This window comes from Streptomyces sp. NPDC050636 (genome assembly GCF_040654775.1).
GTDB lineage: Bacteria > Actinomycetota > Actinomycetes > Streptomycetales > Streptomycetaceae > Streptomyces.
On the sequence record NZ_JBFAIP010000051.1, the window covers coordinates 1 to 48633 of the forward strand.

The 48633-nt window shown below is 67.3% G+C and carries 37 protein-coding genes, 1 tRNA gene and 3 pseudogenes; 14 read left to right on the plus strand and 27 right to left on the minus strand.

The genetic code is table 11. The annotated features are described in order from the left end of the window. The coding region (locus tag AB0I10_RS27905; protein ID WP_363155397.1) for an Hsp70 family protein at positions 1–833 on the minus strand (833 nt) is incomplete at its 3' end. Between the two features lie 309 nt (positions 834–1142). On the opposite strand from AB0I10_RS27905, the gene AB0I10_RS27910 reads away from it, so the two are divergent. From AB0I10_RS27910 to AB0I10_RS27920, 3 genes are all read left to right on the plus strand, one after another. Beyond that, positions 1143–3410 carry a (Fe-S)-binding protein gene (locus tag AB0I10_RS27910; protein WP_363155398.1) on the plus strand — a complete coding sequence of 756 codons (2268 nt, stop codon included), beginning with the start codon at positions 1143–1145 and terminating at the stop codon, positions 3408–3410. Between the two features lie 302 nt (positions 3411–3712). Next, positions 3713–4060: a peptidase inhibitor family I36 protein gene (locus AB0I10_RS27915; protein ID WP_363155399.1), complete on the plus strand. Its 348-nt coding sequence runs from the start codon at positions 3713–3715 to the stop codon at positions 4058–4060. Between the two features lie 297 nt (positions 4061–4357). Then, positions 4358–5335, plus strand: coding sequence for a Yip1 family protein (locus AB0I10_RS27920; RefSeq protein WP_363155433.1), 978 nt, complete (start codon positions 4358–4360; stop codon positions 5333–5335). 116 nt (positions 5336–5451) lie between these two features. Here the strand turns inward: AB0I10_RS27920 and AB0I10_RS27925 are convergent, their stop codons facing one another. The 3 genes from AB0I10_RS27925 to dcd all read right to left on the minus strand — a co-directional run bounded on the left by AB0I10_RS27925 (position 5452) and on the right by dcd (position 8389). Continuing rightward, positions 5452–7053 carry a ricin-type beta-trefoil lectin domain protein gene (locus AB0I10_RS27925; RefSeq protein ID WP_363155400.1) on the minus strand — a complete coding sequence of 534 codons (1602 nt, stop codon included), beginning with the start codon at positions 7051–7053 and terminating at the stop codon, positions 5452–5454. Between the two features lie 192 nt (positions 7054–7245). Next, on the minus strand, positions 7246–7743 hold the full coding sequence (locus AB0I10_RS27930) for a phosphoribosyltransferase (RefSeq protein ID WP_363155401.1): 498 nt from the start codon (positions 7741–7743) through the stop codon (positions 7246–7248). 70 nt (positions 7744–7813) lie between these two features. Next, the gene (gene dcd, locus AB0I10_RS27935) at positions 7814–8389 is read right to left on the minus strand and encodes a dCTP deaminase (protein ID WP_363155402.1); all 576 of its coding nucleotides are present in this window, start codon (positions 8387–8389) and stop codon (positions 7814–7816) included. A 590-nt stretch (positions 8390–8979) separates the two neighbouring features. Between dcd and AB0I10_RS27940 the strand changes: the two genes are divergently transcribed. Next, positions 8980–9053, plus strand: a tRNA-Gly gene (locus tag AB0I10_RS27940). Positions 9054–9317: 264 nt separating this feature from the next. Here the strand turns inward: AB0I10_RS27940 and AB0I10_RS27945 are convergent. After that, a complete protein-coding gene (locus AB0I10_RS27945) occupies positions 9318–10652 on the minus strand; it encodes an alpha/beta hydrolase (RefSeq protein WP_363155403.1) in 1335 nt (444 codons plus the stop codon). Positions 10653–10732: 80 nt separating this feature from the next. Here AB0I10_RS27945 and AB0I10_RS27950 point away from each other — a divergent pair, with 80 nt between their 5' ends. After that, on the plus strand, positions 10733–11350 hold the full coding sequence (locus AB0I10_RS27950) for a TetR/AcrR family transcriptional regulator (protein WP_363155404.1): 618 nt from the start codon (positions 10733–10735) through the stop codon (positions 11348–11350). Positions 11351–11677: 327 nt separating this feature from the next. On the opposite strand, the gene AB0I10_RS27955 is transcribed toward AB0I10_RS27950, so the two are convergent. From AB0I10_RS27955 to AB0I10_RS27975, 5 genes are all read right to left on the minus strand, one after another. After that, positions 11678–12343, minus strand: a complete 666-nt coding sequence (locus AB0I10_RS27955) for a nitroreductase (RefSeq protein ID WP_363155434.1) — start codon at positions 12341–12343, stop codon at positions 11678–11680. Between the two features lie 249 nt (positions 12344–12592). Further along, on the minus strand, positions 12593–12949 hold the full coding sequence (locus tag AB0I10_RS27960; protein ID WP_363155405.1) for a DoxX family protein: 357 nt from the start codon (positions 12947–12949) through the stop codon (positions 12593–12595). 172 nt (positions 12950–13121) lie between these two features. Next, a complete protein-coding gene (locus AB0I10_RS27965; protein WP_363155406.1) occupies positions 13122–13664 on the minus strand; it encodes a GNAT family N-acetyltransferase in 543 nt (180 codons plus the stop codon). 630 nt (positions 13665–14294) lie between these two features. Beyond that, the gene (locus AB0I10_RS27970; protein WP_363155407.1) at positions 14295–15668 is read right to left on the minus strand and encodes a serine hydrolase domain-containing protein; all 1374 of its coding nucleotides are present in this window, start codon (positions 15666–15668) and stop codon (positions 14295–14297) included. 602 nt (positions 15669–16270) lie between these two features. Continuing rightward, positions 16271–17101 (minus strand): hypothetical protein, encoded by an 831-nt coding sequence (locus AB0I10_RS27975; RefSeq protein WP_363155408.1) that lies wholly within the window; start codon positions 17099–17101, stop codon positions 16271–16273. A gap of 908 nt (positions 17102–18009) precedes the next feature. On the opposite strand from AB0I10_RS27975, the gene AB0I10_RS27980 reads away from it, so the two are divergent. Further along, the gene (locus AB0I10_RS27980; protein WP_363155409.1) at positions 18010–19635 is read left to right on the plus strand and encodes a DHA2 family efflux MFS transporter permease subunit; all 1626 of its coding nucleotides are present in this window, start codon (positions 18010–18012) and stop codon (positions 19633–19635) included. A gap of 310 nt (positions 19636–19945) precedes the next feature. Next, the gene (locus AB0I10_RS27985) at positions 19946–20263 is read left to right on the plus strand and encodes a hypothetical protein (RefSeq protein WP_363155410.1); all 318 of its coding nucleotides are present in this window, start codon (positions 19946–19948) and stop codon (positions 20261–20263) included. Positions 20264–20485: 222 nt separating this feature from the next. On the opposite strand, the gene AB0I10_RS27990 is transcribed toward AB0I10_RS27985, so the two are convergent. The 7 genes and pseudogenes from AB0I10_RS27990 to AB0I10_RS28020 all read right to left on the minus strand — a co-directional run bounded on the left by AB0I10_RS27990 (position 20486) and on the right by AB0I10_RS28020 (position 27350). Beyond that, positions 20486–20989, minus strand: a complete 504-nt coding sequence (locus AB0I10_RS27990; RefSeq protein WP_363155411.1) for a nucleoside deaminase — start codon at positions 20987–20989, stop codon at positions 20486–20488. A 143-nt stretch (positions 20990–21132) separates the two neighbouring features. Continuing rightward, positions 21133–21435, minus strand: a pseudogene (locus AB0I10_RS27995) (xanthine dehydrogenase subunit D); the annotation flags it as partial. Beyond that, positions 21426–21848, minus strand: a pseudogene (locus AB0I10_RS28000) (FAD binding domain-containing protein); the annotation flags it as partial. The pseudogenes AB0I10_RS27995 and AB0I10_RS28000, both read right to left, overlap by 10 nt. Before the next feature lie 468 nt (positions 21849–22316). Further along, positions 22317–22487: pseudogene (locus tag AB0I10_RS28005) on the minus strand (carbamoyltransferase C-terminal domain-containing protein); the annotation flags it as partial. A 141-nt stretch (positions 22488–22628) separates the two neighbouring features. Next, the gene (gene xdhC, locus AB0I10_RS28010) at positions 22629–23438 is read right to left on the minus strand and encodes a xanthine dehydrogenase accessory protein XdhC (protein ID WP_363155412.1); all 810 of its coding nucleotides are present in this window, start codon (positions 23436–23438) and stop codon (positions 22629–22631) included. A 1-nt stretch (position 23439) separates the two neighbouring features. Further along, on the minus strand, positions 23440–25884 hold the full coding sequence (gene xdhB, locus AB0I10_RS28015; RefSeq protein WP_363155413.1) for a xanthine dehydrogenase molybdopterin binding subunit: 2445 nt from the start codon (positions 25882–25884) through the stop codon (positions 23440–23442). After that, a complete protein-coding gene (locus AB0I10_RS28020) occupies positions 25881–27350 on the minus strand; it encodes an FAD binding domain-containing protein (RefSeq protein WP_363155414.1) in 1470 nt (489 codons plus the stop codon). The genes xdhB and AB0I10_RS28020 overlap by 4 nt, the downstream gene beginning before the upstream one ends. A 660-nt stretch (positions 27351–28010) precedes the next feature. On the opposite strand from AB0I10_RS28020, the gene AB0I10_RS28025 reads away from it, so the two are divergent. Next, positions 28011–28502: a hypothetical protein gene (locus AB0I10_RS28025; RefSeq protein ID WP_363155415.1), complete on the plus strand. Its 492-nt coding sequence runs from the start codon at positions 28011–28013 to the stop codon at positions 28500–28502. Positions 28503–28707: 205 nt separating this feature from the next. On the opposite strand, the gene AB0I10_RS28030 is transcribed toward AB0I10_RS28025, so the two are convergent. Together AB0I10_RS28030 and AB0I10_RS28035 are read right to left on the minus strand one after the other, a co-directional pair. Further along, positions 28708–30021: an FtsX-like permease family protein gene (locus tag AB0I10_RS28030; RefSeq protein WP_363155416.1), complete on the minus strand. Its 1314-nt coding sequence runs from the start codon at positions 30019–30021 to the stop codon at positions 28708–28710. 42 nt (positions 30022–30063) lie between these two features. Next, the gene (locus AB0I10_RS28035; protein WP_363155417.1) at positions 30064–30846 is read right to left on the minus strand and encodes an ABC transporter ATP-binding protein; all 783 of its coding nucleotides are present in this window, start codon (positions 30844–30846) and stop codon (positions 30064–30066) included. Between the two features lie 118 nt (positions 30847–30964). On the opposite strand from AB0I10_RS28035, the gene AB0I10_RS28040 reads away from it, so the two are divergent. Together AB0I10_RS28040 and AB0I10_RS28045 are read left to right on the plus strand one after the other, a co-directional pair. Next, the gene (locus AB0I10_RS28040; protein WP_363155418.1) at positions 30965–32269 is read left to right on the plus strand and encodes a sensor histidine kinase; all 1305 of its coding nucleotides are present in this window, start codon (positions 30965–30967) and stop codon (positions 32267–32269) included. After that, positions 32257–32901, plus strand: a complete 645-nt coding sequence (locus AB0I10_RS28045; protein WP_363155419.1) for a response regulator transcription factor — start codon at positions 32257–32259, stop codon at positions 32899–32901. The genes AB0I10_RS28040 and AB0I10_RS28045 overlap by 13 nt, the downstream gene beginning before the upstream one ends. On the opposite strand, the gene AB0I10_RS28050 is transcribed toward AB0I10_RS28045, so the two are convergent. From AB0I10_RS28050 to lanKC, 3 genes are all read right to left on the minus strand, one after another. Further along, positions 32891–34747 (minus strand): ABC transporter ATP-binding protein, encoded by a 1857-nt coding sequence (locus tag AB0I10_RS28050; protein ID WP_363155420.1) that lies wholly within the window; start codon positions 34745–34747, stop codon positions 32891–32893. The two genes, AB0I10_RS28045 and AB0I10_RS28050, sit on opposite strands and share 11 nt — an antisense overlap. A gap of 107 nt (positions 34748–34854) precedes the next feature. Then, a complete protein-coding gene (locus tag AB0I10_RS28055; RefSeq protein ID WP_363155421.1) occupies positions 34855–34971 on the minus strand; it encodes a class III lanthipeptide in 117 nt (38 codons plus the stop codon). Positions 34972–35031: 60 nt separating this feature from the next. Next, entirely contained in the window at positions 35032–37650 is a 2619-nt protein-coding gene (gene lanKC, locus AB0I10_RS28060; protein ID WP_363155422.1) for a class III lanthionine synthetase LanKC, read from the minus strand. A 494-nt stretch (positions 37651–38144) separates the two neighbouring features. On the opposite strand from lanKC, the gene AB0I10_RS28065 reads away from it, so the two are divergent. Further along, positions 38145–39422: a histidine kinase gene (locus AB0I10_RS28065; RefSeq protein WP_363155423.1), complete on the plus strand. Its 1278-nt coding sequence runs from the start codon at positions 38145–38147 to the stop codon at positions 39420–39422. Here AB0I10_RS28065 and AB0I10_RS28070 read toward each other — a convergent pair. Next, entirely contained in the window at positions 39363–39965 is a 603-nt protein-coding gene (locus AB0I10_RS28070; RefSeq protein WP_363155424.1) for a response regulator transcription factor, read from the minus strand. The genes AB0I10_RS28065 and AB0I10_RS28070 overlap by 60 nt on opposite strands. Positions 39966–40461: 496 nt before the next feature. Here AB0I10_RS28070 and AB0I10_RS28075 point away from each other — a divergent pair, with 496 nt between their 5' ends. Next, positions 40462–41496, plus strand: coding sequence for a CinY protein (locus AB0I10_RS28075; protein WP_363155426.1), 1035 nt, complete (start codon positions 40462–40464; stop codon positions 41494–41496). A 201-nt stretch (positions 41497–41697) separates the two neighbouring features. On the opposite strand, the gene AB0I10_RS28080 is transcribed toward AB0I10_RS28075, so the two are convergent. From AB0I10_RS28080 to AB0I10_RS28090, 3 genes are all read right to left on the minus strand, one after another. Further along, positions 41698–42537 carry a MerR family transcriptional regulator gene (locus AB0I10_RS28080; RefSeq protein ID WP_363155427.1) on the minus strand — a complete coding sequence of 280 codons (840 nt, stop codon included), beginning with the start codon at positions 42535–42537 and terminating at the stop codon, positions 41698–41700. Positions 42538–42784: 247 nt separating this feature from the next. Further along, entirely contained in the window at positions 42785–44194 is a 1410-nt protein-coding gene (locus tag AB0I10_RS28085; protein WP_363155428.1) for an FG-GAP and VCBS repeat-containing protein, read from the minus strand. 235 nt (positions 44195–44429) lie between these two features. Next, positions 44430–45467 (minus strand): SMP-30/gluconolactonase/LRE family protein, encoded by a 1038-nt coding sequence (locus AB0I10_RS28090; RefSeq protein WP_363155429.1) that lies wholly within the window; start codon positions 45465–45467, stop codon positions 44430–44432. 164 nt (positions 45468–45631) lie between these two features. Between AB0I10_RS28090 and AB0I10_RS28095 the strand changes: the two genes are divergently transcribed. Next, positions 45632–46075, plus strand: coding sequence for a MarR family transcriptional regulator (locus AB0I10_RS28095; protein WP_363155430.1), 444 nt, complete (start codon positions 45632–45634; stop codon positions 46073–46075). A 188-nt stretch (positions 46076–46263) separates the two neighbouring features. Then, positions 46264–47535, plus strand: coding sequence for a threonine--tRNA ligase (thrS, locus tag AB0I10_RS28100; RefSeq protein ID WP_363155431.1), 1272 nt, complete (start codon positions 46264–46266; stop codon positions 47533–47535). A gap of 30 nt (positions 47536–47565) precedes the next feature. Here the strand turns inward: thrS and AB0I10_RS28105 are convergent, their stop codons facing one another. Continuing rightward, entirely contained in the window at positions 47566–48402 is an 837-nt protein-coding gene (locus AB0I10_RS28105) for a DUF4097 family beta strand repeat-containing protein (RefSeq protein ID WP_363155432.1), read from the minus strand. Positions 48403–48633: the final 231 nt, after the last annotated feature.

Genomic DNA, 48633 nt, shown 5'->3' on the forward strand with positions numbered 1-48633 from the left:
AGCTGCTGGAACTGCGCCCGGGTGAGCTTCTCGTCCAGGTGCAGCGGGCCCTCGGCGGAGGCCGTGATGTAGGGCAGGTTGATCGTCGTCTCGGTGGACGACGACAGCTCGATCTTCGCCTTCTCGGCGGCCTCACGCAGACGCTGGAGCGCCATCTTGTCCTTGGCGAGGTCGACACCGTGGCCGTTCTGGAACTGCTTGACCAGGTAGTCGACGACGCGCTGGTCCCAGTCGTCACCACCGAGGTGGTTGTCACCGTTGGTGGCCTTCACCTCGACGACGCCGTCGCCGATCTCCAGCAGCGAGACGTCGAAGGTGCCGCCACCGAGGTCGAAGACCAGAATGGTCTGGTCGTCCTTCTCCAGGCCGTAGGCCAGGGCGGCGGCGGTCGGCTCGTTGACGATACGCAGGACGTTCAGACCCGCGATCTCACCGGCCTCCTTGGTGGCCTGGCGCTCGGAGTCGTTGAAGTAGGCCGGGACGGTGATGACCGCGTCCACAACCTTCTCGCCCAGGTACGCCTCGGCGTCACGCTTGAGCTTCTGCAGGATGAAGGCGCTCATCTGCTGCGGGTTGAAGCCCTTGGCGTCGATGTCGATCTTCCAGTCGGTGCCCATGTGGCGCTTGACCGACCGGATGGTCCTGTCGACGTTGGTGACCGCCTGGCGCTTCGCGACCTCGCCGACCAGCACCTCGCCATTCTTGGCGAAGGCGACGACGGACGGCGTGGTCCTGGCGCCCTCGGCGTTGGTGATGACGGTGGGCTCACCGCCTTCGAGAACACTGACGACGGAGTTCGTCGTGCCCAGGTCGATGCCGACCGCACGTGCCATTTCGATTCCTCCAGCTGACTTGAGTGGAACAGGCTCAAGAGTGCAACATCGAATGAAACCTGTCAACAGACCTGAGTCGGGCCCACTCAACTTTTATATCGGCCTTATCGTCACCGGGTCGTCACCGTAGACGTCGAGGCCCCAGAGAGGGTTGCCTGCGCGACGCAGATCACCGGCCGGGCCGCTTCATGGGGCCGGGGATACTGGGTAACCTCAGCGCAGATAAAAAAAGTTACCGCTTAGTAGTTCCGCTCGATCGATGAGCGGTCCCGCCTAGATTTCCGCTCTCGCAGGTTCGAGGAGCCACCCATGCAACTCGCCGCGATCATCGTGTCGCTGGTCCTAATCGCGGTCGGCGTCGCGCTGTTCGGCCGTGCCATCCTGCAGATCTACCGCCACATGCGGCTCGGTCAGTCGGTACCCGCCGGCACCCGGACCGACGACCCGGCGCAGCGCACCGTCACCGTGGCCAAAGAGTTCCTCGGCCACACCCGGATGAATCGCTGGGGCGTCGTCGGAGTGGCGCACTGGTTCGTGGCGGTGGGCTTCTTCTCGCTGCTCCTGACGATCGTCAACGCCATCGGCCAGCTCTTCAAAGCCGACTGGGTGATCCCGTTCATCGGCACCTGGCTGCCGTGGGAGCTGTGGGTCGAGGCCATGGGGACGATGACGGCGCTGGGCATCCTCGCGCTGATCGTCATCCGGCAGCTGAGCAGGCCGGGCAAGGCGGGCCGCAAGTCCCGCTTCTCGGGCTCCAACATCGGCCAGGCGTACTTCGTCGAGACCGTCATCCTCATCGTCGGCATCTGCATCGTGACGCTGCACGCCCTGGAGGGCGCCCTGCACGGCGTCGACCACTACGAGCCCGCCTTCTTCGCCTCGTATCCGCTGGTCGCCGCCTTCAAGGGCCTGAGCGTCGGCACGCTGCAGAACCTCATCTACCTCTTCGCGATGATCAAGATCGCGACGTCGTTCATCTGGATGATCACGGTCTCCCTCAAGACCGACATGGGTGTGGCCTGGCACCGTTTCCTGGCCTTCCCCAACATCTGGTTCAAGCGCGAGTCGGACGGCGATGTGGCACTGGGCGCGCTGCTGCCGATGACCAGCGAGGGCAAGCCGATCGACTTCGAGGACCCGGGCGAGGACGACCAGTTCGGCGTCTCCCAGGTCGAGCACTTCTCGTGGAAGGGCCTGCTGGACTTCTCCACCTGCACCGAGTGCGGCCGCTGCCAGTCACAGTGCCCCGCCTGGAACACCGGCAAGCCCCTCTCCCCGAAGCTCCTGATCATGTCCCTGCGCGACCACGCGCACGCCAAGGCGCCGTACCTGCTCGCAGGCGGCGGCAAGGACGCGGAGGGGAACGAGAAGGCGTCCGAGGAGGCCCTGAAGGACGTCCCGGCCGCGGCCCTCGCCGAGGCCGAGCGCCCCCTGATCGGCACCCTCGAAGAGAACGGTGTCATCGACCCGGACGTCCTGTGGTCCTGCACCACCTGCGGCGCCTGCGTCGAGCAGTGCCCGGTCGACATCGAGCACATCGACCACATCGTCGACATGCGCCGCTACCAGGTCATGATCGAGTCGTCGTTCCCCTCCGAGGCCGGGACGATGCTCAAGAACCTGGAGAAGAAGGGCAACCCCTGGGGCCTGGCCAAGAAGCAGCGGCTGGCGTGGACCAAGGAGGTCGACTTCGAGATCCCGGTCGTCGGCAAGGACATCGAGGACCTCACCGAGGTCGACTACCTCTACTGGGTCGGCTGCGCCGGCGCCCTGGAGGACCGCGCCAAGAAGACCACCAAGGCCTTCGCGGAGCTGCTGCACATCGCGGGCGTGAAGTTCGCGATCATGGGCGGCGACGAGAAGTGCACCGGTGACTCGCCGCGCCGTCTGGGCAACGAGTTCCTCTTCCAGCAGCTCGGCGCGGAGAACGTCGCCAGTCTGAACGCGGCCTTCGGTGAGGACGACGAGGACGAGTCGACCAAGAAGCCGAAGTCGTCGAAGAAGATCGTCGCGACCTGCCCGCACTGCTTCAACACCATCGCGAACGAGTACCCGCAGCTCGGCGGCGAGTACGAGGTCATCCACCACACGCAGCTGCTGCAGCACCTGGTGGACGAGGGCAAGCTCATCCCCGTCACCCCGGTCGAGGGTCTGATCACTTACCACGACCCCTGCTACCTGGGCCGCCACAACAAGGTCTACACACCGCCGCGCGAGATCATCGCCAAGGTGCCGGGCCTGCGCAACGAGGAGATGCACCGCCACAAGGAGCGCGGCTTCTGCTGTGGCGCCGGTGGCGCGCGGATGTGGATGGAAGAGCGCATCGGCAAGCGCATCAACAACGAGCGCGTCGACGAGGCGCTGTCGCTCAACCCCGACATCGTCTCGACGGCCTGCCCGTTCTGCCTCGTCATGCTGACGGACTCCGTCAACGGCAAGAAGAACGACGGCAAGGCGAAGGAGTCGGTGCAGGTCGTCGACGTGGCCCAGCTGCTGCTGGACTCCGTGAAGACCCCGGCCGACCCGGCGGACGAGCCGGAGTCGGAGGACGCACCGGAGCCCGCGCCGGTGAAGTAGCGACGGAAGCTCCGAGAAGGCGCTGAGATACGGCCGGTCCCGCAGCACGCGGGGCCGGCCGTTGTCGTGCGCCGGGGTGCCATGGGCGGCAGGCATATCGCGGGGAGCGCAGGCAACAGCGCCCGGTGGCATGAAAACCGCTGGTCACGATCCTCATCGGGGTTTGAAGAGCTGCCCGTGACCCGTTCGTGTGGGTCACCCGGGACCCCCTGGATGGCAACTGTATGCATTAATTAACGTACTCACGGTTATGTGCCGGTCGGCGCACACGACAGTGAGGGGATACGTAAGTGAAGCGATTCATGCGGAAGTTGACGGCCTTTTCCGCGGTTACCGCCGCAGCCCTCGGGGTGGCCGTCCTCCCGGCATCCGAGGCGCAGGCAGACGACCCGCTGCCCTGCCCCATGGTCCGCGCGGTCTGCACCTGGAGCGAGCCCGACGGTGGCGGAAGCCTGAAGTTGCTGTTCGACGACGCGCCCTTCATCCCGGAGGGCGTCCAGAGCGCGCAGAACCAGACTTCGGAGCCCTGGTGCTTCTTCGAGGGGCCGTTCTTCAGCGGTTCACAGAGTCGCCAGCTCGACCCCGGCCAGACCGTGCGCAACCTCGAATTCACGGCCCACTCCGCCAGGCAGGGCGTCTGTCCCCAATAGCGCGGCCGGGGCAACCGCATGTGCACGCTGCCGCGCCGTCATGCGGTTGCCCTGACCCAGCGGCCTGACGCTGCACGTCGTCCAACTCGACGGCTCCGCCCGCGCGTTCTACGAGCCCGGAGCCGGACCGTCCCCGAGCCAGGCCGTCCCCGAGCCGAAACCGCCGCTGCACCTGACACTCCCTCCGGGAATCCCCTAGGGGATGTCACAGCTCAGCAGCAAACCCCGGCCCGGTGCCCCACTCCGCCACCGAGACCGTGCAGACCAGGTACTTTCGAAGACGTGGCTGGATTCAGGATGGGTCGCGGACGGGATCCCCGCTCCGCACAGGACGGGCAGCAGCAGGGGCAGCAGGCGCCGTACGGACAGCAAGGACCGTACGGGCAACAGCCCCCGCCGCCGCATGGGCAGTGGCAGCAGTCTCAGCAACCACCGCAGTACGGCGGTCGGCCGCAGGGACAGCCACAGGGTCAGCCCCACGGGCGCCCGCAGCCGCAGGGGCAGTACGGCGAGCCGGAGTACTTCGGCGACGGCGGCTACCAGGCCCAGCAGCAGTCCTACGCGCCGTACGCCAACGACAACAACCCGGGCCACACCCAGCAGTTCAGCGTCGGCGACGCCCCGGACGCGTACGGCCCGTACCCGGATCAGTACGACAACGGCCAGGGCCCCGACGACCAGTACGCCGACGGCGGCACCTACCGCGCCGGTCAGGCCACCGCCCCGCCGGCCGGCCCCCGGCTGCCCTGGAAGCAGTTGCTGTCCGGCATCGTGCTGCGCCCCGCACCCACCTTCTGGCAGATGCGTGACCACCAGGTGTGGGGCCCGGCGCTGACCGTCACCTTCATCTACGGGCTGCTGGCCGTCTTCGGCTTCGACAAGGCCCGCGAAGATGTGCTGAACGCCACGCTCGCCAACAGCATCCCGTGGGTGCTGATCACCGGCGCGATGTTCATCGTCGGCGGCCTGATCCTGGGCGCGGTCACCCACACCATGGCCCGCCAGCTCGGCGGCGACGGTGCCTGGGCACCGACCATCGGCCTGTCCATGCTGATCATGTCGATCTCGGACGCGCCCCGGCTGGTCTTCGCGATGTTCCTCGGCGGTGACAGCACCCTGGTGCAGGTCATCGGCTGGCTGACCTGGCTCGCGGCGGGCTATCTGTTCACCTCCATGGTCAGCAAGTCGCACGACCTGCCGTGGCCCAAGGCACTGGGCGCCGCCGCGATCCAGCTGGTCGCGCTGCTCGCCCTGGTGAAGCTCGGCACGCTGTAGCCGTACGCGGCGCCGCCGCACCCCCGCCGTACGCCGAAGGGCCCGCTCCGACACCACTCGGAGCGGGCCCTTCACCGCAGTGACAGGCAACGACCAGCCGCCATGAGAAGCAACTATCAGGCGAACCGCTGCCCCGCCGACCCATCGCACGTCTGCAACCGCAGCGGGTCCTTCGCCGCGCCCAGCGTCAGGCACAGCGACTGCGCCGCGGCCGGCCGGACCGTACCGCCGTCCGCCCGTACGAACTGCTGGTTGGCCGCGCCCGAGCAGTTCCACAGCACCAGTCCGGCGCCCGGCTCATAGCGCGAGTCCGGCACGTCCAGACACCGGTCCTGGGTCAGTTCCACGTGAAACGTCCGCTGCTCCGGGTCGTACCACCAGCCCTGGTTGCGCTGCCCGTTGCAGTCCCAGCCACCGACCACCGTCCCCTTGCGGCTGGCACCGCCGACCGCATCCGCGCAACTCCCCGTACCGGCGTTCTTCAGCGGCCGGTACGCGTCGTCCCAGGCCCCGGCGTACAGCTTCGGCCGCCCGGTGCTCGCGGGATCGGCGCAGGACGCCTCGCGCAGCCCCGGTGCCGCGTAGAGCTGGGTGAGACACGACGCGAAGGCGCCGTGGCCCGCGGCGTTGGGGTGGAAGGACTGGCGTACGGAATTGGCGTCCGGCGGGAAGGGGTTGGAGAGATTGACGTACAGACCGCGGGCCCAGGTGTCCTCCATGCAGACCTCGTGCCCGTGGAAGAGCCGCGAGGCATCGAGGTAGGTGGCGCCGGTGTCCTGGGCGACCCTCCGCATGCCCCGCTCGAAGGCCGGCACGGCGGTGTTGCGCCCCCAGCCCGCGTCGGAGGTGTAGCCCGTGCAGCCGCCCGGCAGCTTCCCGGGGAAGTCCGGGTTGTCCTCCACATCCGGCCCGATCGGACTCGGATACGACATCACCACGAGCCGGTAGTCGCCATCCGCGTAGCCGGCGTCCCGCATCACCGTCCGCAGATCGTTCACCGTCTGCTCGACCTTCGGCACCAACCCGTCGACCCGCGCCTGCCACCCCGGCTGATACTTCGGCTCACAGGTGCCCTGAAGCAGGAACCACCGTTTCACGCAGTCCGTCATCACCGGCCCGAACTGCAGATCGTCATTGGCCCCCGCCACCAGCAGCACCATCTTGAGCCTGGTGTTACGGGCCGCGACGGCAAGACTGTCGCTCTGCACCAGCTCGTCTTCGTACTGCTTGCTCCCGCCGATCACGATGTTCCCGGTGTACGCGCCCGAGCAGGCGGCGTTGTACGTCACATCCGCCGCGATCCCGGTCCGGTGAATGGCCGCATCCGGCGACCGGTGACACCAGTTACTGGGCCCATCGGTCCCCGGCTCATACGTCCCGACACCCTCCCCGGAGATCTCGCTGTCCCCCAGCGAGATCAACGAGGTCTTCCGCTCCCCTGAGGGCCGCTCGGCCGGATCACCGTAGAGCTCGACCGCCTGCCGCGCCCGGATCTTCTCCAGCTCGGGCGGCAGGGGTACGGCGGACCCGGTGCGTCCGGGCGCCGCGGTGACTCCGTCAGCGCCGGCTCCAGAGGCGGTGGCTCCGGAAGCGGCGCTTCCCGTCCCCACCGCCAGGGTCACCGCCACGCCGAACGCCGCGACGCCCGCCCTCAGTCGTCTTCCGCGTAAGGGCCGCCCGGCACGTACCGGCCGCCGCCCACGTATCGCATGCACCATTGGGGCCTCCCCTCCGGTCTGCTGTTACCGCCGGTATTTACTCGGAAGTAAGCACCGGCGGAACACCCGGAACGGGATTGGCCGAAAAGCGCGCAAGAGACGGCTACTCCCTGCCAACTCGCCCACACCGGACGGAAGTTAAACCATCCGTCGTCAGCGTTTCAGAATTCCCGGAGCCGCCCGCCCACCCTCTCAGGCGTCGAGAACCTGGTTCTCCCGCCGCACGACGGGCGGCTCGACGCTCCAGGGGAAGTTGATCCATTCATCCGTACGCTTCCACACGTACTCGCACTTCACCAGCGAGTGCGACTTCTCGTAGATCACCGCGCTGCGCACCTCCGCCACGGTCCCCTGGCAGAAGTCGTGCACCAGCTTCAGCGTCTTGCCGGTGTCCGCGACATCGTCCGCGATCAGCACCTTCTTGTCCGAGAAGTCGATCGCATTCGGCACCGGCGCCAGCATGACCGGCATCTCCAGGGTGGTCCCCACCCCCGTGTAGAACTCCACATTCACCAGGTGGATGTTCTTGCAGTCCAGCGCGTACGCCAGACCGCCCGCGACGAAGACACCGCCCCGGGCTATCGACAGCACGACATCGGGCTCGTACCCGTCGTCCGCGATCGTCTGCGCCAGCTCACGGATCGCTCCGCCGAAGCGCTCATACGTCAGGTTCTCCCGCACGTCACTCACGTATCTCTCTCAGACCTTCGCTCTCCACACGCCGCGAGCGGCGCTTCCCCACAGCTGTGTCACACCCGCGTCATACCTGCGTACGGTGAAAGTTCTTGAACGACCGGGAGGGCGTCGGGCCGCGCTGCCCCTGGTAGCGGGAGCCGTAGTGTGCGGAGCCGTACGGGTGCTCGGCCGGCGAGGTCAGCCGGAACATGCACAGCTGCCCGATCTTCATGCCCGGCCACAGCTTGATCGGCAGCGTCGCCACATTGCTCAGCTCCAGCGTCACATGCCCGCTGAACCCCGGGTCGATGAACCCGGCGGTCGAATGCGTCAGCAGCCCCAGCCGCCCGAGGCTGGACTTCCCCTCCAGCCGCGACGCGAGATCGTCCGGCAGGCTGATGACCTCGTACGTCGACGCGAGCACAAACTCACCGGGGTGCAGGATGAACGCCTCGTCACCCTCGGGCACGACCTCGCGGGTCAGGTCGGACTGCTCGACGGCGGGGTCGATGTGCGGGTAGCGGTGATTCTCGAACACCCGGAAATAGCGGTCGAGCCGCACGTCGATGCTCGACGGCTGCACCATCGACTCGTCATAGGGGTCGATGCGCACCCGACCGGCGTCGATCTCGGCCCGGATGTCCTTGTCTGAGAGAAGCACGCAGACGAGGATACGCGCCCGAACCACCCCCGCCGCACGACGCGGGCCCGGCCCCACCTGGGGACCGGGCCCGCGCCAAGGCTTCCGCCTGCGTCCTGCCCGCTTATGCGCTACATCTGACGTCCGCCGACTTCCGCTTACCTTCGCGTACTTCCGCTTACCTTCGCTTGCTTCCGCTCTACGCCACTACCGCTTCGTGTACCCCACCGGTACCGAATGCCGCAGCCGGGCGCAGCGCGGGCAGCGCAGCAGCCGCCCGGGACCGAGCCGGTCAGTGGTCTGCATCGGGAACGAAGCGGTGCTGAACACGTGCCCCTCGGCACAACGTACGACGGTGCGCTCCATCAAGTCCCTCTCCCAAGTGCGTGGACAACAATTGCCACATTAGGGGATGAACTGGGCGCCCTCTCACGCGGCACTCCGACACCCAACCGTACGCCTCAACTCCCGCGCCCCACAGCGGCATCCCCCTCCGGCCGACTTCCGCCGAGCACGCCCCGAGCACGCCCAGCACAGGCCAAATGCACCGCGGGGCGGCGATGGGGTAGAGTGTGCGATGCTGTTCCGCTCTCGGATCGAGGCGGGATTACGCGGGTGTAGTTTAATGGTAGAACATGAGCTTCCCAAGCTCAGAGCGCGGGTTCGATTCCCGTCACCCGCTCCATAGTTGAGGCCCAGGTCGGAGACCTGGGCCTTGTTTGTTGTCTGAGCCTCTTTCGAGCTCACGTACCGCTGCGCACCACTTGAGCGGTGCGCAGTGTCCGACTGCGTGTACACCTCGGCGTCGGTCCTGGTCGCGAAGGTCTGCGGCGCACGGCGGCGCAGCCCCGTAGGTGCCCGAGGGAGGACGCCCGGGAGTACTTGGCGCGCAGCACGAGCAGCGTTGGGACGCTCGTCCGCCAAGCCGGCGGCGGGCTGCAGGTCGTCGTCACTTGTGGTCGCGAAGGAAGGCGGGGATCTCGGCGCGGGTCGGGTGGTTCGGCAGGGGGGCCGGCTTGTTCTGAAGGAATGCGTTGATGACGGCGGCGGCTCGGTCGTTGTTGTCGTCGAGGCCGTTCCACATGTGGTGTCCAACGCTGGGCATGTACTGCGTGCGCTGGATGGCGGGATCATCGGCAAGGGCGGCGGTCGCCCATTGGCGAACCTGGGAGGAGCACTCGGCGATCATCAGCATCGCGGGGGTCCGGGAGTGCCTCAGTTGCGGGGCGATGGAGGGAGAGTCCTTGATCGTCTCTTGGACGCGGAGGCTGGCGGCGGCGCTGAAGGAGAAGTTCTGTTCCGTGTCCTCGACGGGGATGCGGTGCGCGTCGCGCGCGCAGTAGGCGGATGCGGTGTCGCTGCCGAGATCGGCGGCGGTGAACGCGTTGACGCCCTCGGCCTGTCCGATCAGCCCGGTGTCCGGGGTGAGAAGCCCGAGTCGCATGAGGCCGAATGCGACGGCGTACCGGGGGATGTGTGTCGACCGCGGTCCCGTCATGGTCGGCGCGAGGCCGCGCGCGGTCTTTTGGCCCTTGTGGCCGGTGATGTGCGCGGTGGGGCCGTCCATCGGGCCGGGCTCGGCGATGATCGCCCGGTGCAGGCGTGCGGCGACGCGCGGGTCGGCCAGGGCTCGCGTGAGCACGACGCCGCCTGAGGAGAATCCGAGGATGTCGACCTTGCCCTTGCCCAGGCGGTCGACGAAGGCGGCGAGATCGCGGACCGACCTGGAAATCGTGTACTGCCCCATGGGAAGCAGGTCGCTTCGCCCTCCGCCGGCTTGCTCGTAGGCGTAGACGTCGTAGCCCTGTCGCGCCAGGAGCTGCAGGAACCGGTGGTCAAGAACCGAGATGCCGCGAACTGGCCCGCCGTTGAGGTACACGAACGGAACGGGGTGTCGGGTGCGGGCGTTCGCGGGCGGGTAGTGGTACACCGCGACCCGGCTTCCTGTGGCCAGTTTCCAGTGCTGTGTGGCCACGAAAGGCAGGTCGGGCGGGTACCGCCGTGTCGTGGGTTCGGTCGGGATGCAAACCGACGCCGTCAATGCTGCCGCGACGACCACTGGCAGGAACGGCACGAGCCGGGCCGGCCAGTTACGGCGCCGACCCCACCACAGTGCGGCGGCAGTCGCGATTCCAAGGGTTGTCACCCACGCGGGGAGCCCCCAGCCTGCCCCGTCCGTGAGGACGATGAGCGCCAGGAAGAGGACGACCAGCCCCACGAGGGCAGCCAGGGCCAGCACCAGGCGACCGGCCAAGCGGACAGGACGTATCACGGACGTGGGCATGAGGATCTCCAGCAGTTTCAGAACCTTGTTTCAGAACACCGTTTCAAAACGACGTTATCAGAGAAAGTACGCTGTTCACCGTGGGTAGGCCGAGAACGAACGACGAGACCGTCAAAGAGCGCCTTGTGGCGTGCGCGACCGAGATGCTCGCCACCCGTCCGCAGGAGTCGGTCACAGTCCGCGCCCTTGCCGCTGCCGCCGGGGCGTCGACGACGGCGGTGTACTCCTTGTTCGGCGGCAAGGACGGGCTGATCGGCGAGGTGCGCAACAGAGCCGTCGCCGGCCTGTTCCAGGAAGTGTCGGCAGTGCCGGCCACCGAGGACCCCCTTGCGGACCTCTACGCACTGGCCGCCGCATACCGTCGATGGGGACGCGAACACAGCCACCTCTACGCGGTGCTGTTCGGCGGTGTGCAATCCTTCGACCCGTCGGGCGCAGTCGGCACCAGTGACCCCATCGGGCCACTCCTCGCAGCGATCGATCGCGCCTTGACGGAGTCCGTCCTCGTCGGCGAAGCGACGTTCATCGCCCTCTCGATCTGGGTGGCCCTCCACGGGCTGGTGACTCTCGAACTGGCTGGAGCCCTCGACGCCGCCACGGCCGAGGCCACCTTCCGATCGACGATTCCCGCAACCCTGCGCGGCTGGACGACCCCCGAGGTGTTCCGCGACCTTCGACACGCCGACCCGGCCCCGTAACAGTGATCGCGGCCAACTTCCGTTCAGACAGTCGACGAACGCCCAGGTCAACTCGCTGGAGATGCCGGCCTGCCGGTGATCGTGCGTGATCCGCCGCGAGACCTACGCCGAAACCCACCCCGCGATCGCCGACTTGGCCTCCGACCGCTCCTGCTGTCCCGCCCCACTGGCGCACCGGTAGAGGCGGTGACCTCAGTCATGCCAACTCCCTTGCAGGGAACGGTTGATGGAAGTGTCCTGCGGCCTGGCGGAGCGTCTGAACCTGCAGGCTGTGCACCGCTCATGCACCACTAGCGGTCTGTCCTGTGGATCTTGACCGGCTAGCGGTCAGACTCCGATGAAGCTCACTGTTTCCGTCATGCCCGCCCGCCCGGTACGCAGCCGTGGCACGCCTTCCTTCTCGAATCCCACCGCGACACCGCAGAACAGTACGAGCCCGTCATCGGCTCCGACTATCTGGCCGACGGTCTTGCGATACATCGTCCACATCACCTGGGGGCAGCTGTGCAACCCTTCCGCCCTGAGCAACAGCATGACCGTCTGTAGGTACATCCCCGCGTCCCCCCACTGTCCGGGCCCCATCGTCCGGTCGAGGTAGCAGAACAGCACGACCGGCGCCCCGAACGCTTCCGAGTTCAAGGCGGCGATCTTCATGGGCCTGTCGAGGTCGTCGCGCTCGATCCCTAGCGCTTTGTATCGCTGAGCGGCCGCGGCGGAAAAACGGTCCAGATACGGCGAGGCCAGTTCGGCCGGGTACATCGGATACTCCCGCTCATCACCCGGGTCTCCGGCCAGTGCCCTGGCCGTCGCGCGCCTCTTCAGTTCGGCCAAGGGCTCGCCGGTCACGACATACACATGCCAGGGCTGGAGGTTTCCACTCGACGGAGCCCGCGTCGCTGTAGCCAGCACTCGTTCGAGCACCTCTTTGGATACCGGCTCATCGCTGAACGCCCGCACGGCCCGGCGACTGTCCACGGCGTCATACACATCCACGTCTTCTCGTCCTCTCACTCAACGACGGCCACCTCTCTACCGTCTTCAGCACGCACAAGAGGCAGCAAGGTGATCCGGATCGCACTTCGACCTGCGGCAGGCGCCAGTGCTGTTCCTCGGCCTGCCTGCTCCGGACGGAAAGACGTCTCCCTACGGCAAGGCGCCATTGCTCGTTTCAGCGATGGCGCCACACCTGTTGTGCCGGATGTCGTCAACGACACCGGCGCTGAGCTGCATCACGCCACCGGCTCACCAGGTGCCGTGGTAGGCCAGGCTCACAGCCAGAGCGGCCGCCGGCAGACAGAAAAACACTGCCCAGGGGCCCAACTGGTAGTCACGGACCCGCAGGTGGGCACAGAACGCACCCAGGAAGTACAGCACGAGACCGGCGGCGGCGAGCATGCCCAGGCCTGGCACAGCGAACCCGGCCAGCAGCCCCAGCGCGCCCGCCGCCAACAGTGCGCCCAGCGGGCGCATCCAGGACCGAGGCACGCGCAATTTGTCCGCCTGGCTCTTGGGGTACTCGTGGCCGATGAAGTTGGCGATAGCAGCCAAGCCGTTGATGGCCGAGGTGAGGAGGGTGACCACGAGGTAGCTGGCGAACACGAAAGTCTCCTTCTTCGCGAGGATGACGGCTGGTTGTTCGCCTTTAGGACGGGGCAGCTCCCCAAAACGTGACATGCCCCGTGCCATGTCAGCAATCGCGCACCCTTTTGATGCACGAGCTCGTTAGTGCCGCCGTGTCGGACGGCGGCATATAGGCGCACATTGGAGGCACTTACGCCGGACTTCCCGATGCTGGCTTTGCCGTGTCAAGGAGGAGCCAGGTGTCCGGCGGCATGTCCGCGGGGAACGGTGGTGGTACCGGTCGCTGTTCTTCCCGCCATACCAATCCGACAGCGGCAGGGGCGACCCGCCGCCAGAATCGTGCGGCGCCCTTGTTCACCTCTTGGAAGCAGATGGCCCAGGGCCCAGGCTGCAGGCGGAGCAGTTCCTGGGCAGCCCGGCTGCCGACGCCCTGCCTGCGCAGTGCACGGATGATGAAGAACGAGTAGATGGACGCTGCGTCGTCGGGGAGTCGGTAGGTCAGTGTGAAACCGGCGAGGGTCGGTCCGTGGTGGATCAGGTAGGCGCGGCGATCCGGATCGGTGAAGAACGACGGAAGGTTGTCGAACGCGAACATCCCGTCAGGCCCGGGTATGTATCCACGGAACTCCGACAGGTCATGCCGTTCCAGCTGAGCCAGCCGTTCCACTACCGGCCGGAGGCCGTGGGCCGCCTCCCGTACAGTGACTGCCTTGGGGCCGAGCGTTAAGTCCATCCGGCAATCGTGCCAGTCCATGCCTCTCCGCCTGCCAGTGGAGTGGCTTGACCAACGGCGCCTTTGGGCGGTGGCCGGGGTCGGTCAACGATGCACGAAGGGGACGACACGCTGTCGTCCCCCACCCCTGACTACGGTCAGGTTCCCCGCGCAGTCTGCGGCAGCACCCGCTCCGTCCACCCAGCCGCCACGAGCACGACGTACAGAAACGGCGCTTCGGCGTCTGCACGCCCACCAGGGCACGCCACGAAAACGGCCTGTTCGTATGCTGGCGGCGCTAACGGCTCCTGACAGCCAGGCCACAGCTCAGAGCGCGGGTTCGATCCCCGTCACCCGCTCCATAGCTGGGGCCCAGGTCAGCGACCTGGGCCGCTCGTCGTCCCGCGTTAGGCGTGCCTCGGCCGTGGGCAGCACGAAGTCGCTCAGTGCGCGGATCGCCCCCGTGCACATCCGGTGGCACGCGGCGCAGGCGTTCCGGGGTGAGGCGCGCGTACCGGGGTTGCGCATACCGGCGCACGTCTGACGGCACCCGCGGCGCCCGCCCGGGCTGTCGACTCCCGACTGCCGCCTGTCGACTGCCGTTCCCCAACCCCCGTATGGGGTACGGCAGTCGGTGGGGTGTGGCCGGGATCAGCGGCCCGGCGACACCAGGGTCCGCTGCTGGGTGAGCGGGACGGGCTGCTCTACAAGAGTCTGTGGTGCGGGTGCGGCCGGGGGCGCGGACGGTCCCGGTTCGGTTCCCGGCTCGGCGGGCGCATCGTTGTCGCACATCGCCTTCGCCTGGAAGGCTCCGATCGCGGCGTCGATCGGCCCCGGCTTGACCTGCCCCGTCGCGTCGACCTGCTGGTACTTGGCGCGGTTGAACCCGATCGTCATCTGGCGCTTGCCGTCGGGCGTCGAGTACGTCACCGTCTCGGCGCCCCACACCGAGCCGGTGTGTCCCCAGAAGCGCCCGCACACAGTGTCGATCGCGGCGATGCCGAGGCCGTAGTGCATCAGCACATCGCCCTTTTCGTCCTTGGCCTCGACGGTGGTCTGCATCTGGCGGAGTTCGGCGGGGGCGAGCAACTTGCCGGTCAGCAGCGTCCGGTAGAAGTCGTTCACGTCCTCCATCGTCGCAACCAGCGCCCCGGCGGTGCCGGCCCAGGACAGGTCGTACGTGCTGTAGTCGCGGGCCGGGCTGATCAGTCCGAAGAAGGATTCGTACATCTTGGAGTGCGGCCCGGATATCCGTGCGGAGGTCGGGAAGTAGGTGTGCTTCAGCCCGGCCTTACGGATGACGTTGCGGGTGATGTACTCCTGAGGATTCTCGCCAGTGACCTTCTGGAGCAGCATCCCCGCGATGACGTAATTGGTGTTGGCGTAGGACCACTTCTCGCCGGGCTTGCCCGTCGGTGCCGCCTGCAGGCCGAAGCGGACCAGTTCCTCGGGGTCGAAGTGCCGGTAACGGTTGGCGTCGATGCTCTCGGTGCTCCCCTTGAGGAGAGAGGGGAAGGCGCCGGGTATGTAATCGGCGATGCCGCTGGTGTGGTTGAGCAGCATGCGGACGGTGATCTGCCGGCCGCGTTCACCGGGGACGAGGTCGGGGAGGTAGCGAGCGATGGGGGCGTCCAGATCGATCCGGCCCGCGCCGACCTGCTGTAGTACGGCAACGGAGGTGAACGCCTTGGTGAGGCTGCCCACGCGATGCCGCATCTGCGGCCTGACCGGGCGCTTGGTGGCAATGTCGGCGACACCGGCCGCGCCCCGCCATTCTTCCCGGCCCTCCCGGACGGCCGCGTAGCTGCCGTACATACCTGCTGTGTGCAGCGCCTCCAGCTTGTCGTCCAGTGCCTTGTGGTCGAGGTGGCCCGGGTGGGTCGTCGTTCCCGCGGCGGCGTGGGCGCCGGGCGCGGGGGCGGTTGCGGCCTGTGCGGGCACCGCCGCTGCCGTCAGCGAGAGCAGAACGGCCGTGGCGGTAGCGGCGACCCGGGTATGACGGCGGGCCGGGCAGGGCAGGGGCATGGAGTCTCCCGTGGCAACTTCCTGTACTGCGGTCGATCACATACGCGATCATGGTCGTCTCGATTCTCTCGATCGCCCACCGTCCCCGCCGTCCTCCCGCAGAACGACCCGTCTCATCAACACTGATGACATTTGTCAGGCTTCTACCAGCCCGAAGTGTGTATGCCTGAAGTGCGATTGCCGACCAGAAGACTGCCGATCCGTGACGCCGGAACCGTGCCTGCCGAATAGCGTGTTCGGGAATCGTGCGTGTCCGGAGTGCGCGTGGTGTCGAGCCGTGCTCGGTCACCCGACCTGCAAGAACCCGCCGATGAACCAGGTGATTCCCAAGCTCAGAGCGCGGGTTCGATTCCCGTCACCCGCTCCATAGTTGAGGCCCAGGTCAGCGACCTGGGCCTTCGTTATTTTTCTAGGCCTATAGGGCCGTGGCCACCGGGAGAGAAGACGGCGGCGTAGTCGTCAACGTCGACATCATCCAGCCTGATGGGGTGCTGGATCTCGCCGGCACAACAGCGGGGAACCGCAAGTAGGAGCCGTGAACCCGGCTGGCCCATGTCCCGCACTCTGGGTATGGGCCGACGGCTCCCACCGGCGTTACGGCGTCAGGCGCACCTGCCCTTCAGCCACGCCTTGTAGTCCTTGGTCCACGACGTGCCGATGCGTCGCGGCCCCTGAGCGAGCGTGCTCTGCCATCGCTGGTAGTTTCCGGAAGCCGCCGGCGGAGGCTCTTCCCAGCCGATCCCGTCGACCCACTTGGGGTGATTGCGCAGCGTGGCCTCCAGGCCCGCAGCGTTGATGCGTCGGTCGAGCTCGGGGCGCAGACGGTCGTCGCGCGTGTAAATCTTGATTTCCTGGGCGGCCATCCGTTCCCGGATCGGGTCGAGGACCTCGCGCCACGCACGGTCCCGGACAGCGGCGTCGCTGTGCAACAGCGACTGCTTCGCCTCGCCCTTGAGTTCCACGAAGGCGACGAGCTTCAGCGCCTTGAGTCTGTCCAGCCACTCGCGGAAGGTGTAGACGGTTTCACCCTTGTAGGGACCCCTGCTGATCTTCCGGCCCTGGAGCTTGTCCGCTCCGCCGGCCCACGAGATCTCCGTGATCGCCTTGCGTGTGCCGGAGAGTCCATTGGTCGTGCTGTTGTGCCACATGACCCCCTTGGTGCCGTTCATGGTGAGCTGGAGGTCTCCCTCGACGCCGTCCGCGCCCCAGCTCTTCTGCTGGGCGAGGGCCCGGGGGTTGTTCAGCTGCCGGACCTGGTCGCGTTCCCAGGGGGCGTCTCCGGTCGGGTAGCCGCCGTGCCCGAACACCTTGGGGCAGGCTGGCAGGGCGGCGGATGCTGCGGCCGTGGACGGAGACGCGGAGACGGTTCCCGACAGCATGGCGCACGCCAACATCGCGAGAACGGCACCTCGGCCCGCGTTTCGGAGCTTCATCGAGTCGCTCTCCACCCTTCTGCTTTATTGTGCGTGATCCGCTTACCCCTAATCGCCTTGCTGCTGGGGACAGTTGAGGGCAACAGCGCGACAGACTGATCATACGGATTACGTACTGCACCCGGTCATCCGCAGGGGTCCGCATCAGCCGATCGACACGCGCGCGACCCGGAGGGTGAGGGGGATTGCCTCCACGAATGACAGCCCCCAGGTCGTCGACCTCTCGCGGGGCGGCGTGCCCTCCGCGTGCCCCATCTCGCGAAAGTGCCCTGGCCGGAGGGGGCATGACGGTCTGGCGCGGTCGACCGGGCTCGGCCCGGTTCTGGGCCGCCCCGACGTGCCCGTCGGGGCGAGCCTTCGATCACCACCCGGGACTGAGTCCCGTCTGCCCGCCTGATGCAGCTCGGTCAGCAGTACCTGATGCAGCCGGCCCTACGCATCGGCCTCGCTCCAGTCCCGCAACCGACGCCGTCACCGACCACGGCGGGCTCCTGCCCCTTCCCCACGGCCTGCTCAACGAGCCGTCCAGGAACGGGATATGAGGTTCCACAAGCCCTGTCTGTTAGGTCCTCTTCATCACTAGTTCCTCTTCGCCATTAGTTCCTCTTCGCCACATGCGGTCTGAAGGTGCCGTGTTAGATTGCGAGCCGACTTCTCACCGTTGGGCCTTGAGCCTCGCCAACCAGCTTCACCCGGGTCCCGATGACGCGGGGGAGGTGGGAGTCACTCACCACATCCTGGACAAGGGTGTTCTGTGACGGTGGCGACGTGCGGTGTCCCTTCGGGTTCTTTCCGAGCCCCCTCAGGGATCTGCCAGGGACCGCGCTCTGGCTTGGCACTGTTCTGGCATCAGCGGCCTGGTCCGCGTCACCACCAGCAGAGCCGGTTCCCTCAGGGAGGTTTCCGGAGTGCCGGAAGTCAAATCTGCCCAACACCCGGCCACGCAGCGTCCGTGGCTGGTTCTCGCGATCATGTGCATCGGCTTCTTCATGTCGTTGCTCGACGGATCCATCGTCAACGTCGCCATCCCCACGTTGATCCACAGCATCGACGCCTCCTACGACCAGGTGCTGTGGGTCATCGACGGCTACCTGCTCGCCTTCTCTGTGCTGCTGATCAGCACCGGGCGGCTGGGGGACATCTTCGGATACCGCCGCCTGTACGTGATCGGCATCATCACCTTCACCCTCGCCTCAGCGCTGTGCGGGCTAGCCGATTCACCGGCCCAGCTGCTGACCGCCCGGGTGCTGCAGGGACTGGGCGGGGCGGTGCTCTTCCCACAGGTCATCTCGTCGATCCTGACGATCTTCCCGCCACAGCTGCGCGGCCGCGCGTTCGGCCTGTTCGGCGCGATCGTCGGTTTCGCCCCGATCGTTGGCCCAGTCGTCGGCGGTTTCCTGCTCGCCCACCTCAGCTGGCGTTGGATCTTCTTCATCAACGTCCCGATCGGGATCATCACCACCGTGCTGGCGCTGACCTTCGCGCCGCCCATGCGCTCCGGCCGCACCCACCGGCTCGACCTTGGCGGCGTCGCGTTGGCCACCGCCGGGTTGAGCGGCATCGTGTTCGGCCTGATCGAGGGAGAACGCTACGACTGGGGCACCATCACCGGGCCGATCAGCATCACCTCGGTCATCGTCGCAGGCGTCGTGCTGTTGGTGATGTTCGTCGTCTGGCAGCACCGGCAGCGGGACGAGCCCCTGATGCCGCTGGCGCTGTTCGGCGCGCGCAACTTCGCGGTCGGTAACTGGGTCGGGTTCGTGTTCCAACTCGGCATGATCGGCATCATGTTCGTCCTGGTGCTGTACCTGCAGTTGGCGCGCGGGTACTCGGCGCTGGAGACCGGCCTGGTGGTGCTGCCGAACGCCGCGCTCACCGCGGTCGGTTCGGCGTACGCCGGGCGACTGTCGGACAGGTTCGGCGGTAAGTACGTCCTGATGGCCGGGATGACGCTGCTAGCTGCCGGCCTGCTGGTGCTGGTCGCCATGGTCGGCCCCACCAGCAGCGCGTGGAGCCTGCTGCCGGGTTTGACCATCATCGGGATCGCTAGCGGCGCCACGTTCGCACCGCTGCAGCAGGCCACCATGGACGGCGTCGATCCGCGGCTGGCCGGGGCGGCCTCCGGCGTCTCCAGCACCACCCGGCAGATCGGCGGCGTCCTTGGCACCGCCGTGCTGGGCGCGCTGCTGTCGGCCCGCCTCTCCTCGACACTGCGCAGCGAGGCCGAGAAGCGCGCCGGTCAGCTGCCGGAGAATCTCCGTGCCCGGTTCATCGACGACAGCGCGACCGCCGCGCAACATTTCAGTCCGCCCACGCCACCCGGCGGCCTGAACCCCGCCACGACCCAGTTGTACGGACGCGTCACCGCCGACACGTTCGCCACCGGCTTCGTCGACGCCATGCAGACCACCCTCATGGCGTGCGCCGTGGTCCTGGTGGCCGCCGCCTTGTTCTGTTTCCTGTTCAGCCCGCACAACAGGCCGGCGACCGAGCCGACGCAGAAGAGGCAAGCCGAAACCGCGCCGCGCGACTGACCCAGCAATGACGGTGGTCGCGGCCTGGTGACCGCGACCACCGCCGGGCTCCGGTAGCAAAGTCGGGCTCCTGTAGCAAACACGTGTGGTCCGGCGTGGAAGACCGTTCCCTGGCCCGAATCCGTTGAGGGTGCCCGAACAGCTCCTGCCAAACGGCTGACGGGCGCGACCACTCCGTAGTCGGGCCCGTCAGGTGTCTGCGCCCATCGGGGTGCGGCGGTCGCAGCCCATCTTCCGTGAAGCCCCAACGCCGTTGTCAGTGCCTGCTGTCAGGCTGTACATCGCCTCACAACGTCGTCTGGAGGACAGCATGAGCACCGCCGATCTTGGTCCGCTGGTCATTACGCGCCGCAGCGGCGGTGAGCCCATACGGGCCGACGGTGAAACAGTGGGCAGGCTCGGTGACTTCTGGAGCTGGGCATGCTCCGACCTGTCCAACAACACCATGCGCGGTGTCCTGGCCGAGTACCTCGTGGCCACGGCCTTGGGCGCCGCTACCGGTACCCGCACCGAATGGGACACCGTTGACATCCGTACGCCCGAGAAGTGGCGCGTCGAGGTGAAGTCGGCGGCGTATCTGCAGTCATGGGCGCAGTCCCAGGGGCAGCGGGCTCAGCCCGCGCGGTGAGCCTTGTCGACGGCCTTCGCCAGATGGGCGTCGACAAGGCCAGGGCTGCCGGAGACCACCACGACCACCGTCCCGGTGACGATAAGCATCATGACCCACTCCACGAGTGCGTGCGGCAGGTCGAGTGCGCAAGGACAGACGGCCAACGAGGCCCCCAGGCTGCTGTGTTGAGACGTCAGACATCTCGATCAACAGCCCAGGGGCCCGCGGTGAACCGGGTTTTCAGTAGTCGATGCGGTCGGACTTGGCCAGCCACGCGTCGAACGGCGCCGTACGGTTCGGCATGTCCACTCGCTCGATCGCCATCGGCCACAGCTCCGCGGGCTTCTTTTCGAACAGGTCGTAGAACTTGCGGTCGTCGAAACCGGCCACCGCAGCGTCATCCCGATCAGCGGCGAAGATGATCCGGTCGACTCGCGCCCACAGCGCAGAGGAAAGACACATCGGGCACGGCTCACACGAGGTGACCAGGACGCAGCCCTCCAGCGAGAAGCTGCCCAGCTTCTGGCAGGCGGCACGGATCGCGCTCACCTCGCCATGCGCCGTCGGGTCCAGGTGCGAAGTGACCTTGTTGTTCCCGATCGCGACAATCTCGCCATCCTTGGCGATCAGTGCGCCGAACGGCCCGCCGCCGTTCTTCACGCTGTCGGTGGCAAGGCCGATGGCCTCGTCCATCCAGGCGCGCTCAAGCTCCTGGATGCTCGCTTCTTGGGTGTGCGTGGTCATGGTCACTCCTTTTTTGCAGACTGTGGGGACTCCCCGGATGCTCCCCCGTGCGGGACACCGCACGGACAGATCACCCGGGGCAACAAGTGGGGCTCCGCGGGTGCCGCCTTGAGATCGGCTCGGTCGGCGACACCTACGGCAGATCAGCGCGGCCAGACGCCGACAATGTGCTCCGGCGAGACCGGGGTGCGGGTCAGGTTCAACCCCGTCGCATTGCGGATGGCGTTCACGACCGCCGGGGTGGCGGAAACAGTGGGCGGCTCGCCGACACCACGCACGCCGTACGGCGAGCTCGGGTCAGCCCTTTCGATCACCTCCACCTTCATCGGCGGCGCGTCCAGAATGGTCGGGATCAGGTAGTCGGTGGACGAGGGTTTGCGGATCTTGCCGTCCTGGACCTTGATTTCCTCCATCACAGCAAGGCCGAGCCTCTGTGTGGAACCACCCGCGCACCACGGGCCTGCGACTCGACCTCGACATCGGCGCCCGAGGAGAGCAGCGCCGGGTGGGAGTCACCGGCCGGCGAGGCGCAACCGAGGTTGCCGCCGGCGCCGCCACGGTTGCGGATCTGCGGGGAGGCCACGGCGTGCGAGGCGAGCGCGGGGCCCGGCAGCTCGGTCCCCGGGTTCTCCATGATCTTGGTGTACGACACCGAGGGGCCGAGGGCGACCTTCTCCTCGCCGATGTGCCACTCGCTCAGCCCTGTGAACCGGTTGAGGTCGAGCAGGTACTCGGGGCGCCGGTGGTCAAAGTTGATCTCGACCATGATGTTGGTGCCACCCGAAATCGGCACAGCCGTGGGCTGCTCAGCCTTGGCGGCGAGCGCCTCCTCCCAGCTGGCGGGGCGAAGGAAGTCCATATACGGCTCTCTTCATTCGTATCGGCGTCGTTCCGTTTCGAGCCAGAGGACGGAAGTCCCTTCCGTGACTCGTTCACGTGCTGTTAATGCGGAATAGCGCAAGTACACCCGCCGGGCCCCGTCGAGGGTCAGTCACCGAAACCATGAAGGAGTTGGCTGGTCGACTGGCCCCTCTCGTAGATTCGCATGAATGACAGTACGTAGTAACCCCAGCACTTTCCGCCGAAACATCCGACAGCAGCAGAGCCGCCGCGCCGGTCTCTCCCGCACCGCGGGCGAAGGCGATCCGGTACGACTACCGTGCCCGCTCGACTGCCGCAGCCGGCGCGCCTGTGCGCGAGCTGGGTGAGGTTGGCGGACACAGGGGTCGGTGACCGTGTGCGAGACGTGCGTGCAAGACCCCGGCCATGAACCTCCGGCCCGTCGCCGGGACGTCCCGGCAAGACGTCCCGGCGACGCGCACGAATGTCATGCGGACGGGTCGGCCTTGGTGACGAGGTAGTTGCCGAGCGCGACGTAATCGATCTCCGCGCCGAGGAAGCACTTCAGTGCGTCGGCCGGGGTGCACACGATCGGCTCGCCGGCCACGTTGAACGAGGCGTTGATCAGGCAGGGCACGTCGGTCAGCGCGGTGAACCGGGTCGCCGCAGGGCGCAAGCCGGTTCCTGCCCTGGTGAGGCCGATGCCCGTTGAAGTGAGGGGCACAAGTCACGCCGAAGGGGTGCCCCGCATATATGCGTTCGCATGAGCGCGGGACACCCTGTCAATCCGGTTGGGGAGTCAGTTCCCCTCGGTTTCGAAGGTGCGCAGCACATCGGCAGCGACGCTCACGGCAATGGTCGCGGGTTCCTTGCCGGTGATGTCGGCCAGCCCGATCGGGGTCTTGATCCGATCGATGGTCGCCTCGTCGTGACCGCCCTCGGTGGCGAGGCGTTTGCGGAACCGTACCCACTTGGCCGCCGACCCGATCAGCCCGATGGAGCCGAGATGGGTGGTGCGCAGGGCGGCGTCGCACAGAGCGGCGTCCTCTGCGTGATCATGGGTCATGATCAGGATGTGGGTGCCGTGCGGCAACTCCTCCAGCACCTCCTCGGGCAGCAGCGGCGTGTGATGCACGTGCACCTGCGCCACCGCGTCTGCCAGTACGTCGAGCCGCTCCTTGGTGAGCTGGTCGGCGCGGCTGTCGATCAGATGGAGGTCGAGGTCCTGGCGTGCCAGGATGCGCGCCAGTTCAAGGCCGACGTGTCCGACGCCGAAGATCGCCACCGCCCGTACCACCGGCAGCGGTTCGAGCAGCACCGAGATCGTGCCGCCGCAGCACTGCACGCCGTGCTGGTTGGTCACCTTGTCGTTCAGGGCGAAGTCGATCAGCTCCGGCTCCGCCTTGCCCGCGGCGATCATCTCCCGGGCCCGGTCGATCGCGACGGCCTCGCAATTGCCGCCACCGATCGAGCCCCATGTCTCGGTCTGCCCCACCACGAGTTTCGCACCGGCGTCGCGCGGGGCATGGCCGCGCACGGTCGCGACGGTCACCAGCACGCCGGACTCCCGACGTGCTCGCAACCGTGCGACCGCGGCGACCCACGCCATGTCAGGCACCACTCAACGCTTCTGCGGCGGTTCGGATCTTGCCCTTGGCGGCCCCGTTTCCGGGGTGGCCGTTGGTGGCAGACCCATTGCCGGCGTGACCGTTCCGGGACCCATCGACCTGGCGAGCCGCCTCGATCGCCCAGAACACCGCCTCCGGCGTCGCGGGCGAGGCCAACTCGACTTCGACCCCGCTCGGCCCGAACTCGGCGGCGGCCTGCCGCAGCGCTTCGCGCACCGAGAACGCCAGCATCAGCGGAGGCTCACCCACCGCCTTGGACCCGTAGACCGCGCCCTCCTCGGTGGCGTTCTCCAGCAGCGTGACGTTAAACTCCTCGGGCATCTCCGAGAAGCTCGGCAGCTTGTAGGTGCTCGCCGCCTGGGTCAGCAGCCGGCCGCGGTTCGGCCCGTCCGTGGCGTCCCAGCGCAGGTCCTCAAGCGTCAGCCAGCCCGCGCCCTGCACGAAACCGCCCTCGACCTGGCCGATGTCGATCATCGGGGACAGGCTGTCGCCGACGTCGTGCACGATGTCCACCCGACGGATGCGGTAGGCGCCGGTGAAGCCGTCGACCTCCACCTCGGTCGCGGCGGCGCCATGGGCGAAGTACTTGAAAGGCGAGCCCCTGAACGTCTTCACGTCCCAGTGCAGACCCTCGGTCCGGTAGTAACCGGCCGCCGACAGCTGGACTCGCTGGAAGTACGCGGTGCGCACCAGGTCGTCCCAGGCCAGCTCCTTGTCGCTGCCGAGGCTGCGCGCAACGCCCTCGACGATGCGCACGTCCGAGGCGTTCGCACCCAGCTGGGAGCCGGCCACCTGCAGCAGCCGCTCGCGCAGCTGCTCACAGGCGTTCTTGATCGCCCCACCGTTGAGGTCCGCCCCGGAACTGGCGGCGGTGGCGGAGGTGTTGGGCACCTTGTCGGTACGCGTCGGGGCGAGGCGGACCTTGTGCAGCGGGATGCCCAGCGTGGTCGCGGCCACCTGCATCATCTTGGTGTGCAGGCCCTGGCCCATCTCGGTGCCGCCGTGGTTGATCAGGACGGAGCCGTCCTTGTAGATCAGCACCAGCGCGCCGCCCTGGTTGAAGGCGGTGAGGTTGAACGAGATGCCGAACTTGATGCCCGTGATCGCAAGGGCCCGCTTGGTGTTCGGGTGCGCGGCGTTGAAGGCGGCGATCTCACGCTTGCGATCGGCGATGCCGGCGTCGCTCTGCACCTGCTGCCACACGGTGGAGATCCGTTCGGCCTGCGTGATCGGCTGTCCGTACGGCGTCGTCTGGCCCTGGCCCGGCTGGTAGAAGTTGCGTTCCCGCAGCTCCATGGGGTCCAGGCCGAGCTGGGGCGCGCAGCGGCCCAGGATGTCCTCGATCACCAGCATGCCCTGCGGTCCGCCGAAGCCGCGGAAGGCGGTGTTGGAGACCGTGTTGGTCTTGGCGATGCGACCGGCGACGCGCGCGTTGGGAATCCAGTAGGTGTTGTCGATGTGGCACAGCGCTCGGGCCAGCACCGGCTCGGAGAGGTCCAGGCTCCAGCCGCCGTCCGCCACCAAGGTGGCGTCCAGGGCCTGGATACGACCGTCGGCGTCGAAGCCGATCTTCCACGTGGCGTGGAACCCGTGCCGCTTGCCGGACATGGTCAGGTCCTGGGTCCGGTTGAGGCGGAACCGGACCGGCCGACCGGTCAGCTTGGCGCCGAGCGCGGCGACGGCCGCGAACCCGTGCGGCTGCATCTCCTTGCCGCCGAAGCCGCCGCCCATCCGCAGGCACTGCACGGTGATCTCGTGGGAGGGCACGCCGAGCACGTGGGAGACGATTTCCTGTGTCTCGGACGGGTGCTGGGTGCTGCTCTGGATGAACACCTGGTCGTTTTCGTCGATCAGGGCCAGCGCCGCGTGCGTCTCCAGGTAGAAGTGCTCCTGGCCGGCGAACTGGAACTCGCCGGTGATCACGTGCGCGGAGTCGGCGAAGCCCGCGTCGATGTCGCCGTGCACCATCAAGGGCTGGGCCCCGTGATAGCTGCCCGCCTCCATCGCGTCCTGGAGTGTGATCAGGGAGGGCAGTTCCTCAAGGTCCACCTCGACGGCCGCCGCACCGAGCCGGGCCGCCTCCAGGGTCTCGCCGAGCACCCAGGCGACCGCGTGGCCGTGGAACATGACCTCGTCGGGGAACAGCGGTTCGTCATGCTTCATGCCGGCATCGTTGACGCCGGGCACGTCGGCACCGGTCAGCACGCGGACCACGCCGGGCACGGCGAGCGCGGGCTCGGTGCGCAGCGCGGTGATCCGGCCGCGGGCCTTCATGACCTGGACCGGGTACGCGTGCAGCACGTCCTTGGTGCGCTGGACCAGGTCGTCGGTGTAGAGCGCGGTGCCGGTGACGTGCTGGAAAGCGCTCTCGTGCGGCATCGAGACGCCGACGACAGGCTTTTCGGGGAGCTCGGACAGATGACTCATGACGACACCGCCTCTGTGGTCTGTGCGTGCAGCTTCAGCAGGCTCTGGCCGAGCATCGCGGAGCGGTAGAGGGAGCTGGCGCGATGATCGCTCATCGGTGTGCCCTCGCCCCGCAGCACCCGGGCCGCGGCCTCGACGGTCTCCGTCGACCACGGCTTGCCCTCAAGGGCCGCCTCGGTGGCGAGCGCGCGGATCGGGGTGGCGGCCACGCCGCCCAGACCGATGCGCGCCTTGCGGACGATCCCGTCCTCGATGTCGAGCGCGAAACCGACGGCCACGCTGGAGATGTCGTCGAAGCGCCGCTTGGCGATCTTGTGGAAGGACGTGACCGGCGACAGCGGCAGCGGGATGCGCACCGCACGGATCAGCTCGTCGGGACGGCGCACGCTCTGCCGGTAGCCGGTGAAGTAGTCCGCCAGGGGAACCACACGCTCACCGTCGGCGTCGGCGAGCACCAGCGACGCCTCCAGGGCGAGCAGCACCGGCGGGCTGTCACCGATGGGCGAGCCGGTACCCAGGTTGCCGCCGAAGGTCGCACCGTTGCGGATGAGCCGGGAGGCGAACTGCGGGAACAGCTCCGCGAGCAGCGGGACATCGCCGTCGAGGCGACGCTCGATCTCGGTGAGCGTCAGCGCCGCCCCGATCTCGATGTAGTCGGACTCGACGCGCAGCTCGCGCAGTTCGGCCAGCCGGTCGATGGCGACGACACAATCCGCCCTGCGGGAGCGGATGTTGACCTCGACGCCGAAGTCGGTGGAGCCGGCGACGACCACCGCGTCGGGCCGCTCGCGCAGCAGCTGCAGCGTTTCGGCGAGGGTGTTCTTCCGCAGGAACGTGCTGTCGTCCTGGGTGTACTCGGTGGCAACCGGTGCGGGCGGCTCCGCGTCGCGGCGCTGGGCGAGGGGGTCCTCGTCGGTGGGCGCACCGACGGCGAACGCGGCATCGCGAATCGGGCGGTAGCCGGTGCAGCGGCACAGGTTTCCGCTCAGCGAGTGCAGATCGAAGCCGTTCGGACCGTGCTCGGCGTCGGCCTCGCCGTCCTCCAGCGGGTTGCCGTGCTCGCAGCGGTCCGGCCGGTAGTACTCGGAGGCCATGCTGCAGATGAATCCCGGCGTGCAGTAACCGCACTGGGAGCCGCCGCGGGCCGCCATCTCCTCCTGCACCGGGTGCAGGGTGGGCGGCGTGCCGGGTTCACCGGCGGTGGCGAGGCCCTCGGAGGTGATGATCTCCTGACCGTCGAGCGCCGCGGCCGGGACCAGGCAGGCGTTGACCGCCACCCAGTCGGTGGGCTTGTTCACCCCGGGACGGGCCACCAGGACCGAACAGGCGCCGCATTCACCCTCGGCGCAGCCCTCCTTGGTACCGGTGAGGCCACGCTCGCGCAGAAAATCCAGCACTGTGGTGTGGGGCGCAGCCGGTGAAATCGGAGTTTCTTTCCCGTTGACCGTGATCCGCGCCGCTACCATGACAGGCCTTCCTTTCGGTGCGCGATCGGTCGATTCATCATGTTCGCCAATTTCAGGCAGCTTTCTGTGTTCAGACGCGCCACATGCGAGGAGCGGGCGCAAAACGGCGCGCAACAGCGACGTGCCGGGAGATGGTGAGAGGAAACCCAAAACGTGCCACGAACGGGCACATCAAAACGGCGTGCTCAGCAGCCGTGCGCGATCCGACCCGGAACCCAGACCGTGCTCTGGGCGAGACGACCAAGATCAGAGCTGGTGTTCATCCGCTGGTCGCCTCCTTTCGGTAGTTATGGGTCGACGTCTACCGCAAATTAGTGGCCGGGGCCACCGAGGTCAAGGGGTTGGCCTCGGTGTCTCGAGAACCGATCGGATTCGAGGCCGGGGCGCCACCGCAGGGCGGTCGAGCGCACGGCGTCCTGGCCGACCGAGCGCCGTCGCCCGCAGCGCCGGTACCTCAGGATGCCTCAATGTCTTACCTCCCTTGCATCACAAGGGGATTGGTGTGCGGCAAGGCACACGGGGATCTTGCCGATGGGAGACGGATGCCCCTACCGAACAACAGCGGCTGGGGCCGGCATGGCGCGGGTCGGCCCCAGTCGACCCGTTCGGAGTCGGCTCAGAGGGGGCGCGGCCTTCCCGACGACGGGCGAGACGCAGCTCATGCGCCGGCCTGCCCCAACTCGCTGGAACGACGGAAAGGGCAACGGCATCAGGGTCGGGGAAGGCAATCCGAACAACCCGCAAATATATCAGCAGGTCGATCACGTAGTGATCAATTCCGGTGGCGAAATTACAGGCAGGAACGGGAAGCCGATACCGAGCAGTATTGACCCTTCGGGCATTCTCGGATCCCGAATATCAAAACACTTCCGGATCGAACGGAATTACCCGAATCCGGAATATTTTGACGATTTCACCCTAAGAGTAAACGTCCTGGACGACACGACTGTCCTGGATGACCCGAACGCAGCAGTCGGTAGGACGCCGGCCTCCACGCGCGAAGCAGAAGCGATGCAAGTGCTGGCCGACCGACTCAACGAGATCCTCGACGCCGTGAGCGCCCGGAGCCCCGACAGTGGCTTTCTGGCGTCGCCACTGTGGGACGGCATCGTCGACGCGTCCATATCTGCGCTGCACGTCATGACTCAGTGACTTCACCACGCTGACTCGTGCCCCGCCACAACCGGCCGACCGAAATCCTGTCGGCCGGTGCGCGATCGAACGGAGGCAGGCAGAAATCCAACTCTCCGTGCCATACGGTCGACAAAGGGCAGAAATCCAACCGGGCACACCAGCCCCGACTGCGGCATCTTCGCCGGTCAGGGCCAGGTCAGTGCATTTCCTGGTGTGGCAGCCGCTACTCCACCGCGCGTACAGCGTTTACCCGCAGCACCAGAACACCGGGGACGAGTACCCCCAGCATTCCCAATCCGGCGCAGCCCGCCGCCACTTGAGCCATGTCTGCCCAGGGCAACACGGCAGGTACCTCCGTGAGATAGGGCGCGATCCGCTTCGACAGCCCGGCCAGGAAAACCACGATGACCAATCCGGCCGCCAACAACCCGCTGAGCACCACGACGACAGACTCCCAGCCCAGCATGCGCAGCAGCTGCGCCCGCGTGCTCCCGGCCAACCGCAGCGCCGCGAACTCCCGGCGGCGCTGACGGGTGGCCAGCAACAGGGTGTTGAGGATGCCCAGGGCTGCGCAGACGATCAAAGGGGTCATGAGGATGCGCATGCCCACGTCGTTGTTCTCCTGCTGGAGCGCGTTCTGCGCGGTGACGGTCGCATGTGATACGGCGTTGCCGCACAGCAGCATGGTGCTGAGCCCGGCCGCCAGCAGCACCGGACCTGCCATGGCCGCCACCCGCCGTCCCGCCGCCGCGCTGTTCGCCGCCGCCAGACGACCCGTACAGCGGGACAGCAGCCGTCCGGGCAGGGCGCTCAGCGCGGCCACCGGGCGCACCACGAGCGGAAGCAACAGCCAGGCCGCGACGAGCAGGGTCAGGCACAGGGCCATCGCACCGTTGAGTGCTTCGTGTGCGCCACTCTTGCGGCCGTAGCGGTCCCAGACCGCCCAGGCCAGGAGCAGCATGGCGACTGCAGCGATCGCGCGCCCGATAGCCGGCGTGCGGCGCTCGGCTGCGGCTTCCCGGAGGACGGCGACCGGGCCGGTGCGCAACGGACCGCGTACCGCCGCCAGCGCCGCCGGGATGGCGATCACGATGGTGGAGAGCAGCCCGACCGCGAAGCCGACGGGCGAGAAGTCGGGTTGGGGTCCGCTCGGCAGAACGTGGTGGTCGATGAGCCAGTCAAGTACAGGGCCAAGGGCGGCGGTTCCGCCGGCCGCACCCACCACGCCGCCCAGCGCGGCGACCACCGCGGCCTCGCTCACGATCTGGGCCCGGACCTGCCCCGTGGTCGCTCCGATGACCCGCAGCGCCCCGATCTCCGTGCGCCGCTGCTGGGCCACCAGGGCCAGTGTGTTGGCGACCAGTAGCAGGGTGGCAAAGCCGGAGGTGCCGCCGATCAGGCCGAGCAGCGATTGCGCCGACCGCTCGGCGCGGTGCCCCGGGTCGGCGCGGTGGACGTTGTCCAGGACGGAGGCCAGCAGGGTCAGCAGCCCCGCGCTCATGGCGGAGACGAGGAGGACGCCCACGTACTGCCCCATGCGAGTGCGGACGGAGGCAAGGACAAGAGAGAGCACGACCGTTCACACTCCCAGGGTGGCCAGGCGAGCCGCAATCGTCTCTGCCGTGGCGGCCTCGGGCCCGGCCAGCCGGTCGACCAGCCGCCCGTCGGCGAGCAGCAGCACCTCATCGGCCCAGGCTGCCGCCTGCGGGTCGTGGGTCACCATGACGACGGTAGCCCCCAGATCGTCGACGGCTCCGCGGAGCAACGCAAGCACCTCGCGGCCGGAGGCCCGGTCCAGCGCACCGGTCGGCTCGTCGGCGAAGACCACCTCGGGCCGCGTGATCAGTGCGCGGGCGAGAGCGACGCGCTGCCGCTGGCCGCCCGAGAGCTGACCGGGCCGGTGGCGGCGGCGGTCGTTCAGACCCACTCGCGCCAATAGGTCGTCCAGGTGGTGCGCGTCGGGCCGGCGGCCGGCCAAGCGCAGCGGCAACTCCACGTTGGCGGCGACGCTCAGCGCGGGGATGAGGTGGAAGTCCTGGAAGACGAAGCCGACGCGGTCTCGGCGCAGCAGCGTCAACTGCCGCTCGGACAGCTCGCCCAGCTCCCGGCCGCCGAGGGCGACGGTCCCCGCGGTGGGGCGCTCCAGCCCGGCCGCACAGTGCATCAGCGTCGATTTACCCGACCCCGAGGGTCCCATCACGGCGGTGAACGTGCCTGCAGGGAAGCCGTGGTCAATACCGTGCAGGGCGGTTACCGCACCCGCCCCCTTACCGTGCACCTTGCGTAAGGAGCACAAACGGACGGCCATATGTTCACCCGTAACGGGCCGGTAGTCGATGGAGGTCGGTGGCGTCGTCTTCATGGCCCTATTCAATCCCTGACGGAGATCGACGTCAGTGGAGCGTGGTGGAATACGGGGGTAGTGCTGGATCTACCCGTGTTTCACGGCCGGGGCGGGCAAGCGGCGCCGAAGGGGGACAGTGAGGCTGCAGGTACAGGAGCGTAGCGCCGCGATATGCGCGCTGCTGGGCCAGAAGTCAAAGCGGCTGGGCCGGTCGGCACTGTACCTGGCTGGTGGCTTTCCGGTGGCACTGCCCTGGCTGGTGGCCTGGCTCCCTACGGTGGCGCTCGGCGCAGCGACCGCCCTGTTTCTCATCGGCATCCCGCTGCTTTCCGCTGCGGCGCTCTCCGGCATCCCGCTTGGGGCGGTGGAACGGGCCCGACTCCGTCTGTTCACGGGCCGAAGGGTGCCCACGCCCCACGCACCGCATACACAAGAGGACGGCGGGGCGCTTACTTGGGCATGGCGGCGGCTCAGGGAGCCCGCGACATGGTGGGAGCTCGGTTACGCGGCGGCCCACTGTGCGGTGGCCATCGCCGACTTCGCCCTGGTTGCGGGCAGTCTGCTGATGTCCGTCAGCCTTCTAGCGGCTCCACTACTGCGCGGCTTCACACGCGATGGCGAGCTGCGGGTGGCCGTATTCGAGGCCCGTACGGGCCTCCAGGCGCTGGTTCTGGTGCCGTGTGGAGCCATAGCGCTGGTTGTCGTCTTCCTGGTGCTCACCAGATATGCGGACCTTCGGGCTCGTATCGCTACGAACTTGCTGACCAAGGGAAGCAGCTCCGCGTCACCGGACCGAGACGAACAAATAGGACAGTTAGTAAGCTCCAGGGCCCGCATTCTGGACGCATTCGACGCGGAACGCCGCCGGATCGAGCGAGATCTGCACGACGGGGCACAGCAACGGCTCACCGCACTGATCATGTCCTTGGGTCTGGCCCGTCTGGAGCTTGCCGACAGCGATCCGGAGGCCCGGCAACTGGTCGACAAGGCGTACCAGGAGGCCCGTACCACCCTCAACGAGCTGCGGGACCTGGTCCATGGCATCTACCCTGCGGCTCTCACCGACCGCGGGCTGCCAACCGCCCTCACCGCTCTGACCGAGGACTGCGTCGTGCCCACTGAGGCGAGGATCGACCTGGACGACATGCGAACGCGCCCGCCGGAAGCGGTGGAAGCGGCAACGTACTTCGTGGCCTGCGAGGCACTGACCAATGTCGTCAAGCACAGCGGCGCGACCGAGGCACGGCTTTCTCTGCACCGCGCAGGGCCGCGGCTGGTCTTGGAGGTGTACGACAACGGCGTCGGAGGCGCCGATGCTGAGGCCGGCAGCGGCCTTCTGGGCCTGGCCGACCGTGTGGCCGCCTTTGAGGGATCCGTTCATGTGTCGAGTCCGGACGGCGGACCGACCCGCTTGCATGTGGAGATTCCATGCGCATCGTGATTGCCGAGGATTCCGCCCTACTGCGGGAGGGTCTGGTGCAGATCCTCATGAAGTTCGGCCACGAAGTAGTGGCGGCAGTGGACAACGCACCCTCGCTGCTGGCAGCGGTGCGCGACCACATGCCCGATCTGGCACTGATCGACATTCGCCTGCCGCCTGGGTTCAAGGACGAGGGAATACAGGCTGCCGTGACGTTGCGGCAGGAGCACCAGGGCCTCGCCGTGCTCATGCTGTCGCAGTACCTAGAGGCCGACTACGCCGCCGAACTGCTGGAGACGGGCGATGCGGGTGCCGGCTATCTCCTCAAAGACCGCATCGGAGATGTTCTCGACTTCCTCGATTCAGTACGGCGGGTAGCCGCCGGCGAGACCGTCATCGACCCAGAGATCGTCCGCCGACTGCTGGGGCGGCGCCACGGTCGGTCCTCCATACAGGCGCTCACCCCTCGCGAAACGGAGGTGCTCGCCCTGATGGCCGAGGGGCGCGCCAACGCTGCGATCGCTCATGAGCTCACCATCACCCAGGCCGCGGTCGCGAAGCACATCGGGAACATCTTCGACAAGCTCGGGTTGCACGCGACCGGCACGGATCACCGACGAGTGCTGGCCGTTCTGGCGTATCTCAAGCGGTGATGCCGACCGCGCGTCCGGCTTCAGCCACACTGTCGCCGAACTGCGCGCGGCATAGCGAGGCATAGTGCCCGTCAGCCGCCAGCAGCTCCTTGTGGCTGCCGCTCTCGGCCACGCCGCCATCTCGCAGCACAACAATCCGGTCGGCCCCCCGCACGGTGGACAGACGGTGCGCCACAATCAGCGCTGTGCGACCTTGCAAGGCTCGCGCCAGGGCCTGCTGGACCCTTTCCTCCGACTCCGAGTCGAGATGGGCAGTCGCCTCGTCAAGCACCACGATCCTCGGATCCTTCAGCAATAACCGGGCAATCGCGAGCCGTTGCCGCTCACCCCCCGAGAGGTGATGCCCGCCGTCACCGACCACGGTGTCCAAGCCCTCGGGCAAGCGCTGCACGGTGTCCCAGACCATGGCGTCCCGGCAGGCGCGTTCACATGCCTCATCGGTGGCGTCGGGGAGCGCGTAAGTCAGGTTGGCCCGCAGCGTGTCGTGGAAGAAGTGACTGTCCTGGGCCACCACTCCGATCCCATCCCGCAATGACTCCTGGGTGACGGTGCGCAGGTCGTGCCGGCCGATGCGAACCGTGCCACTCACCGGGTCGTACAGCCGGCACACAAGATTGACCAGAGTCGACTTGCCCGCGCCCGACGGGCCGACCACGGCGAGGGTCTGGCCGGCCTCGACGTGCAGATCGATGCCCCGGAGAATGTCCCGTTCCGCTCCACCGGTCGGTGTCTCCTTGCCGAGCGAAACGAGGCTGGAACCTGGCGACGCATGATGACGGAAGCGGACGTTCTCGAAAGTGATGGACGCCGCCTCTGGAGGCAGTGCCATGGCCGTGGGGCTGTCCTGGATGTCGGGAACAAGGTCCAGAACCTCAAAGATGCGCTCGAAGCTGACAACCGCGGCGGTGACCTCGGCGCGAGCCTGGGAGAGAGAGGTGATAGGTCCATAGAGGCGAGCCATCAGAGTGACCACGGCCATGAGCGTGCCCACGGTGATGCCACCGTCGACCGCCAAGAGCCCACCTGCCAGATAGACCGCGGCGGTTCCCATGGTCGCCAGCCATGAGACGGTGAGCGCGAGCAGGGCATTGGTAGCGGTCAGCCGTATACCGGCATCGCGCAGCCGACTGCCCCGGCGCTCGAAGTGCCTGGCCTCGGCCTCGGTTCGGCCGTAGAGCTTGGTAAGAACAGCCCCCTGGCCACTGAACCGTTCGGTCATGAAGCTCACGAGCGCGGCGTTGTCGGTCAGCTGTCTCCGGTTCAGCGTGTGCAGACGCCTGTTGAGAACCCGAGCCGGCAGCAGGCACGCGGGCACCAATACCGCAGCTAGCACGGTGATCTGCCAGGACAGGAAAACCAGGGTGGCCGCCACCGCGACGGCCGCTACCAGGTTCGACAGCAGCGTGGACGCGGTGGTGGTAAATGCCCTTTGGGCCCCAAGGACATCGGAGTCGAGACGAGTAACGAGGCTCCCAGTCGGCACCCGGGTGAAGAAGGAGACGGGCATACGTTGCACATGGGCAAAGGCACGCCGCCTCAGATTGAAGGTCATGCCCTCGCCGATGCCAACGGCCAAACGCCGCTCTAGAAAGGTCACCCCGACAGTGACGGTCGCCAACACTACGAGCAGCAGGACCAATTCGATAATTCGTCCCTTGTCGTGCCGCAACACCCCCTCGTCAACGATACGTTGGGTAAGGAGTGCCGGCAGAATGATCAGCGCCGACTCCAGCAGTACGAGGAAAAGGAAACCCATGAGGCGGCCGCGAAACGGCGCCGCGCACTCTGCGATTCGGCGCCACGTGCCCGGAGCCTGATCACGTGGGCGCTGCTGGCTGTCGTCCATCGCCTCTCCTTTCAGGTACCGCGGAGTCTGCGGCCGACCGTCGCGGTCGGAAACGACGTGCGGGGCGGCTTGCGCCGCCCCGCACTGATCCGATCTCAGTCAGCCGATCAGCAGAAGACGCTGATGCCGCTGGTGTCGTTGCAGTGCTGGCTCTGGCCGGAACCCAGGGCAACGACGTCCTCGTCACGAAGCTCCAGGGACTGCAGGTCAAGAATGTTCGCCATAGCAATGCTCCTTTAATGGTATGGGGCCAAGACGGCCTCATGATGGGTGTTAACCCGCCGTCAGGACGCGTGGTGGTCCGGACGGAGGAATGGGAGGAAACTCGCGGTACCGCTCAGCGCACTCTTGAGGCCGAGGAGAATGCCCGCGTTTCCAGTCGCGTAGTCCATTGAAATCCGCATCAGCTGGAAGCCGGGGAAGACGGCCTCTCCGTGAAGCCCGAGCTGATACCAGGACAGTCGGTCGAGATGGCGTCGGGTGACCTGGACCGTCTCGGGATCGCTGGGACCCGTGATGTGCTGCAGGGCCACCATCTGGCCGACGCGGCCGTTCCAGAGGGAAGGCTGTACGAAGAAACCGCCGGCGCAGGTGTTGCGTGCCGCTTCGAGGACATCCAACAGCCGACCGTCCTCGCGATGACGCAGCAGCTCCGAGCCAACGACGGCGACTCCTGCGGCGCCAGCCTCGATATACGGATTGAGCCGCCATCCCTCGTCAACGTTCAAGGTGTTGAAGCTCGAAACCCGGCAGCGGTCCAGGTCCAGGTGGGACGCCTTGAATGCCGCGTCCAGCCATAAGCTGTCACCGGTGTGCTCGTACATCCGCAACATCAGGAGCGCGGGCCCAGACCAGCCGTGCATGAGGCCAGCCGGTCCCATCGACTTGCGGACCAGTCCGAGTTCCGCTCCGGAGCGGGCACCGGCAGCACGCGGGAAGCTACCGGTGACAACCGATTCGGCTACTCGCTCGGCCAGTTGTGTGGCACGGCCATGCATCGTGCTGTCACCTGTGACGTCGGCGAAGTGCAGAAGATTCAGCCCTATACCCGACAGGCCGCCGAACAGATTCGGGTTGGTTAACTGGTCGAGTGTGGAGTCAATCTGCTCGATCAGTTGCAGGGCTTCCTCCTCACGGCCGATTTTCTGGAGTGTGTGGGCCACTCCGTGGAGGCCGTCGAAGAATCCCGGTTGGTTGGTGCTGCTGCGCTCGACGGCGGACAACAGCCACTCATCCGCCCCATCGGGGATCTCATAGCCGCTTTCTCGCAGCGCGTACAGCACGCCTGCCGCGCCAAACGCGAAGGTCTCGCCTACGTGTGAGAACTGTCGTACGTCGCCGGGGAAAAGCCGGTCCTCCCGCTCGGGTGTTGCACTGGCTTTGATCGCCGCCGCTATGGAGTCCAGCAGCCGCGGCCAGTCGGTGGCCTCGCCCTGGATCTGCACCTGAGGACGGCCGATGCCCGCTTCAGCCGCCTTGGTCCTGGGCATGGACGTCCCCAGGCCGCTGCGGATGGCCTCGACATACTCTGCCGGTACGGGGAAGTTCTCCCGCATCGCGTCGATCAGGTCGTGGATCTTCTCCCGGTCCAGCGTGAAAACCGGAACGAGGGGCATGAAGAGCCAAAGGCGCAGAATCGCCAGCGCGTAGATGTCGACCCTTGTACCGCGGTATTCACGAGGCGCCGCGAAACCCGGGGCGGCCATGGCCTGTTGGAAGCCCTCGGTGTCGAAGGACGAGGTCTCGAAGTCTACGAGCACTGCCCGGCCGTCCTCAAGCACCAGAATGTTGTGCGGGTGCAGGTCGCCGTACACCACGCCCCGGCCGTGGATCTCACCGAGCAGTGTCTCCACCTGTCGGCAGATATCCATGGCCCACTGGGTGTAGGCCGTCTTCTGCTCCTCGTCCACGTCCGCGCCGAGCAACGGATAGGTCTGAGCCTCCTTGGAACTCAGCCGCTCGCCGTCGAAGTACTCAATGGCCAGGAAGTGGTGATCCCAGGCAGTGAAGTGCTCATGAAGCCGCGGCAGCCCCTGCACCCCGTCGAGCTTGATCAAGGTATCCCGCTCGCGAAGGAGCCGGGTTACAGCGTCGGCTGCCTCCATATCGAGCGCCGCATGCGGCCGGGCTTCCTTCAGAACAACCTGGAGTCCATCGGAGAGGCGCTTGGCCACATAGATTCCACCGCCATTGGAGAAATGGAGCGGCTTGAGGATCTGGTACGGGAAAGTATCTTCCGAGGGCACGGTGCGTGCCTCGATGCTCTTCTTCAGGATGTCTGGCGGGGTCACCCACTCAGGCACCTCGAAGGTCGGCCTACGTATATCCGGTACGAGCTCGCCGTCCGGCCGCTGCATGGCGGGGACGACGTCACCGCTCTCCAGCAGGATCTCCCGCTTTCGGAACCCTCCGTAACGCACATAGAGCGGTCCGGCTTCATAGCGCGCATCGCTGAGGATGTACGGGCCAGGCTCGCCCGCCAGGAGAGCGGCGAGACCAGTCAGCACATCGGTCAACTCCGCCTCGTCACGAGGGTAGATCGTGACGAGCTTGCCGCTCGCACCCCGCGGAGCGTACTTACCATTCTGACCTAGGAAGGCGTGCCTGCTGGGCAGAAACTTGAAACCGTAGCGACGGGGGACGCAGTAGTCCCACACCGTCTCAATGATGCGTTCGGCGTTGTCCGTGGTACCCGAGGCGTGCACCTTCCACCCCTGTTCCACCATGTGCTCACCAAGGGGGTGAAGCTCGAGCCACATGTCCCCTCGATGCTGCCGCCACCCTTCGGGAACGGGACGGCCGGACACCTCGAAATCGGTACTGCTTGCGCCGTTGCCAGACCGGCCGGGGGCTTCGAAGAAGACTGGGTCGGCCATGCAGTAATTCTCATAGCGCTTGTCCATCGAATACCCCTCTGCTGTCTGCCGGTTCCCCAGGCGTAGTGGGCCGGAGAAGCCCAGTCGGCGCCCCGCGTTCTTGGTGGGCACATCACGAATCTTGCCTGGCGAGCTATCTCATGGCGAGAGAGAAACTCCTGAAATCCCCCGGTAATACTTCACAGTCGGGCACAGGAACGGCGCCCGCGTAAATCCAGCCAGAGCCTGGAGATGGCAGATCGCATCGCAAAACCGGAATCCAGAGATCCGCAAAAAGCCACTTCAGGCTCGCTTACGCAAGCACCGAATCCAATCCCAGGCAGGTTGGCCAAAAATAACGGGTCATGCCTCGAAGCGTGATTCCTTATGATTGCCGCCGGTCTTCGCGAGGGCGCGAACGTCTTCGCAACAGCGTTGGCAGCCTTGCAGGAGGCGCGCCAGCCTCAGGAGACATCCGGCGCGCCTCCCCGGAGCCAGCAGCTGCATGGACAGCGGAAACACGCTCACTTCGGAGGGGTTTCATGGGGGACGCAAAAGCGAAGTTCGGCACTGAGATCAGTACACCACCACGAGCGCAGGCATTGGCTCTGGCTATCGTTACAGCCATTTCCGTCGGCTTCCTTGGCGTGGTCCTTTTACATATCGCCAGAGCGCCCGTGAGTACCGTCACCGTCATCCTCAGTGGAATCGTAGTGGCAGTGCTTATCGGAGTACAGGTACACGTCAGCACCTGTGTCCTGCGCGGCCATCAGCTACGCTGGGGGCGTTTTGCCCTAACGGTGCAGGGTCTGCTGTCTCACCTCCCTCATCTCCTTGTCGGAGAGCTGTGGAACGGCGTGCCGGGGTTTTTCGTTGGCTCCCTCCTTTTCAGCGCGCACGGCCGGGCCGCCTGGCTCTTGGCCGGCTGTGTGACCGTCACCAACCCACTGCTGGTGTACGGAGTCACCCACGACGCACACTGCGCGCTGGACGGGCAGGTGATCAGCGCGTTGATCGGATTGACACTGTTCGCCGTGGTCCGACTGGCCAGTCAGCTCCGCGAGGTCCACGCCTTGCGTATGGATCTGGCACAGTTAGCCGTCACCCAGGAGCGGTTGCGGTTCGCACGCGACCTCCACGATCTGGTGGGCCATACGCTTTCCAGCGCTTCGATCAGGGCTGAGCTGACCCACCGGTTGCTCGCTCAGGACCCGAGGGCCGCCCGCATTGAGGTCACCGAGCTCATCAAGGCCATCCGACAGACGCACGCTGAAGTACGTAAGGTCGCCCATGGATACCGCCACCTCTCCTTGGAGTCGGAGCTGGTCTCTGCCCGGTCAACACTCCAGGCGGCCGGCATAACGCCCCACTTCTCGCACTACGGGGTCGCACTGTCACAAGGCTCCGGCAGCACTCTGGCGGCGGTGCTCAGGGAAGCAGTGACCAATGTCGTGCGTCACAGTACGGCGCGTCACTGCGCCGTACGGATCACCCAGCACAAGGGCACTACCCGGCTCATCGTCGTCAACGATCGCCCTCATCCCGCACGGGGCGGCGAGCCCTCCGAATCGAGCGGGTTGCGGAACCTGTCCGAGCGCGTCGCCCTCCTAGGCGGAAGCCTGCTCGTCTCACGCCCAGCAACTGCCCGGGTAGAAGAGTTCCGGCTGGAGGCCCGCCTACCGGCTGACTATCCGGCCACCGTCATGACCGGCTCCGACGGCGCCTCTCTGGCCCAAGGACGCCTGCTCCCTTGGAAGACATCAGATCCATCCTTCGTGCAGGGCGATCCGGATGGCGTCGACGCGATTTCTGGCGCCTGACTTGGTGACGACCCTCGACAGGTGGTTCCGTACGGTACTGAGCTCCAGGTGCAGCCGTTTGGCGATTTCTTGGGGCCGCGCACCTTCGGCCGCCTGTCGTAGGACCTCGGCCTCTCGCGGGGTGAAGGGATTCGGAGCGCTTTCCAACGCTGACGCCGCCAACTCCGAATCGATGACCCGCTCGCCTCTCGCGACTTTCCGGATAGCCAGGATGAGTTGGTCCGGCGGGGTGTCCTTCAGCAGGAATCCCGTGGCATGTGCCTCCAAAGCACGCCGGATGTTCCCGGGCTGGCCCAGGCTCGTGACGATGAGACATCGGCATGACGGCAGGCGTTCGTGCAACTGGGCAGCCGCAGTGAGTCCGTCCATGCCAGGTAGGCCGATATCGATGAGCGCGAGATCTGGTTCGGTGCGCAGTGCGGTCGGCACTATCTCGTCCCCACGCTCTAACTCCGCCACGACCTCGACGTCCGCTTCCTGCCGCAGCAGACTCGCCAACGAGCCGCGCAGGAGCTGCATATCTTCGGCCAAGAGCACTCGCATTGCGTATCTCCTCTTCCAGCCCACCCTGCGCGCCCCCGTGGGCAACCACCGGCTACCGAAGCTCGAACTCCTTCGAATCTCTCACCTTCTCATCTTTTATCCCCGTAGCGGCGAGCGCCGCGCGCTGCTCTGGTCCGTGGCGGCCAGGAGCATGAAGCCCTCACCCAAGCGTCCTTGTGCAGGTGGAAAATTCCTCAATTGCCATCATTTGATTCGATCTTGATGGCGGCCAGGAACTTCTGTCGCCCCCTGCGCCGCGGCCTACGAGTCATCCCCGATGCGTGCGCCGGCACAGACTGCATGGCAGTCGCGTTGCCGGGCACCGCGTTCCATCACGTCAGGCAACGGCCTGTCTTGGTGCGGCCCATCCCGCATGCGACGCATTCGCCGCGGCGTGTTCGCCATATTTCACCGCATCCGCGCGTGCAGCTTCCTGCGGTACGCGACCGTGAGCAGCCGCGTCTCGGCTGCGTTGACCCATGACCAAGGAGAGTGTGTGAGACCCGCAAGAGAGTCACGGAAGGCGACGCGTCATCAACGGTGTCGCAAGTTTCTCGCCATCGGCGCGGCCGTCGTCGCCAGCCAGGCCCTGCTGGTGCTCGGCGCCCAGCCCGCGGGAGCCTTCGGTACGGTCAACACGCTAGGCCAGAACTCGGAGCACGAGAGAATCACACGCGCGGCACTGTCCTGCCCGCCAGGCACTTCCTCGGACGGGGCCTGCTTCGAGCCACGTTCTATCGACCAGCTCGCGGGCCACACCGGCACTTTCGGAGCGGTCGGCGCTCCAGACTCCGACGAGATCCTCACCCCTACTGCACACTGCGACAACGCGGACTACTTGGATGTAAAGGGCTACCCACGTAGTCGAGGGCAGGCGAGCGACACACTGCGAAACTGCATAGCGCACTTGCAGAAACGATTACGGGAGGGGGTTACCGCAGCTGGCGGCACCCTCGACGCTGAAGGCGGCGTCCCAGCCTCCGAGGTAGATCTACAGAAGGACTGCACCTATACATTGGGGCTGCCTGGTCGGGACAAGTGCGAGGCCATCGAAGGTTTCGGCCGCGCCCTGCACGGAGTCCAGGACTTCTACTCGCACAGCAATTGGACTGACCGCATTGACCCCGCTCGGCCGGCCGGACTCGACAACCCTCCGGGCCTGGGCCGCTCAGCACCCTCGCCGCTGCTCAACCTCACCGCTTCCCAGCCACCCGGCCCCTCGGCGATTCCGCAACAGCTGACGACCGGTTGCTTCTCACTGCTCAAGGGCTGCTCGAAGCGCATAGAGCACTCCAAACTCAGTAAGGACAACGGCCTCATTGACCCGGCTACGGGGGCCACCAGCGCTCCCACTACCGCCCGCGGCAAGGTGGCTGGAAACTTCAACAGCGCCGTGCAAGGTGCCATCACGGAGTCCCGGCAGCAGTGGAAGCAGTTTCGCAATGCGCTCACCCAGCAGTACGGCGCGCAACACGGCGAGCGCATCGTCTGTGCCCTCACACACGACAACGCCGTGGGCGACTGCGCTTGACCACCTCTGGTCAGCGCACAAGGCCCACATCCGGTGGTCTGTGACCACCGGATGTGGGCCTCTCGGCCAGTGCAGGCCACAAACCGCACGTTCGCAAGCCGTCATTCGCCAGCCCCCTGGCGCACCGTCCGCGAGCCGCGGGGCGTCACCCCGGGTCAACGACACCACCGCACCGGCGATCAGAGATCCGAAGAAGACGACCTACTCCGTATCCGGACCGTTCTTCTCCAAGTAGTCGGCCATCGTGAGGTCCAGGTAGCGCTCCACGGCACGGGCCTGGGCGGGCGACGGCTGGACGGTCGCAGCGCCCATGGCCTGGGACCCGAGCATGATCCCCCGGTCGTCGGCCTCGCTGAGGTCCGGCTCCGTCGGGTGCACTCCGGCTGCCTCCTCCGCGGCCTCCACCGCCGCGTTGTACGCCGCCATCTCCTGGGCGTACCGCTCGACGCGGGGGTCATCGATGTCGGCGTCGGCCAGCTCGTCGAACAGCGAGGCCAGCCGTGCGCCTTCCGCCTTGAGATCCGGGCGGGTCTCCAGGAAGGCTTCGGCCCGCACCATGTCGAGCGCGGCGCCGGTGCCGTGGGTCGCCTCCAGGAGGAGCATGAACTCCTGCTCCTCCTTGCTGGGGACCTCAAGTCCGGCTGCCTTGTAGACGGCTGCCACCTCGGGGGTGAACAGGCCGGTGGTGCTGCCGAGTTCGCGGAGCCGGGCCACCGCCGCCCGCTGCTGCCGCAGTCGCTCCTCCTTGGCCGCAAGGACGCGGTCCAGCTCGGTCAGGAGTGTCTGAACCTGCTGGTCGTCGGTGGCTTCGGCGGCCTCGCGGACAGCCTCCAGGCTCAGCCCGGCCGCGGTCATCCGCTGGACCCACAGCAGCCGGGTGATCCCCTCCATGCGGTAGGACCGGTTGCCCGCGCCGTCCCGGTCGGGCTCAGGCACCAGGCCGATCTCGTGGTAGTAGCGGATCGTCCTGGGGGTGAGGGAGGTCAGTTCGGCGACCTCACCAATGGAAAGGGGCTTGTTGCGGAAATCTTTCGCGTGCATGGGGTACATGCCAGCACTTTCCGCTACGTCATGTGCAAGTCGCGGCACTGCTCGCGCAGGAGGAACTCTCCGGCCGGGGGTTGCAGATGCGGGTGCTGACACACCGCACTGACGCGCCGCGGCGTCGGCAGTCGGTCAGGCGGACAGTCGGTCAGGCGGACAGGCGGACAGGCACTGGAACCGAACCGGACCGGGTACCAAACCGGACCGGGTGCGGAAACGCGGTACCGCACCCGGTCCTGGTCGCCTAGAGGCCCAGTACACCGCCGTGCTCGACCGCGCCGTTGAGCCCCAGACCAGCAGGGGTCACCGAGGTGATCGGGGGCGGGGTGCCCTCCTCACGGGACGGGTGGAACCAGACGCCGCCCGACTTGCTGTTCTCGCCGGGGGCTCCGATCGCGATGTCCGGATAGGTGTCGCCGTTGTAGTCCCCGGCCGAGACGGCCGCGCCGAAGAGGTCGCCCGTCTCGGCGGTGCCGGGCACGCCCGTCGAGTTCTGGCTGAAGGCGGGGCCGGTCATCACGCCGGTGTGGCTCGCGGCGAGCCACAGGTACGAGCCCGCGTTCGCATTCGAGCCGACGGCCTCGTGGCCGACACCGACGATGAGTTCATCGACGGTGTCCCGGTCGAGGTTGGCCACCGACAGGGACGCTCCGAAGTCGTCCTCGGCCTCGGCGGTGCCGCCGACATACGGCGAGGACTGCGTGGTGCACGCGGCATTGCCGCCCAGGGTGGTGCCCTCCTTGCCGTAGACCACCGCGATCGCACCGCCGAGGCGGTCCTCGCAGAAGGTGCCGTCGGCCTCCGGGTTGGGCTGGACCAGGCCGATGGCCAGGTCCGACGTGTGGTCGCCGTCGAAGTCGCCGGTGGCGATCGCGCTGCCGTAGTCGCCGGTGCTCCACGTGGTCGACCAGGCGCCCGAGGTACGGCTGTAGACACGGGTGCCGGAGCTTTCCGTGCCCTTGAAGGTGACCGCCAGGTCGTCCGTGCCGTTGCCGTCGAAGTCACCGGCGGCCAGGGCACGGGCGCCACCGAAGGCGTACCCGTCGATGAGCTGGGTGCTGGTCGGCGAGCCCGAGGTGAACGGGCCCGGACGCATCCGCGTGCTGCCGCCCTCCTCGCCGGAGGCGCTCAGGGCCAGGTCCTGGTCACCGTCGTGGTCGAAGTCGCCGGCCGCGATCTTCCCGCCGAGCCGGGAGAACTCCGAGTCGCCCTTGGCGGCGGTGAGGCCGCCCTTGGTGAAGCCGGACGCGGAGCCCCAGACCACCGTGACGGTGCCGTGGTGCTCGGTGGTGGAGCTGGTGAGGGACTCGCCTGAGGCGGAGATGGCCAGGTCGGCGTAGCCGTCGCCGTTGAGGTCGGCGACGGCCACCGCCGTACCGAACAGGTCGCCGGCCTCGGAGGTGCCCGGCACCCCGGCGGTGGACTGGCTGACGACGGTGGACTTGGCGGGCCCGTTCGCGCTGCCCCACAGCACGTTCACATACCCCGCCTTGGCCTTGCCGTCCACGGTCGCCTTCGGCATACCGACCGCAACGTCGTCGTAGCCGTCACCGTTGAAGTCGGCACGCGTGGCCGGGGCGGCCGTGGCGGACCCCGCGAGCGGCAAGGTCAGTCCCGCGGCGGCCAGGCCCGTCACCGTGGCGATCGCAGCCATGGTTCTTATGCGCAACAGTGTCTCCCAGAAGAGCGAGGGAATGATCGATCGATCTGGTGTGTGACAGACGAGCCGTACCGAAGGTTGCGTCTGAGTGGATTACGAATAAACAACAACTCCGACCGCGCCAGCGCCGCGACCTGCACCGTGGAGCTCGCCGGCAGCCGCCCCGGGCCCAGCTCGTCGCCGGCCTCGCCGACATCAGGTCCGGGCGCGCATGGTGTCGCCGTACGGGTCAGATGCCGTCCACCTCGGCCACCGTGAACGGTTGCGGCGTCCCTGGGCCCATCGGGCCGCCCTTGTCGAACTGGGAGCGGACGACGAGCGTCCGGCCGCCGCTGTGGACGATCGTGGTCGGGATCTGGAGCGTCTGGTCGGTGATGCGGCGCCCCATGCGGGCGGACGCGCCGTCGTCGACGACCTTCCACCGGCTGATGGTGTTGGACACGTTGTGGACGACCCAGAGGGTGTTGCCGCGCATTTCGAGGCCGTCGCCGTGCAGCGCGTCTCCGCCGTGCAGGGCGACTCGGCGTACCGAGCCCGACGCCAGGTCGACGCGGTAGAGGGTGCCCGCGGTCATGTCGACGGTCAGCAGATAGCGGCCGGAGGGGTCGGCCACGATGCCGTTGAGCGCGAGGCCGCCGGGCGGGGTGTCGGGGAGCGCACCGGCCACGTCGTAGGCCGTGGTCAGCCCGGCACGCCCGCCGTGCGCGGCGGCCCGTGCCAGCTGCCGGGGCGTGACGCGGTAGAGGACGCCCCGGTAGCTGTCGGTCAGATAGGCGCTGCCGTCCGGGGCGATCGCGAGGTCGTTGACGAACGACTTGGCGCTTCCGGTCACGTCGAAGCGGGCGATGAGCCTGCGGTCGTGCAGGTCGTAGACGGCGACGCCGGCGGTCGAGTCGATGACCCACAGCCGGCCGGCGCGGTCGACCTTCAGGCCGTTCGCGGTGGTCCGCCCGTCGGTGCCGGACGGCAGGAAGACCTGGGCGGCGCGGTGTCCGGGCGTCGCCTTGTAGACGGCGCCGGTCGCGTACGAACCGACGTAGATGTCGCCGGTGCGCGGGTCGGCGGCGATGCCTTCCGGGTACACGCGGTCGCCGGGCAGGTCGTACGCGGTGGAGACGCGGGCGCGGGTCTCGTGCCGGGCGGCGGCGTGCGAGGCCGGTGACGCGGCCGCGGGTTGGCCGCTCGCGGTGGCGGCGAGCGGCACGACGACGGCGGTCAGGGCCAGGGCGGCCGAGGTCAGAGTGCGGCGTGTGATCGCTTGGGACATGGGTGGGTGCCTCCCCGTTCTCGGCGCATGCGGTGTCGTCCGCATGCGATCGAATGTGCACGAACTTAAGTTAGAACTCTAATGCTCGTCAAGGTTCTAATTTTTATATGGGTGCTCATCATTGGGTGAGGGCTTGCCTGATGTATGGCCGTTACGATGCGGAGATGACGTCCATGCCCGCGTCCGAGCGCCTCGGTTCCTCCATCAAGCGAGCCGAACAGGCCCTGAACGGCGCCAAGAACGCGGCGCTGAAGCCGGCCGGTCTGACGGTCCCGCAGTACGCGGCTCTGCTCTACAGCTCCGAGCGGCCCGGCATCTCGGCCGCCGCGCTGGCGCGGGCATGCGGAGTGACGCCGCCGACCATGAACACGGTGCTGAAGAACCTCCAGGAGCGCGGCCTCATCGAGCGCACTCCGCACGAGTGGCACAAGAACGTCCTGGAGACCCGGCTCACGGATGAGGGCCGCACCGTCATGGAGAACGCCGACGCGCGGGCGGTGCGGGTGGAGCGGACACTGGCCGCCGAGTTCACCGACGAGGAAAGGGCAACGCTGGTCGCCCTGCTCGCCCGGTGCGCCACCCTGCTCGACTCCGTGCGGCCCGCCTAGCCAGGCCGTGCCGAAAAATGACCGTGCGGACGCCGGAGCTCCCCTGCTAGCGTCGCCGGCATGAAGCGCGCTGCCATGACGACGACGCCGGAGAGTGTCCCGGCGCGCTGACAGATGCCTTAGTCAAAAGCCCCGGGGCGAGTGCCCCGGGGCTTTGCCATGGGGTCCCCCTCCTCGACCGAAGCCGAGTGCCTGGGGGAGGTCACTCGCCTCACGTCCGCGAGGAGACCGCCATGCATGACCACCGCAAACTCGGCCGTGAGCTGGACCTGTTCGACACCGACCCACTGATCGGCGCGGGACTGCCGTACTGGCTGCCCGACGGCGCGACCGTGCGGCACACCCTGGAGGAGTACATCCGCACCGCCGAGCGGCGGGCGGGCTACCGGCACGTGTACTCGCCCGTGCTCGGCAAGCGGGAGCTGTACGAGATCTCCGGGCACTGGTCGCACTACAGCGACGACATGTTCCCCCCGATGCACCTCGGCGGTGAGCAGGTCGTCCTGCGGCCGAGCCTGTGTCCCCACCACGCGGTGATCTACCGCTCCCGCTCCCACAGCTACCGCGAACTACCCCTGCGCATGGCCGAGTTGGGCGGCATGCACCGCTCCGAACTCTCGGGTGTGCTCGGTGGGCTGACCCGCGTCCGGGCCATCCAGCTGAACGACGCGCACATCTTCTGCACCCTGGACCAAGCGGCCGACGAGGCACAGGCCGCCCTGGAGATGATCCGCCGGGCGTACGAGGCACTCGGCATCAGCCCGACCCGCTACCGGCTCTCCCTCCCTGGCGCCGGCGGGAAGTACGTCACCGCGCCCGAGATGTGGCAGAGGTCCACCGCCTTGCTGACCGATGTCCTCGACCGCTCCGGTCTGCCCTACGAGGCGGCCGAGGGAGAGGCCGCGTTCTACGGCCCCAAGATCGACGTCCAGGTCACCGACGGTGCCGGCCGGGAGTCCACCCTGTCCACCGTCCAGGTCGACTTCCACCAGCCCGAGCGGTTCGATCTGCACTACATCGGCGCGGACGGCGCGAAACACCGGCCGGTCATGGTCCACCGCAGCATCATCGGCAGCGTGGAGCGAGCCGTCGCCCACCTCATCGAACAGCACGGCGGCGCGTTCCCCGCCTGGCTCGCCCCCGTCCAACTGGTGATCCTCCCGATCTCCGAAGCCGAAATGCCGAACGCCGCGGCCCTCGCACAGCGATGCACCGACCTCGGGCTGCGTGCGGAGATCGCCGGACCGGAACGCGGCACCCTGGGCGCCCGCATCCGGGAGGCCCGCCTCGTGCCCTACCAAGCCGTCATCGGCGCCAGGGAAGCCGCCGACGATCACGTCGCCCTGCGCCTGCGTGACGGACGCCGCCTCGACTCGCAGCCCGCCGGCGACATGCTCACCCGCATCGGCGCTCTGATCGATGCCCACAGCACCGGCCTGTGGCACAACACCGCCTCGTAGCCGCGGTCGCGCAGACGGCGGATCGCTCGGTCAGGCGCGGCGGATGACGATGTCGCCGACGCCGGTGCGGGCGCGCACCTCGACGGTGTCGCCGGAGTCGCCGGGGGCCTCGGCCGGGCCGAGGGAGTTGCGCACGCTGCCGACGCGGGTGTGCACGTCGAGCCAGGCGGCGGTGGGCTCCCGGATGCCGACCTCGATGTCACCGGCGGCGGCCTGGAGCGTGGCCCGGCCGCGCTCCAGGCCGCCGATCCGGATGGAGCCGTTGGCGCACTTGGCGTCGACCGAGGCATGCGCGATGTCCACGGCGATATGGCCGTTGGACGAACTCACCTTCAGGTCTCCGGCGATCTCGCCGATCACGGACTCACCGTTGACGTTCTTGACCAGCGCGGCGCCCGCGATGTCGCCGATGTCGATCCGGCCGGCCCCGGTGACCTCGGCGTCTCCCGTGACCCGGTCCACGCTGATCGCGCCGTGGCCGGTCCTCAGGTTGACGGCTGCCGCCTCCTCGACCCGGATGGTGCCGAGCGAGGTCTTGAGCCGGCACTCCCCCAGCCGGCCTTCGCAGATGAGGTCCGCCATGGGCGAGACGCCCAGGAGGTCCGAGTCGGTCGGCAGCTCGACGGTGACGTCGACCGAGCCGCTCTTGCCGAACAGGGAGCGCTTCTTGGGCCCCTTGACCAGCAACCGGCCGCCCGAGCAGGTGACTTCGGTCTGCTGCGCGGCCCGTACGTCCGCGTCGTCGGCGCCGTTGCTCGGCAGTACCTCGACGACGGTGTCGGTGCGCTTGCTCGCCGTGATGCGGGCGGTACCGATGTCGAATTCGAGGGTGACGGAGATCGGTTCGGGAGTGTCGAAACTGGGCATGGCTGTCCCGTCCTCATGACTGTGGTGTGAGTTCCCGCTGGTAGGGGGCACCTCCCAGCGGTGGCTGGGGCAGGGTGGGTGAGGGAGAGGTACTGAGCTAGCGGACCCAGCCCGTGAAGCCCTGCTGGCCCCGATGGCGGCTGCGGGCGGCTGGGCGGGCCCGCTCGCCGGGCTGCTCCATGGCAGCGGCGACGGCCCGTACCAGCCAGGCGTTGACCGACAGGCCCTCCT

Bases quoted from the DNA above. Each gene is read 5' to 3' on its own strand.
- AB0I10_RS28050 (WP_363155420.1), bottom strand. From the start codon at position 34,747: ATGGACGACAGCCAGCAGCGCCCACGTGATCAGGCTCCGGGCACGTGG.
- xdhC (WP_363155412.1), bottom strand. From the start codon at position 23,438: ATGGCGTGGGTCGCCGCGGTCGCACGGTTGCGAGCACGTCGGGAGTCC.
- lanKC (WP_363155422.1), bottom strand. From the start codon at position 37,650: ATGGACAAGCGCTATGAGAATTACTGCATGGCCGACCCAGTCTTCTTC.
- AB0I10_RS27985 (WP_363155410.1), top strand. From the start codon at position 19,946: ATGAGCACCGCCGATCTTGGTCCGCTGGTCATTACGCGCCGCAGCGGC.
- AB0I10_RS27965 (WP_363155406.1), bottom strand. From the start codon at position 13,664: ATGGACTTAACGCTCGGCCCCAAGGCAGTCACTGTACGGGAGGCGGCC.
- AB0I10_RS27925 (WP_363155400.1), bottom strand. From the start codon at position 7,053: ATGGTGCATGCGATACGTGGGCGGCGGCCGGTACGTGCCGGGCGGCCC.
- AB0I10_RS28105 (WP_363155432.1), bottom strand. From the start codon at position 48,402: ATGCCCAGTTTCGACACTCCCGAACCGATCTCCGTCACCCTCGAATTC.
- AB0I10_RS27990 (WP_363155411.1), bottom strand. From the start codon at position 20,989: ATGACCACGCACACCCAAGAAGCGAGCATCCAGGAGCTTGAGCGCGCC.
- AB0I10_RS28020 (WP_363155414.1), bottom strand. From the start codon at position 27,350: ATGGTAGCGGCGCGGATCACGGTCAACGGGAAAGAAACTCCGATTTCA.
- AB0I10_RS27920 (WP_363155433.1), top strand. From the start codon at position 4,358: ATGGGTCGCGGACGGGATCCCCGCTCCGCACAGGACGGGCAGCAGCAG.
- AB0I10_RS28035 (WP_363155417.1), bottom strand. From the start codon at position 30,846: ATGAAGACGACGCCACCGACCTCCATCGACTACCGGCCCGTTACGGGT.
- AB0I10_RS27945 (WP_363155403.1), bottom strand. From the start codon at position 10,652: ATGCCCACGTCCGTGATACGTCCTGTCCGCTTGGCCGGTCGCCTGGTG.
- AB0I10_RS27975 (WP_363155408.1), bottom strand. From the start codon at position 17,101: ATGAAGCTCCGAAACGCGGGCCGAGGTGCCGTTCTCGCGATGTTGGCG.
- AB0I10_RS28085 (WP_363155428.1), bottom strand. From the start codon at position 44,194: ATGGCTGCGATCGCCACGGTGACGGGCCTGGCCGCCGCGGGACTGACC.
- AB0I10_RS28090 (WP_363155429.1), bottom strand. From the start codon at position 45,467: ATGTCCCAAGCGATCACACGCCGCACTCTGACCTCGGCCGCCCTGGCC.
- AB0I10_RS28080 (WP_363155427.1), bottom strand. From the start codon at position 42,537: ATGCACGCGAAAGATTTCCGCAACAAGCCCCTTTCCATTGGTGAGGTC.
- AB0I10_RS28095 (WP_363155430.1), top strand. From the start codon at position 45,632: ATGACGTCCATGCCCGCGTCCGAGCGCCTCGGTTCCTCCATCAAGCGA.
- AB0I10_RS27915 (WP_363155399.1), top strand. From the start codon at position 3,713: ATGCGGAAGTTGACGGCCTTTTCCGCGGTTACCGCCGCAGCCCTCGGG.
- AB0I10_RS28065 (WP_363155423.1), top strand. From the start codon at position 38,145: ATGGGGGACGCAAAAGCGAAGTTCGGCACTGAGATCAGTACACCACCA.
- AB0I10_RS28025 (WP_363155415.1), top strand. From the start codon at position 28,011: ATGCGCCGGCCTGCCCCAACTCGCTGGAACGACGGAAAGGGCAACGGC.
- xdhB (WP_363155413.1), bottom strand. From the start codon at position 25,884: ATGAGTCATCTGTCCGAGCTCCCCGAAAAGCCTGTCGTCGGCGTCTCG.
- AB0I10_RS28070 (WP_363155424.1), bottom strand. From the start codon at position 39,965: ATGCGAGTGCTCTTGGCCGAAGATATGCAGCTCCTGCGCGGCTCGTTG.
- AB0I10_RS27910 (WP_363155398.1), top strand. From the start codon at position 1,143: ATGCAACTCGCCGCGATCATCGTGTCGCTGGTCCTAATCGCGGTCGGC.
- AB0I10_RS28045 (WP_363155419.1), top strand. From the start codon at position 32,257: ATGCGCATCGTGATTGCCGAGGATTCCGCCCTACTGCGGGAGGGTCTG.
- AB0I10_RS27970 (WP_363155407.1), bottom strand. From the start codon at position 15,668: ATGCCCCTGCCCTGCCCGGCCCGCCGTCATACCCGGGTCGCCGCTACC.
- AB0I10_RS28055 (WP_363155421.1), bottom strand. From the start codon at position 34,971: ATGGCGAACATTCTTGACCTGCAGTCCCTGGAGCTTCGTGACGAGGAC.
- AB0I10_RS28030 (WP_363155416.1), bottom strand. From the start codon at position 30,021: ATGGGGCAGTACGTGGGCGTCCTCCTCGTCTCCGCCATGAGCGCGGGG.